The sequence below is a fragment of the Microbacterium testaceum genome, assembly GCF_006539145.1.
Taxonomy (GTDB): domain Bacteria; phylum Actinomycetota; class Actinomycetes; order Actinomycetales; family Microbacteriaceae; genus Microbacterium; species Microbacterium testaceum.
Genome location: NZ_BJML01000002.1, coordinates 1 through 56,924, shown reverse-complemented (window position 1 = coordinate 56,924; position 56,924 = coordinate 1). Strand labels below are relative to the sequence as shown.

The following is a 56,924-nucleotide window of genomic DNA, read 5'->3' as shown; positions in this document are numbered from 1 at the left end:
ACGCCTGGATGTCGCCGAAGCCGAGCGAGAGCATCTGCAGGATGACGGATGCCAGCGACGTCCGCAGGATCTCGGGTTCGGTGTACTCCGGGCGACGCGTGAAATCGTCCTCAGAGTAGAGCCGGATCGCCACGCCCGGCGAGGTACGGCCGGCGCGGCCCGAGCGCTGCTGCGCCGAGGCCTGCGACACCGCTTCGATCGGCAGGCGCTGGATCTTCGAGCGGTTGCTGTAGCGCGAGATGCGCGCCGTCCCCGTGTCGACGACGTACCGGATGCCGGGGACGGTGAGACTCGTCTCGGCGACGTTCGTGGCGAGGATCACTCGGCGGCGCACGCCCGCGACGCTCGAACGCTCGAACACGCGGTGCTGCTCGGCGGCCGAGAGCCGCCCGTAGAGGGGGAGCACCTCGGTGGGAGAGGTGTCCTTCTGATACGCCCCTCGGATGGCATCCGCCGCGTCGCGGATCTCGGCCTCGCCGGGGAAGAAGACGAGCACGTCGCCCGGGGCCTCGCGGTCGAGCTCGCGGAGAGCGGCGACGACGGCTCCGACCTCATCGGCGTCGTCGTCGGAGCGCCCCGGCTTGGCGGCCGGGCGTGCAGAACTCCTGACTTTCTGCGAGCCGGTTGCCCCTCGCCCACGCGATGACGGGGCGTCGGAGTCGTCGGCATCCGCAATCTCCGGAGTTTCGCCCGCGTCGCCGTCACCGTCGACCGGCCGATACCGGATCTCGACCGGGTACGTCCGTCCCGACACCTCGATCACCGGCGCCGGCACCGGCTCGCCACCGGGCTGAGCCGGGGGAGCGGCGAAGTGGCGCGCGAAACTCTCGGGGTCGATGGTCGCCGAGGTGACGATGACCTTGAGGTCGGGGCGCTTCGGCAGGATGCGGCGGAGGTACCCGAGCAGGAAATCGATGTTGAGCGAGCGCTCGTGCGCCTCGTCGACGATGATCGTGTCGTATCGGCGGAGCTGCCGGTCGCGGTGGATCTCGTTGAGCAGGATGCCGTCGGTCACCAGGGCGACGCGCGTGTCGGCGGACACTTTGTCGGTGAAGCGCACCTTGTAGCCGACGGTCGAGCCGAGCGGCACCTGCATCTCTTCGGCGATGCGCTCCGCGATCGTGCGGGCCGCGATGCGGCGGGGCTGCGTGTGAGCGATCGAGGTGCGGCCCAGCTCGAGGCAGATCTTGGGCAGCTGCGTGGTCTTTCCCGACCCGGTCGCGCCGGCGACGATCACGACCTGGTGGTCGCGGATGGCGCGCGCGATCTCGTCCCGCGCCGCGCTGACGGGCAGCTCGGGCGGGTAGACGATGACGGGTTCGACAGACACAGCCTTCCAGCTTATCGCGGCCCCGCCCCCTCGGTCGCCTCATGCTGCTCGGTCCGCCCGCCCGCGTCGCACGCCGCCTCGCGGGAGACTCCTCGTGCCTGGTTTCGGCTCGGCGCTCGTCGGCGGCGCCGCGAGCGGCGGCGCCGCGCACCGGCCTACGGCATCGCGGCTTTCTGCTCCACGATCCGCCGGGCGGCGGCATCCACCTTCGCGGCGAAGGCGGGGTCGCTCTGCGCGCGCGCCAGCACCGCCTGACGCATCTCGGGGTACACCGAGGGGTCGGCCGATACGAGAAGCAGGTCGACACCGGCGTCCACCGCGAGCGTCGCGCGGTCTGCGGGCGACCACGGCTGCACCTGCCGGGCGGCCGAGAGGTCGTCGACCGTGATCACCCCGTCGAAGCCGACGCGGTCGCGCAGCACGTTCACCACCGCGGGCGAGAACGCGGCGGGTGCGCCCGGGTCGATCTGCGCGTAAATGGCGGTCGACATCATGACGATGGCGTCGCCCTGCGGCAGGACGTTGTCGTAGACGCCCACATCGGCGCCGTCCGCGGTGACCGTGTCGTCTGTCACGCCCGTGCGCGTGTCGGTGTTCTCGTCGACGTGACCGAGACCCGGGAAGTGCTTGAGGGTGGGCATGACGCCGCCGTCGCGCATGCCCGCGGCGAACGCTCCGACCTTCGCGGCGACCGTGGCCCGGTCGTAGCCGTACTCGCGCGCGAGCGCGCCGATCGGAGGATTGGATGCCGCGAACTCCGGGCTCGTGACGATGTCGGCGACGGGCGCGAGGTTCATGTTCACACCGGCCTGCGCGAGCTGCGCGCCCCAGGCCGCGGCCGCCGACCGCAGAGCCGCGTCGGTCTGGGTCGCCTGCTCGACCGCCGAGGGAATGCGGTCGAATCCCGGTCCCTTCAGCACCTGGACGGTCCCGCCCTCTTGGTCGGTGGCCACCCAAAGTTCCGGGGTGCCCGCGGCGACGGTCGAGGTGAACTGCCCGATGAGTCCCGCGGTGGCCTCGGCTCCGGCATCCGATCGGCCGTGCAGGAAGATCCCGCCGACGTGGTCGTCGCGCACCGCCGCGAGGGTCGTGGGGTTGGCACCCTCGACCGAGGTGCCGACCATGAACATCTGCCCCACCCTGTCGGCCAGGCTCATCCCCGCGAGCGGATCGGGAGTGGCCGTCGGCGTGGGGGTGGGCGTCGCGGTGGGCGAAGCGGATGCCGAGGGCGCCGGGGCCGCGGCCGGGGCGCAGGCGGTGAGGGTCAGGGCCGCGAGCAGAAGAACGGTCGTCGAGCGCGTGGCGGTTCTCACTCGTCCATGCTCCCCGACGACGCTGGACGGTTCCCGGGTCTTGACGGAACCCGGGGCGATCAGCCGTTGCCGGCGGAGCAGGTGGCCTGGTTCGCCTTCGTCCCGCTGACGTTGCTGGGCAGTTCCACCACGCCGGGCGCGGCACTGGCGTCCGTGGCATCCGGGGCGGGGGTGCTCGCCTCGGGGGCGGGCTCGCCCGGCGCTGCGGTGGGTGCGGAGGGATCGGCGATGACGCCGCCGTTGGCCCCCTCCTGTCCGGTCAGCTGCAGGGGAGCGTTGGTGTTCAGCGCCTCCCACAGCGTTGCCGCCGACGTCTGGTCGGGGATGACACGGTTGTTGTCGGCGGGGTCGTCGACCACGGGGAACTGCACGAACGTGATGTCGCTGAACGGCACGTCTTTCAGCGTGTACGCGAGCTGGGCGATGCGGATCGGGTCGGCGAGGCTCTCGCTCGGTTCGATGTTGTTCACCGCGGTGTTGGCCAGGCCGATGAGCGTGCCCGGGTTGGAGAGCACCTCGTCGCTGCGGAGCTTGTTGATGAGGCGAGACAGGTATTGCTGCTGGTTGCCGATGCGGGCGAGGTCGCTGCCGTCGCCGATGCCCTTGCGCGTGCGCAGGAACGCCAGGGCATCGTAGCCCTTGACCACGCGGGGGCCGGGCTCCCAGTCGATGCCAGCGTCGGGATCGTCGATGCCGTCGCCACCGATGCAGACCTCCACGCCGCCGATGGCGTCCGTGATGTTGACGACGTTGCCGAAGCTGACCTTCGCGGCGAACGGGATGCTCTGTCCGCTCAGTTCCGAGACGGTGTCGGCCACGCACGTGAGCCCGCCCGCCTCGTACGCGGAGTTGATCGGCGCCTTGTACGAGGCCTCCGAGACCGTCCCGTCGGGGTTCGTGCATTCCGGGATGCCGATCTGCAGGTCGCGCGGGAACGACACGACCGTGACGCGTCGGGGATTGGCAGACACGTGCACGAGCATGTTGACGTCGTTGCGCGTCCCCTCGTTGCCGGGGTCCGAGCAGCGGGCGCCGAATGCGGCCTTGACCTGCTCGTCGCACTCATCGGTGCCGACGACGAGCACCGAGAACGGCTCGTTGTAGGCACTCAGTGCGGGCGGCTCGGCCGGGGCGTCCTTGAGGGGGACGGCGGCCTCCTGAAGCCGCTGCGACAGCGAGAAGGCGTAGAAGCCGCCCACAGCGACCGCCGCGACGAGCACGACGGTGACGGCGATCGCGACGAGCTTCGCTCCGCGGCGCCAGGTCGAGGAGGGATCACGTCGAGCGTGCCGGGTGGGGGGCTGCGGCGTCATCACGGTAGTCAACCACGCCCGGGCGCGAGACCGCGGGGCTGAGTCATCGTGACCCGCGCGTCAACCCCAAGAACGCTTCGAACCTCGGCTCCCTAGGCTCGACACATGACCGTTCCTTCAGTTCAGCTCAACGACGGAAACTCCATCCCCCAGCTCGGCTACGGCGTCTTCCTCGTGCCCGCCGACGACGCCGAGCGTGCCGTGTCCGAGGCCCTCGAGGTCGGCTACCGCCACATCGACACCGCGGCCATCTACAAGAACGAAGAGGGTGTCGGGCGTGCGATCGCCGCCAGCGGCATCCCACGTGACGAGCTCTTCGTCACCACCAAGCTCTGGAACGACCGCCACGAGGGCGACGAACCGCTCGCCGCGATCGATGAGAGTCTTCAGAAGCTCCAGCTCGACGCCGTCGACCTCTACCTGATCCACTGGCCGACGCCGAAGAACGACAACTACGTGCACGCGTGGCAGAAGATGATCGAGATCCGCGAGAGCGGCAAGGCCCGTTCGATCGGCGTCTCGAACTTCCTGGTCCCGCACCTCGACCGCATCGTCGCCGAGACCGGCGTCACCCCCGTGGTGAACCAGATCGAGCTGCACCCCGCCCTCAGCCAGCGCGAGATCGCCGCCTGGGGCCAGGAGCACGACATGCACATCGAGTCGTGGGGTCCGCTCGGCCAGGGCAAGTACGACCTGTTCGAGCTCCCCGCGGTGAAGGATGCCGCCGAGGCCCACGGCAAGTCGCCCGCCCAGGCGGTGCTGCGCTGGCACATCCAGCACGGCTTCATCGTGTTCCCCAAGTCGGTGCGGCGCGAGCGCCTCGAGGAGAACTTCGATCTGTTCGACTTCGAGCTCACCGCCGACGAGATGGCCGCGATCGACGCGGTCGACCCGGGCGACGGGTCGGGCCGCGTCGGCACCCACCCCGACGACCTCAACTGAGTCCCGCGCACCCGCGCGCATGAACCGCCTCGCGAACGCCTCGAGCCCCTACCTGCGGGCCCACGCCGACAACCCCGTCGCGTGGTTCCCCTGGGGGGCCGAGGCGTTCGCGCTCGCGGCCGAGAGAGACGTCCCCGTGATGATCTCGATCGGCTACAGCACCTGCCACTGGTGTCACGTCATGGCGCGCGAGTCGTTCCAGCATGCCGAGACCGCCGGCATCCTGAACGAGGGTTTCGTCTCGATCAAGGTCGACCGCGAAGAGCATCCCGACGTGGATGCCGCCTACCTCGACGCGGCCAGTGCCTTCACCCCTCACCTGGGGTGGCCCCTCACCGTCTTCGCGTCCCCCGAGGGGCGCGTCTTCTACGCCGGCACGTACTTCCCGCCCTCGCCCCGCCCGCCGCAGCCCTCGTTCCGGCAGGTGCTCGCCGCGGTGCGCGAGGCCTGGACCGAGCGCCGGAGCGAAGTGGATGCCACGGGCTCCTCGCTCCGCGACGCCCTGGCCGCCGCGGCCACCGCCCCGGCCGACGCTCCGCCGTCCCTCGACCAGCTCGCCGCCGCTGCGCGCACGGTCGTTGCACGCGAGGACCGCGAGTACTTCGGCTTCGCCGCGGGTCCCGCGTTCGAGACCCCGAAGTTCCCGAACACCCCCGTGCTGCGCTTCCTGCAGCACCCCGCTCTGACCGCGGATGCTCCGGGTGCCGCGGACGTGGCATCCCGAGCACTCTCCGCCATGGCCCGCTCCGACCTGCACGACACGGTCGAGGGCGGCTTCTTCCGCTACGCCACGCGTCGCGACTGGAGCGTGCCGCACTACGAGCGCATGCTCACCGACAACGCCGGTCTCGTCGAGGTGGCGCTCGCCGCGGGTGACGACGCCACGGCGACCGACGCCGCCCGCTTCCTCGTCGACGTGCTGCAACTGCCCACCGGTGGAATTGCGGCCGCCCAGGACTCGGAATCGATCATCGACGGCGTTCGCAACGAGGGCGGGTACTACCGTGTCGCGGACCGTTCGGCACTGCAGCCCCCCGCTCTCGACGCCAAGGTCGTCACCGGCTGGAACGGTCACGCGATCGCCGCCCTCGCTGCCGCCGGAACCCGCACCGACCCGCGCTTCCTCGAAGCGTCGCGCTGGGCCGCCGACGCCGTGCTCGAGAGCAACGTCGCCGACGACGGGACGCTCCGCCGCGCCTCGCTCGACGAGGTCCGCTCCGCAGCCCCCGCGACGCTCGAGGACTACGGGGGACTCGCGCGGGGCCTGCTCGCCCTCGCGCGCGCGACCGGCGAGGTCGCCTACGCCTCCCGCGCACGGGCGCTCGTCGACCTGTGCCTCGGCGACGACGGCATCCATCCGCCCGGGGGAGGCGACCCCGTGCTCGTCAGCCAGGGGATGCACTCGCACGCCGTCCCCACCGACGGCGCCTCGCCCTCGGGCCCGTCCGTCTTCGCCGCCGCCGCCCTCGATCTGTGGCGCCTCGGCGCGGGGGAGCGCTACCGCAGCACGGCGGAGTCCCTCGTGCGGGCCGCGGCCGACGTCGCGCTGTCGTCGCCCCTGGCGCACGGCGCGATCCTCGAGGTCGCGCTCGGTCTGGTCTCCGCTCCGCGCCAGGTGGTCGTGGTGGGCGAGGCGGATGCCGAGATCGCCGACGCGGCGCGTCGGGTCGCCGCCGACGTGGTGGCCGTGGTGTCGCCCGCGCAGGCCGCCGCTTTCGCCGAGGCGGGGTTCGAGCTGTTCGAGGGCAAGGTCGCGATGGACGGCGAGGCGACGGCGTACGACTGTCGGGCGTTCACGTGCGCGTTGCCTACGACGGATGCGGCGCGGCTGGGCTGAGACCGGTCACTCCAACAGATGGCGCAGGTACCTCCCCGGCGACTCCAGGAACCCGCGCTGCAACCGCACCAGCTCCAGGTCTTCCCACGAGCTCTCGCGGATGCCCCAGTCGCCGAGCTCGAGGATCGTCGCCCCCGGCAGCGCCGCGAGCACGGGGGAGTGCGTCGCGCAGATCACCTGCGTGCCGCGGGAGCGCATGCGGTCGAGCGAGGCCAACCAGCGCAGCGTCGATGAGAACGACAGCGCGGCTTCGGGCTCGTCGAGGCAGGCAAGGCCCGAGACGTAGTGCGGGTGGTCGAGTGTCTCGTCGAGCAGGGCGTTGAACGACTCGCCGTGGCTCATGGTGTGCAGGCTCGGGGCAGGGCCGCCGAGGTCCTCCCTCCAGCTGTAGTAGCTGTGCATCGTCTCGGCCCGCAGGAAGAACCCCCATCGCGGGGCGCGCGGGCTCCGCTCGATGCGCAGCCACTCGCCGAGGGGACTCTCGGTTCGTCTCGTTTCACCGCCGCCGTTGGTCGAGCCTCCCTCGGCAGGGAGCCCCGCGGCCTCGGCGATTCCCTCGATGAGGGTGGACTTGCCCGAGCCGTTCTCACCCACCAGAAAAGTGACGCCCGGGCCGAACTCCCAGCCATCGCGCCCGGCCACCTCGAGAAACTGCGCGACGGCGGGGACGTTCGCCGGCCACGCCGACCGATCGACCGGCGCATCGCGGAAGAGCTTCACTCGCTGCACGGGCCGCGGGTCGTGCAGCCACTCGTCTCCGCCGACCATCGTCAATCCCGGTCTTTCGCAGATGCGGATCGGTGGAACAGATTCGGATGCCGACCGGCGCAGGATCCGATTCCCCTGCGCGTATCCGATCCCATGCGCCGTCCCCTCGCGTCTTCGACCTTCCACAGATTCGGATCCGTGCAGTGGATTCGGATGCCGAGCCCCTCACGGGACCGATTCTGTTGCATCCATCCGATTCTGATGCGCGTCCACCCGCACGCCACCCCGCGTCGACCCCTCGCCCCGCTCCGCACGCCCACGGCGCGCGCCCCGATCAGATCCAGGTCGGCAGCCAATTGTGCAGGCGCCAGAACTCGTACGGCACGGGCAGTCCGACCCACACGGGGTACCAGAACGCCGAGATCACGAGGCAGAGCCCGAGGAAGGCCAGCACGACCGCCTGTCCGCTCGCTCTCGACGCGCCCTTCACCCCGCGGGCGACGTCGCGCAGGGCGAAGGTGAGCGCGAGCACCAGGAAGGGCAACATCGCCACCGTGTAGAACTGGAAGATCGTGCGCTCGGGGTAGAGCAGCCACGGCACGTAGGTGGCGGCGAGTCCGGTCAGCACGAGGGCGTGGCGCCGCCAGTCGCGCACCATGACGAAGCGCACGAGCAGATACAGGGATGCCGCGACCCCGGCCCACCAGATGATCGGGTTCGCGATGCTCGAGATCGCCTCGGTGCACCCCGTCGGCAGGGCGCAGCCGTTGACCCCGGCCTGGTCCTGGTGCCAGTACATCGAGGTGGGACGGATGAGCAGCGGCCACTGCCAGGCGGGGCTGGCGTAGCTGTGCGGGGTGACGAGCCCGACGTGGAAGTTGTACATCTCCTGGTGGTACGCCCACAGCTGCCGGAGCGGCTCGGGGACCCACCCCCAGATCCCCGTCGCGGCGACCGGGGTGCCGCGCATCCACCCGCCGTTCGTGAACAGCCAGCCCGACCAGCTCGCCAGGTACACGACGACCGCGACCGGCACGAGCAGCACGAACGACACGAGCCCCTGGCGCGCGGCATCCATCGGCCACTGCTCGATCCCGGCGCGACGACGGGCGACGGCATCGGTGACGACCGCGTACAGGCCGACCGCCGCGAGCACGTACAGTCCCGACCACTTCACGGCGGTGGCCGCGCCCGCGGCCGCTCCTGCGGCGACGAGCCACGGCCGCGCCCACAGCACCGGGCCCCACGTATGTCTTCCCTCCGGGAGGGCCGTGAGGGCGGCGCGCAAGCGATCGGTGCTCCGCCGCGCGTCGAGAGCGACGAACCAGAACGTCAGCACGATGAAGAAGGTCAAGAAGATGTCGAGCAGTGAGATGCGGCTCAGCACGATGCCGAGTCCGTCGATCGCGATGAGACCGGATGCCACCGTCGCGAAGGGGATCGACCGGGTGAGCGTGCGCGCGAGCAGGTAGACGAGCAGCACGGTGGCGGTGCCGAAGACGGCGGCGGAGATGCGCCAGCCGGTGGCGGAGTCGGGTCCGAGCAGGGCCATGCCCGCACCGATCAGGATGCGACCCAGCGGCGGATGCACCACGTAGCTGCCGATGCCGGTGAAGACGTCGGTATCACCCGCCACGAAGCGGGCGTCGGCGCCGTCGGGCCAGGCCGAGGGGTAACCGAGCACCCACTGGCTCCACGAGTCCTTCACGTAGTAGGTCTCGTCGAACACGAGCTGGTGCGGGTTGCCGATGTCGATCAGGCGCAGCACGGCCGCGAGAAGGGTGACGAGGGTGGGCGCGAGCCAGCGCCACAGGCGGAATCCGCGGGGGCTGGCGAGCAGGGCGTCGCGCCACCGATCGATGCGCGTCTGCTCGACGACGGGGAGCAGCGGAGGGACGGCGGTGGTCACGGCCCCCAGCCTAAGGTGGAACGGTGATCATCCTCGCGGCGACCCCCATCGGCAATCTGGGCGACGCCTCGAAGCGTCTGATCGAGGCGCTCGAGAACGCCAGCGTCGTCGCGGCAGAAGACACCCGCACCACGCAGCGTCTGCTCGCGGGCCTCGGGGTCGAGAACCGTCCGCGCCTGATCGCCCTGCACGATCACAACGAGAAGGAGCGGGCCGCCGAACTGGTCGAGCTCGCCCGCGAAGACGATCTGCTGGTTCTGAGCGACGCGGGAATGCCCACCGTCAGCGACCCCGGTTTCGGCCTGGTCGCCGCCGCTGCCGCCGCGGGGGTCACGGTCACCGCGATTCCCGGTCCGAGCGCGGTCGTCACGGCCCTGGCCGTCGCGGGCCTTCCCACCGACCGCTTCGCCTTCGAGGGCTTCCCGCGCCGCAAGCCGGGGGAGCGCCGCAAGGCCTTCGCGCAGCTCGCGTCGGAGGAGCGGACCCTCGTCTTCTTCGAGTCGCCGTCGCGCGTGGCATCCACCCTCGACGATCTCGCGACCGCGTTCGGCGCCGATCGTCCTGCCGCCGTCTGCCGCGAGCTCACCAAGCTCTACGAAGAGGTCACGCGCGGAACCCTCGCCGAGCTCGCCGCGTGGGCGGCCGAGGGCGTCCGCGGCGAGATCGCGATCGTCGTCGGCGGGGCCACCGCCCGGGAGGTGGCGTTCCCGGATGCCGTGACCCAGGTGCTCGAGATCGTCCGGGGCGGCACCCGGCTCAAAGAGGCCGCCGCCGAGGTGGCGTCGCAGACCGGCCACTCCTCGCGCGAGCTGTACCAGGCGGCGTTGGCCGTCAAACGCTGACACCTGTCACACGGTCGGCCGTGTCGGTGCCTCCCCGTAGAATCTCCAGGTGACTTCCGGCCGATCCTTCTACATCACGACGCCGATCTACTACCCCAGCGATCTGCCCCACATCGGGCACGGGTACACGACCGTCGCCGTCGACACGCTCGCCCGCTGGCATCGCCAGGCGGGGGATGACACCTGGATGCTCACGGGTACCGACGAGCACGGCCAGAAGATGCTCCGCGCCGCCGCCGCCAACGGCGTCACCCCGCAGGAGTGGGTCGACAAGCTCGTCACCGAGTCGTGGTTCCCGCTGCTCGAAACGCTCGATGTCGCCAACGACGACTTCATCCGCACGACGCAGGCGCGCCACGAGGAGCGTGTGCAGCAGTTCGTGAAGGCCCTGTTCGACCGCGGGTACATCTACGCGGGCGAGTACGAGGCGCTGTACTGCGTGGGCTGCGAGGAGTTCAAGCCCGAGGCCGAGATCGTCGACGGCACAGGGCCCTTCGAGGGGCTCAAGGTCTGCGCGATCCACTCCAAGCCCCTCGAGCTGCTGCAGGAGAAGAACTACTTCTTCAAGCTCAGCGAGTTTCAGGACCGCCTGCTCGAGCTCTACAAGACCGAGCCCGACTTCGTGCGCCCCGAGTCGGCGCGCAACGAGGTCGTCTCGTTCGTGCGCAGCGGTCTGAAAGACCTCTCGATCTCGCGTTCGGCCTTCGACTGGGGCATCACGGTTCCGTGGGACCCCTCGCACGTCATCTACGTGTGGGTCGACGCGCTGCTCAACTACGCCACCGCCGTGGGCTACGGCACCGACCCCGCCGAGTTCGAGCGTCGCTGGCCGGCATTCCACGTGGTCGGTAAAGACATCCTGCGCTTCCACGCCGTGATCTGGCCGGCCATGCTGATGGCCGCGGGCCTCGACGTGCCGCGCGGCGTCTTCGCGCACGGGTGGCTGCTCGTCGGCGGCGAAAAGATGTCGAAGTCCAAGCTCACCGGCATCGCGCCCACCGAGATCACCGACGTCTTCGGCTCCGACGCGTACCGGTTCTACTTCCTCTCGGCGATCGCGTTCGGCCAGGACGGCTCGTTCTCGTGGGAAGACCTGTCGGCGCGCTACCAGGCCGAACTCGCCAACGGCTTCGGCAACCTGGCGTCGCGCACGGTCGCGATGATCTCGAAGTACTTCGAGGGCGTCGTGCCGGCCCCGGCCGCGTACACCGAGGGCGATCTGACGATTCAGAAGATCGTGGCGGATGCCGCGACCACCGCCGACGCCGCCATCGAGCGCTTCCGCATCGACGAGGCGATCGCTGCGATCTGGACGATCGTCGATGCGCTCAACGGCTACATCACCGAGAACGAGCCGTGGGCACTCGCCAAAGACGAGTCGACGCGCGAACGCCTGGGCACGGTGCTGTACACCGCGGCTGAGGGGTTGCGCGCGCTCGCGGTGCTGCTGTCGCCGGTCATGCCGGAGTCGACGTCGAAGCTGTGGGTCGCGCTCGGCGCGGCCGAGGGCCTCGGCGCTCTCGTCGAGCAGCCGATCCGCGCGGCGGGCACCTGGGGGCAGCTGCCCGCGGGGGCCACGGTCACGCCGCTCACGCCGCTGTTCCCGCGCGTCGAGCAGGCGTGACGCCGGTGCCTTCCGAGTCGGCGGCGGTCCCCGAGCCTGTCGAAGGGTCCGCGGCTCGAGCCTCCGCCCCAGGCTCCACCCCGGTCGAGCGCCCCCGCGACACCATCGGCGACGGCGATCCGAGCCAATACGTCCGCGAGCGCTCGATCGACGGGCGTCGCGACGTCAGCTATCCGCCGGCGCCCGAGCCCCTCGGCATCCCGGTCTACGACAACCACACCCACCTCGAGATCGAAGACGGCGAGACCGGCCTCTCCGTGGACGACCAGCTCGAGCGCGCGCTCGCGGTCGGTGTGCACGGGGTCGTGCAGGCGGGCGGCGACATCGACTCCTCGCGGTGGTCGGCGTGGGCGGCGCGGTCGCACCCGCGCGTCCTCGCGGCGGTGGCGATCCACCCCAACGAGGCGCCCGCGTACGAGCGGGCGGGGGAGTTGGATGCGGCGATCGCCGTCATCGACGAACTCGCCGCCGAACCGCGGGTGCGGGCCATCGGCGAGACGGGGCTCGACTTCTTCCGCACCGAGGCCGACGGCATCCCGGCTCAGATGCGCTCCTTCGAGGCGCACATCGCCCTGGCCAAGAAGCACGATCTCGCGATGCAGATCCACGATCGCGACGCACACGAGGCCGTGCTCGAGACGCTCGAACGTGTCGGCGCCCCCGACAAGACGGTGTTCCACTGCTTCTCGGGCGACGCCGACATGGCACGCCTGGCCGCCGACCGCGGGTATTACCTCTCGTTCGCGGGCAACGTCACGTTCAAGAATGCGCAGAATCTGCGCGACGCCCTGGCGGTGACGCCGCTCGAGCGCATCCTCGTCGAGACCGACGCCCCGTTCCTCACCCCGGTGCCCTACCGCGGTCGCCCGAACGCGCCGTACCTGATCCCGGTGACGCTGCGCTTCCTCGCGGCGGAGAGGGCGATGGATGCCGACGAGCTCGCCGCCCAGGTCGCGGACAACACCCTGCGGGTCTACGGCGCGTTCGAGGACTGAACACGCGCGGATCGTCCGCGATTCGCGCCGTCTGGGAGGGTCTCGCGCGGACTCGGCGGAGCTTGTACGGATCACGGAGACCAGGCGGGCGCAGACGACACCGGAACGACGAAGGCCGGCACCCCGCGGGGCGCCGGCCTTCTGGCATCCGGGATCAGGCCTTGGCCTTCGCCTTCGGCTTGCGGACGAAGAGCGTCTCGGTCTGCTCGAGCTCCATCCCCTTCGTCTCGGGGATTCGCAGGGCGACGTAGACGAACGACAGGGCCGCGAACAGGGCGTACATGCCGTAGGTGAGAGGGAGCGACCATCCCGACATCGCCGGGAACGAGACGGTGATCGCGAAGTTGGCGATCCACTGCGCTCCGGCGGCGACGCCGAGAGCCTTGCCGCGGATGCGGCTCGGGAAGATCTCGCCGAGCAGCACCCAGACCAGCGGGCCCCAGGAGGCGCCGAAGCCCACGACGAAGACGTTTGCGGCGACGAGGGCCACTCCGCCCCACGGGGCGGGGAGCGAGACGTTCTCGCCCGAGCCGGTGGCGAAGGCGAACGAGAGAGCCATCGCGCCGAGCGAGACGGTCATCAGCACAGAGCCGGTCAGGAGGATGGGCTTGCGCCCCACCCTGTCGACCAGGAAGATCGCGACGAACGTGACGACGACGTTGGTGACCGAGGTGATGACAGAGATCAGCAGCGAGTTGCTCTCATCGAAACCGACCGCCTTCCACAGGGTCGTGGAGTAGTAGAAGATCACGTTGATGCCGACGAACTGCTGGAACATCGACAGGAGGATGCCGGTCCAGACGATTCCCTGAAGCCCCAGCACGGGACCGCGCAGAGAGACGTTCTTGTTCTTGCGGTCGGCCTCGATCGCGCTCGACAGCTCGTTCATCGTCTTGTCGAGGTCGGCGGGCGGCACGAGGCGCGAGAAGATCGCCTTTGCTTCGTCGCGCTTGCCCTTCGAGAGCAGATATCGGGGCGATTCGGGGACCGTGAACGACAGGATGCCGTAGACGGCGGCCGGGACCACACCGACGAGGAACATCCAGCGCCAGGCCTCCATGCCCAGCCACAGCTGGTTGGCCGCGCCACCGGCGGTGTTGGCGAGCAGAGCGTCGGACAGCAGGGCGCCGAAGATACCGAGCGTGATCGCGAGCTGCTGCAGCGAGGCGAGCGAACCGCGGATCTGGCGCGGGGCGACCTCTGCGATGTAGGCGGGCGCGACGACCGAGGCGATGCCGATGCCCAGGCCGCTCATCACACGCCACAGGATGAGATCCGGAACGCTGAACGTGAGGGCCGCGCCGATGGACGAGACGAAGAACAGCACGGCGCCGAGCAGCATAACCTTCAGCCGTCCCCAGCGGTCCGACAGGGCGCCGGCGACGACAGCGCCGACGGCGCACCCGAGAAGGGCGACGGCGACGACGAAGCCGGTCAGCACCTGCGAGAGCTCGAAGTTGCCCTGGACGGCGTCGACCGCGCCGTTGATGACCGAGGAGTCGAAACCGAAGAGGAAACCGCCCACCGCGGCCGCGAGCGAGAGACCGATGGCTCGTCGCCCGTACGGGCTTCTGAGGGTGAAGGCGTTCGAGGGGATGGACTGCGTTTGACTCACCTGATCACGCTACTCCTGCCCGTTCGGCGCGTCGGGCACTGGCGGGATCGCTGACTACAGTGGAACAATGCCCGTTTCCCTGCTCGGTGCCGCCGAGATCCGTCGGCTCGCCGCCGACCTCGACGTCACTCCCACCAAGAAGCTCGGGCAGAACTTCGTCGTCGATGCCAACACGGTGCGCAAAATCGTGCAGGCGGCGCGGGTCACGGCATCCGATCGTGTCGTCGAGATCGGCCCCGGTCTGGGATCCCTCACTCTGGCCATCCTCGAGACGGGCGCCTCGGTCGTCGCCGTCGAGATCGACCACCGTCTCGCCGAGCAGCTTCCCGCCACCGCTGCCGCTCACGATGTCCCCGCCGACCGGCTCACGGTGATCGATGCGGACGCGCTTCGCGTCGACGCGCTGCCGGGCGAACCGAGCGTGCTGGTCGCGAACCTGCCCTACAACGTGTCGGTGCCGGTCCTCCTGCACTTCCTCGAGACATTTCCCTACTTGCAGCGCGGCGTCGTCATGGTGCAGGCCGAGGTGGGGGAGCGCCTCGCCGCGCCTCCCGGGTCGAAGGTCTACGGCGCCCCGAGCGTCAAGGCCGCCTGGTACGGGTCGTGGCGATTGGCGGGCACCGTGTCGCGTCAGGTGTTCTGGCCCGTGCCCAATGTCGACAGCGTGCTGGTCGGCTTCGATCGGGATGCCGAACCCCGCGGTACCGAGGAGCACCGCCGCCGTACCTTCCAGATCGTGGATGCCGCGTTCCAGCAGCGCCGCAAGATGCTCCGGCAGGCGCTTTCGGGAGTGCTGGGCGGCACGGCTGCCCAGGCGGCGGAGGCGCTCGAAGCGGCGGGCGTCGACCCCACGCTGCGCGGGGAACAGCTCACGGTCGAGGATTACGCTCGCATCGCCGCGCTCTGACCGGTGCGCCGGGTCGGACCGGCGACCCTGCCCGACCGGGCGTCATCCGTCGGGTGAATTCTCGACGTGTTCATCACGCGTTCCGGAAACATGTCTGTAACATTTCGAGCCAACCGGGAGCATCACGCCGGTGACGAGGTCGTACCCGACGACCCGAGAGGATCGAGATGCGCTACGCCGAGTACCCCCGAGCCGAACATGTGCTGCTCCACCTGAGCGACACCCACCTTCGCGCTGGCGGTGCACCGCTCTATGACGACGTCGACTCCGAGGCGTACCTCGCTCGCGCGGTCGAGGCCATCGACGCCTCGGGTATCCGTCCGAACGCCCTGGTGTTCACGGGCGACCTCGCTGATTTCGGTGAGACCGACGCCTACGATCGCGTCCGCGCATTGGTCGAACCGCTCGCCGAGCGTCTGCAGACGCGCGTGGTCTGGGTCATGGGCAACCACGACGACCGCGCCGCCTTCCGGTCGCGGCTGCTTCCCGGCGACGACGCCGAGGCGACCGCTCCGGTCGATCGCGTCGACGAGTTCGACGGGCTGCGCATCGTGACCCTCGACACCTCGGTCCCCGGCGCGCACCACGGCGAGGTCACCGCCGCCCAGCTGCAGTGGCTCGCCGAGGTCCTAGCGACGCCGGCCCCGCTCGGCACGATCCTCGCGATGCACCACCCGCCCGTGCCCAGCGTGCTCGACCTCGCCGCCTCCGTCGAGCTGCGTGACCAACGGAGCCTGGCCGCGGTGCTGCGCGGCAGCGATGTACGGGCAATCCTCGCCGGACACCTGCACTACTCCACGTTCGCGACCTTCGCCGGCATCCCGGTCTCGGTCGCTTCGGCCACCTGCTACACCCAGGACCTCATGGTCCCGGTGGGCGGGACGCGCCCGCAGGACGCCGCGCAGGGCTTCAACATCGTGCACGTCTACGACGAGACGGTGGTCCACTCGGTCGTACCGCTCGCCACCAGTGCGGCGTTGCAGTACGTCGACGCTGATGAATCCCAGCGGCGCCTCCGCGACGCCGGGATCGTCGTCCCGACGTCGCGGGCGTTCAGCGGACCGGTGTCGCCGCCGACGACGCCGTTGCCGATCCTTCGCTGACCGAGCTCTTCTCCCACGGGGCGGCGACGGGGAAGTAGCGCTCGAGGCACGCCCGGAGCGCGGGGACGCGCACCTCTTCGGGGATCTCGGGCACGCTGCCGTCGTTGAGGCAGAACATGTCGGTATCGCGGCGCGAGACGAGGCGCTCCATGGTGCGCAGCGAGTCGAGCTGCGTGGTCTGCACGTAGCGGGTGCGGGGCTCGGTCGTGATGATCGCGCGCCCGGTCGCCAGTGCGTAGTAGTGGTACAGGCTGTTCGTCACCGAGATGTCGGTGGCCGAACGGAACCGGCTCGCGGCGGTGCGGGCGTAGTCGTCGGCGAACTCCTGCTCGAGCTCGAAGGCCACCGAGCGTCGCAGCGGGGTCGCACAGTGCTCGAGATCGAGTGTGATGATGCGACCGAATCGCTCCTTCAGCAGGGCGCGGTTCACGCGCAGGCCGTTGTCGTGCCCCGAGCGATCGACATGCGCCGGTCCGCTGCCGATGCGCACGCCGCTCTCGACGAAGCGGCTCACCCCGCCGCCGCTGAAGAACAGCTCCGGAGTGACGGGGCGACCGAAGAACATGTCGTCGTTGCTGTAGAGGAAGTGCTCGGCCAGACCCGGGATGCGGTGCAGCTGCGCCTCGACGGCGTGGGAGTTGTGGGTGGGCAGCACCGAGGGATCGGCGAAGAACTCCTCGCTGCGTACGATCGTCACCTTGGGGTGGTCGGCGAGCCACTCGGGGGTGGGGGAGTCGGTCGCGATGAAGATGCGGCGCACCCACGGCGCGTACATGTGCACGCTCCGCAGCGCGTAGCGCAGCTCGTCGACCTGGCGGTATCGGGCGGCGTTGTCGTCGCCGTCACCCACGACATAGCCCTTCATGCGCGCGGCCCGCTGGCGCTGGAACTCACTCGACGACCCGTCGACCCACGAGAAGACCATGTCGACGTCGGCGGTGAACTCGTTCGGGTGGGGGTCGAACATGCCCGAGACCGTCATCCAGCGGCGGCCGTAGCGCTCGACCTCGACCAGATCGAGGTCGGCGGCGGCGAATTTGCGGCGGGTGAGGGCGCTCGGGCGGGGTGCCTCGATGGTCTTGTCGCCGAAGCGCCAGAGCTCCATCCGCGGAGCCAACGCGGAGCCGTACCGGTACGAGCCTTCGGTCGAGGTGCGCGGGCGGAAGACCGCGTAGGCCTGCACCGACCCGGGGGCGGGCTCGACGCTGTGCGCGGGCACGGGGTCTTCACCACGGGCCTTGAGGTACATCGGGCCGAGGTCGGGATCGCGCAGCGCCGCGAGGGCGGTCGCGGCATCGGCGGTGTCGACCACCAGCTTGGGGCGGCGATTCGCATCGCGCACCAGCAGAACCCGCACACCCGCAGCTTCGATCGCGGACGCCGCCGTGAGCAGGTCGTCGCGCTCGGCCATCGCGGGCGTCGAGGAGTCGTCCACGACGTGCAGGATGCCGTCGTGCATGCGGATATCGGACCGGGACAGCAGGGCGCGCCAGGGGTCGGTGTCGATCGACAGGGGGACCATCGGGCGCATGCTGCCTCCTCAGGGGGTCGGGGACGGGTTCCGGACACCGTAAGGTTCCGGGGTTTCGCGGACGTTTCGGCGACGGCGCCGATCGACGGGGAGCGGAGCACTACTGTCGAAGAGTGACTCAGATCGCTCGCTCCGGCCCGGACCTCCCCGTACCGCCTTGCGAGCGACGGCGGGAAGCGGGCCGACGTTCCAGTCTCGCACACGGTGAGCGCGACCGGCGCGCGGGACGACGGGAGACGCGATGAGCATGCACATACCGGCATCCGTCCGCGTTCGTGCCCCCGGCAAGATCAACGTCTTCCTCGAGGTCGGCGATGTGCAGGACGACGGCTATCACGAGCTCGCGACCGCGTTCCAGGCGGTCTCGCTGTACGAGGAGATGGTCGCAACCCCCGCTGACGACATCACGATCGAGGTCGCCGCACGCGGCCCGGTCGACGTCGAGGGCGTGCCCACCGACGACCGCAATCTCGCCGTCCGTGCCGCTCGTCTGCTCGCGCAGACCGCCGGTGTCGACCGCGGCGCTCACCTCGCTGTACGCAAGGCCGTCCCCGTCGCCGGTGGCATGGGCGGCGGATCCGCCGATGCGGCTGCGGCGCTCGTGGCATGCGATGCCCTCTGGGGCCTCGGCACGCCGACGAGCGAGCTCGTGCGTCTCGCGGCTCGGCTCGGTGCCGATGTGCCTTTCGCGCTGCTCGGGGGGACCGCCGTCGGTACCGGTCGCGGCGACCAGCTGAGCCCGGCGCTCGCGCGCGGACGATTCGACTGGGTGCTCGTCCCCAACGACATCGGCATGTCGACCCCCGTCGTGTACGGCGAGCTCGACGCGCATCGCCGGCGCCATGCGATCGACATCGGCCCGGCGCCTCGCGTTCCCGCGGTCGATCGCGACGTGCTGCACGCTCTCCGCCAGGGCGACGCGGAAATGCTGGCGGCCACTCTTCGCAACGATCTCCAGGCTCCGGCCCTGCACCTGCGCCCCGACCTCGCGCGCGTTCTCGAGCGCGGCGAGAGCTCGGGTGCCCTGGCGGGGATCGTCTCGGGATCGGGTCCGACGCTGGCGTTCCTCGCGGCGGACGAAGCCTCGGCGATCGACCTGCAGGTCACCCTCAGCGCCGCCGGTCTCGTCGCTCTGCACGTGCACGGGCCCGTCCCCGGCGCCCGCGTGGTCTGACCGCGCCGCACCATAGCCCAGGTCGACACACGGGGCAATCTGCGCTTTCGGTGCCGACGGCCTCGTTAGCCTCGGGGAAAGTGATCCGTCACCGCTCGGCGCCGTGCCCGCGGGACGCCACGAAGGGGGTTCCCATGAAGGCAGTGCTCGACGGCGTCGTGATCGCCGAAGCCGACCGCGACGACCTTGCCTCGATCGAGGGGAACTGGTACTTCCCGCCGCAGTCCGTTCGCGAGGGTGCCCTGCACAAGAGCCCCACCCCGTACACCTGCCCCTGGAAGGGCACGGCTCAGTACTGGAACGTCGCCCTGGACGGCGCCGAACTGACCGACGGCGCGTGGTCGTACCCCGACCTGTACCCCGGAGCCGTCGAGCGCGTGGGCAAGGATTTCGCGGGCTACGTCGCCTTCGACCGGAAGGTCGTGGTCTCCGACTGAGGTCGGGTGAGCGCATGATCGAGTTCTCGGCCGTCTCCAAGGTCTTCCCCGACGGCACACGTGCCGTCGACGACTTACATCTCGTCATCCCCTCGCGCAAGACGACCGTCTTCGTGGGCTCGTCCGGCTGCGGCAAGACGACGCTGCTGCGCATGATCAACCGCATGGTCGAGCCGTCGTCCGGCACCATCAGCATCGACGGTGCCGACATCGGCGGCAAGCCCGCGGTGCAGCTTCGCCGGAGCATCGGCTACGTGATGCAGAATTCGGGGCTGCTGCCGCATTTCACGGTGGCCGACAACATCGCCACCGTGCCGGTGCTGCAGGGGCAGAACCGCAAGACGGCCCGCGCCCGGGCGCTCGAGCTGATGAAGACGGTGGGTCTCGACGCGGCGATGGCCGACCGATACCCCAGCCAGCTCTCCGGCGGGCAGCAGCAGCGCGTGGGCGTCGCGCGCGGTCTCGCCGCCGACCCCAACATCCTTCTCATGGACGAGCCCTTCGGTGCCGTCGACCCGATCGTCCGCGACGAACTGCAGCAGGAGCTCCTCCGTCTGCAGAGCGAGATCGGCAAGACCATCGTCTTCGTCACGCACGACATCGACGAGGCGTTCCTGCTCGGAGACCAGGTCGTCATCCTCGAGAAGGGCGCGAAGATCGCGCAGGTCGGAACCCCCAGCGAGATCGTCGAGAACCCCGCGAGCGACTTCGTCGCGAGCTTCATCGGCGCGGTCAAGGGCAAGCGTGCCCTGCACCTGAAGCAGACGGCGACCGGAACGGTCGTCGTGGATGCCGAGGGCCGCACACAGGGTGCGCTCGTAGAGGATTCCCACCCGTGAACTGGGTCGGCAACAACCTCGACCTGATCGGGGAACTCACCCTGGTGCACCTGCGCCAGAGCATCATCGCGCTGATCGCGGGCTTCGTCTTGAGCGTCCCGCTGGGCTGGGTCGCGTGGCGATACCGACTCGTGCGCAGCGGTGTCATCACCATCACCGGGCTGCTCTACACGATCCCCTCCCTCGCCCTGCTGATCCTCGTGCCCGTCGTCACCGGCTGGTACAGCATCGTCAGCGAGACGAATCTGATCGTCGCCCTCGCGATCTACGCGGTCGCAATCCTCGTGCGCGCGGTGGCCGACGGTCTCGATTCGGTGGATGCCGGCGTGCGCCAGGCCTCCACGGCCATCGGCTACGGCTCCTTCCGTCGCTTCTGGGCGGTGGAGTTCCCGCTGGCCGGCCCCGTCGTGCTCGCGGGCCTGCGCGTCGCCTCGGCCAGCACGATCGCGCTGGCCACGGTCGGCATCCTCGTCGGCATCCAGAACATCGGCTACCTGTTCACCAACGGGCTCCAGCGGCGCATCATCCCCGAGGTCTTCGCGGGCGTGGTCGCCGTCGTGGTGCTCGCGCTGGTCATCGACCTGCTGCTCGTGATCGCGGGCCGTCTGCTCATGCCCTGGACGCGCGGCACGAAGACCGTCTCGCGTCAGGCCAACCGAACGCTGGTGAAGGCATGAACCTCGTGGGCGACGCGATCGCCTGGATCTTCTCGGGCGACCCGGGCCAGTTCGATTCCATCCCCGTGGCCATCGGCGTGCAGATGCTGTACACGCTGATCGCCGTGGTCATCGCGGGGGCGATCGCCATCCCGCTGGGCTGGTACATCGGCCACACCGGCAAGGGGCGCGAGACCGCTGTCGCGATCTCGGGCGCCGCTCGCGCGATCCCGTCCTTCGGCCTCTTGATCCTTCTGACGCTGCTTCTCGGTGTCCTGCACAAGCCCGAGGCCGCGATCATCTCGTTCGTGGTCCTGGCGATTCCCTCCCTGCTCGCCGGTGCGTACACCGGCTTCGAGGCCATCGACCGCCGCGTGATCGACGCGGGCCGGTCGATGGGCATGACCGAGTCGCAGATCCTGTGGCGCATCGAAGTGCCGCTCGGCCTGCCGCTGCTGGTCGGCGGCATCCGCGCCGCCACCCTGCAGGTGCTCGCCACCGTCACGATCGCCGCGTACATCGGCCTCGGCGGGCTCGGACAGTACATCATCGCCGCGATCCCGCTCCGCCGGTTCGACATCCTCATCGGCGGGGCGATCCTCGTCGCCGTCCTCGCGCTCGTCATCGATGGGCTCTTCGCCCTGCTCCAGCATCTCGTCGTGCCCCGTGGCATCCGTGCCGCCGGCTCCGCGCAGCCGCAGCGGCGCTCCTCCCGTCAGCGTCGCGCCGAAGCCCTCGCCGTGGGAGCACCGACCGCGCCTCCGGCGACCCCCTGACCCACACTCGATTCCCGAATCACCAGAAAAGAGAGCACCCATGTTCACAGCACGAACCAAGAAGGGCCTCGGCCTGTTCGCCGGCCTCGCGGTCGCCTCGCTCGCCCTCGCCGGTTGCGGCGGCGGTTCCAGCGATCCCCTCAGCAACGGCGGTGGCGACGCCAGCGCCTCGAGCGACACCATCGTGGTCGGCTCGCAGGCCTACTACTCGAACGAGATCATCGCCGAGATCTACGCGCAGGCGCTCGAGGGTGCCGGCAAGAACGTCAAGCGCCAGTTCCAGATCGGTCAGCGCGACGCGTACATCCCGCTGCTCGAGGACGGCACCGTCTCGGTCTTCCCCGAGTACACCGGCAATCTGCTGCAGTTCTTCGAGAAGGACACCACCGCGCGCACCTCCGACGACGTGTACGCGGCTCTGCCGGCCGCCCTCCCCGAGGGCCTCGAGGTCCTCGACCAGTCGCAGGCCACCGACCAGGACTCGTACACCGTGACGAAGGCCTTCGCCGACGCGAACGGCCTCACCTCGATCGCCGACCTCGCGAAGGTGACGTCGGGTGTGACCCTCGGCGGCAACGCCGAACTCGCCGAGCGTCCCTACGGACCCACCGGTCTGCAGTCGACCTACGGCGTCACCGTCCAGTTCTCGCCCACCGGTGAGACCACGGTCGACGACCTCGTCGCCGGCACCGTCCAGGTCGCCAACGTCTACACGGCCGACCCCCGCATCAAGACCGACAACCTGGTCACGCTGACCGATCCCAAGGGCCTGTTCCTGGCGTCGAACGTCGTGCCGGTGGTCAACTCGAAGGTCGCTTCCGAGGTCTCGGACGTGCTGAACAAGGTCAGCGCCGCCCTCACGGAGGACGCTCTCGTCGCGATGAACGTCGAGTCGACCGTCGACCAGAAGTCGTCCGCCGACATCGCCAAGGAGTGGCTCTCGGCCAACGGCTTCTGAGCCGTCACGTCACGCGGGGTCGTCCGGTTCGCCGGGCGGCCCCGTCGTCGTTCCGACCGCGGCCCCGGGTGCCGGCATCCGGGGTGCGTCTGCGATCGTCTCGTCCGTAGCGCGCCAGATGGGCGACGGGAAGCAGGAGATCCCGGATGCCGGCACCCCGGCGCGCGGGCACACCCCGGGCAGCGCGTAGCCTGGGACGGATATGGCACACCTGCTCGGGGGCGAAGCCCTGCACCTGGAATACCCGACCAAGGTCGTCTTCGACTCCGTCTCTCTCGGGGTGAACGAAGGCGACCGGATCGGCATCGTCGGCCGCAACGGCGACGGCAAATCGAGTCTGCTCGGCATGCTCGCCGGCATCCGAGAGCCCGACGGGGGGCGCGTGACGGTCCGCGGCGGTGTCACCGTGGGAGTGCTCGACCAGCAGGACACCCTCGACGATGACGACACGATCGGCCACGCGGTCGTCGGCGACCGCCCCGAGCACGAGTGGGCCGGTGACGCACGTACGCGCGATGTGATCGCGGGGCTCCTGGGCGACCTGTCGTGGGACGCGCGTCTCGGCGACCTGTCGGGCGGTCAGCGCCGTCGTGTGGCGCTGGCGAAGCTGCTCTCGGGCGATTGGGACGTGCTGTTCCTCGACGAGCCCACCAACCACCTCGACGTCGAGGCCATCACCTGGCTCGCGGGGCACCTCAAGAAGCGGTGGGCGCCTTCCGCGGGCGGCCTTCTCGTCGTCACGCACGACCGGTGGTTCCTCGACGAGATCTGCACCGCCACGTGGGAGGTGCACGACCGTCTCGTCGAGCCCTTCGAGGGCGGCTATGCGGCGTACATCCTGCAGCGCGTGGAGCGTGACCGTCAGGCGGCATCCATCGAACAACGTCGTCAGAACCTGGCCCGCAAAGAGCTCGCGTGGCTGCGCCGCGGGGCCCCGGCGCGCACGTCGAAGCCGAAGTTCCGCATCGATGCGGCCAACGAACTCATCGCCGACGTTCCCGAGATCCGCGACAAGGTCGCCCTGCAATCCCTGGCAGTGGCACGTCTCGGTAAGGACGTCGTCGATCTGCTCGACGCGGGTGTGGCCTACGGCGACAAGACGGTGCTGAAGGACGTCGAGTGGCGCATCGCGCCGGGGGAGCGCACCGGCATCCTGGGCGTGAACGGCGCGGGCAAGTCGACCCTGCTGAACCTGGTGACCGGCTCGCTCGAGCCCACCAGCGGCCGCGTCAAGCGCGGCAAGACGGTGAAGGTCGCCACCCTCACCCAGCGTCTCGACGAGCTCGAGCAGCATCTGAACGACCCCGTCCGCGTGGTGATCTCGGGACTGCGCACGACGTACTCGTTCGGCACGGGGTCGAAGGCGAAAGAGCTCACCCCCGGCGAGCTCCTCGAGCGCCTCGGGTTCTCGAGCGCGCAGCTCTCGACCCCGGTGAAAGACCTCTCCGGCGGGCAGAAGCGGCGCCTGCAGCTGCTGCTGGTGCTGCTGGACCAGCCCAACGTGCTGATCCTCGACGAGCCCACCAACGATCTCGACACCGACATGCTCGCGGCCATGGAAGACCTGCTCGACTCGTGGTCGGGCACCCTCATCGTCGTCTCGCACGACCGGTACTTCCTCGAGCGCGTCACCGACCAGCAGTACGCGATCCTCGACGCGAAGCTCCGGCACCTCCCCGGGGGCGTCGACGAGTACCTGCGTCTACGGGCGATCCAGGATGCCGAGCCCTCGCGGCCTGCGGCGACGAGCGGCGCCGTTGCGACGCCGGGCCTGCAGGGGGCCGAGCTGCGCGCCGCGCAGAAGGAGGCCTCGGCCACCGAGCGGCGCATCGAGAAGCTGCAGCAGCAGATCGACAAGGCCAAGGCGGCGCTCGCCGATCACGATCAAGCCGACTACGCGGGGCTCGGAACAGAGATGCAGCGCATCTCCGCGCTCGAGGCCGAGCGCGACGAGCTCGAGATGACCTGGTTCGAGCTCATCGAGAGCATCGGCTGAGCTACCCCCGGGCGAGCGCCGAAGAGCGGAGGAGGATCGCGGAGCGGAGGACGTTTCGCACCTCGAGCGTCCTCCGCTGCCCGGATCTCCTCCTCTCACGCCGAACGGCCCGCCCCCGGCTGGGGACGGGCCGTTCGACGTGAGATCAGCGCACTGCCACGAAGATCGGGTTCGTGTAGAGCCACGTGTCGAGCCAGGGGTTCCCCTGCCCGGCCGCGTGGGGCTGAGGTGCCCGCGGGTCGACCTCGGCGCCACGGGGGCCGGTGCCGTGCACCTTGCCGTCGGAGCCGCGCACGCGCACGTAGCCGTCGACGTCGGCCGTTCCCACCGGGATCACGATCTGGAAGGGCGAGCCACTGCGATCGCTCACGTCACGCAACTCGATGACGCGGGTGCGCGGGGCGACCATTGCGTCGCGGTCGCTCACCGCGCCGGTGATCTCGCCGCGGATCACATCGAGGTGGGCCAGACGGGGCAGGATGCCGGCGGAGTTGCGCTGCGCGGTCGGTTCGACCTCGATGACGATCTCGATCTTCGTCCCCGTCGGAACGCGCAGTGTCCCTCCGAGGGTGGCGGCGTTCGCGGGGTCGTCGACCGCCCGCAGGGTGACCGCGAGCCCGGCGACGAGGTGGCCGTGGTCGACCCACATGCGCCCCGCGCGAACGGCGTCGAGGACCGCCATGTGCGTCTTGTCCACGGCACCGACGTGCGTGCGGCTGAACTCGCCCGGCCAGAGGTCGCTGCCGCCCTGCGGCGCCGCGGTCGACACGGGGTCGGGGCGGCGGCCCGCGCGATTGAAGTTCGCGAGGGTCGCTCCGTTGTCCCAGCCGGAGCCGGTGGGGAAGTCGCCCACGCGGGTGGTGTCGAAGTTCTTCAGGTGCAGGTCGCTGTTCGTGGTGATCCACCAGCGCCGGCCCTCGCTGAGCAGGGCGTCCCACATGCCGCCGACGACGGCCGTCATCCAGTCGAACCCGCCGTGCGCCCGGTAGGCCTCGCTGGGGAACCCGGGGTAGGAGTAATCGCTGCGCGCGTTCTCGTACTCGCCGCGCTGAGAGCGGTCGGTGGTGTTCGCGGCGAGACCCGAGGCCTGCGCGCCCGGTGCGCCCTCGAAGCCGACGAACACGTCGGGGTCGGCGTCCTGCCACGCGCGGAGTTCGCCGGGGGAGTCGATGCCGAGGCGGCTGGGGTGATTGGCCAGGACGAGCACGTCGTCGATGACGCCCGCGGCGCGCTGCTGTCCGAGCCAGCCGATCCCCTCGACCGCGTGCTGCAGCCAGTCGGCGGCGTCGCTCGTGTTCGGCCGCGGCTTCTCCCACTGATTGAGCTTGCCGTCGTAGGTCAACTCGAAGTGACGCAGCACCTCGGTGACCCGGGGGCCGGGTGCGACGAGGACCGTCCCGTGCTCGGCGGCGGGGATGTACCACTCCAGTCCCTGGAACACGAGCAGGTCGGGGCGCGCCGTCCGCGCCGCCTCGATCTCTCGGGCCGCGTTGAAGACACCGCCGACGTTCGCGTGACCGACGTTGCTGTGTTCCGTGAAAGCGATGGCATCCACTCCGAAACGCTGGGCCTGGTCGAGGATCGTCGTCATCGCATACTTCGCGTCGTGCGAGTAGACCGAGTGCACGTGGTGGTCGAAGACCAGCCAGCGCAGGGCCTTCGGGTCAGTGACGGCGGCGGGGGTCGCGGCGGTCGCGATCGAAGAGGCGGCGGGGCCGAACGACGACGCCGCGGATGCCGTGGTGACGGCGGCGGCCGCCGCGGCGAGGAAGGTACGGCGGGAGAAGCCGGAAGGGGTGTGAGTGGGCATCGGACACTTTCGTGAGAGGGGTCGCCGGGAACGTAGGGTCCGCGGGTGAATGGCGGGTGGCCGCCGGGTGATGTTCACGTCGTCACCCGTTCACCCGGTAGACCGAACCGTGGGGCACAGTCCGTTCGTCCTCACCACCCGATCGAGAGCAGCCATGTCGTCCACGCCCGTGCCCACCCGTCTCCTTCCCGTCGCCGCCGCGGTGCTCGTCGCGGGTCTCGTTCCGCTCGGTACCCTGGCCGCCTCCGCGGCGAGCCCCCTCGTGCTGCGGGATGCCGGCGGCGCGGCCGTCTTTTCGGGTGACGCCGCCGCCTACCCGTCGTTCGCCACCGCGGACTTCGCCGACGGCTGCCCCGCCGGCACGCGCGACGGCGCGCGCCTGACGGTGGCGGCCGGGGGCAGCACCGTCGTGGTGTCGGCGACCGTGCCCGTGAACGGGGGAGCGGCCGTCAGCGTCCCCATGGGGTCGTCGTTCAGCGCCGCGGTCCCCTCGGGAACGACCGCGGCGACCCTCAGCCTCGAGTGCCTTGTGCTCTCGTCCGGGATCCCCTCGTCGGTCGTCTCGGTGGTCAGTGTTCCCGTGACCCTCACCGCAGCGGGCTGGTCTGTTCCGGGTCAGCCCCGTCCGACTCCGACGACGGCCCCGACCACCGCCGCGCCGTCGCCGAGCGCCTCGGCGTCGGTCGGCCCCGACCCGGCGGCCACCGTCACGGCCACTCCGCGCGCCTCGGCCTCGACGACCCCGGTCCCCGTCGCCGCGGGCGGGTCGGACCTCGCCGTCACGGGGGCGCAGGTCGCGGGCGTTGCGGGACTCGGGGCCCTCCTGGCTGTCGTCGCCGGCTTCGTCCTGCGCAGCCGCGCCCGTCGCCGGGCGGTCGCTCGGGACTGATCGCCGTTCCTGCCGCGTCGTGCCGAGGGTGCCGGGGCGCTCGCGCCCGGTCATGGGACGTCGTCGAGGGATGCCGTCAGTGGATGCCGTATTCGAGCGCGACGATGAAGATGCCGAGGCAGGCGGTGGCGAACGCGCCGAGCAGGCGAACGGCGATCGCCGCCTTCCGCCGGGCGTACGCGCCGTAGCCCAGCAGCGCGAGCACCGCGAAGGTCGCCCACATGCAGGCCTCGAAAGCATCGTCCACCGACACGCCGGTGAGGCCGGCCCACACGAGGACCAGGATCGACGGCACCGAGGCGTAGAGCATGCCGGCGCCATGGCGCATTCCCTCGCGGGTCGCGCGACGCAGGCCGTGGTCGGCGTGCTCGGTGAGGGTGTGGGCGAACACGTGCGCGATGAAGAACACCACGAGAGACACCGAGGCGCTCCAGAGCACCTCCCACACATCCTCGGCGTGATCGTCGGCGATCGAGACGAAGGCCGCGAAGACGATCAGGCCGTAGATCGCCGCGGGGGAGCGGAAGCGCACGCCGAACCACGCCCGCACGCGGGCCCAGCGAGAGCGAGATTCCACCGGCGCGCTCACGCGTCGAATCCCAGACTCAACTTGCGCAGCAACGTCGCGAGGCGGTCGCGGTCGCCGCGCGAGAGGCCCTCGAGCAGGAGGGCCTCAGCGTCGACGAGACGGGTGATCGCGGCATCCACCCGTACTCGTCCGTCGTCGGTCAGGGTCACCAGGATGCTCCGTCCGTCGCCGGGGTCGGCCTCACGGCGCACGAAACGGCGCGCGACCAGCCGGTCGATGCGGTTCGTCATGGTGCCGCTGGACACCAGCGTCTGCTGCAGAAGCTGCTTCGGGCTCAGCTGGTAGGGCTCGCCCGCGCGCCGAAGGGCCGAGAGCACGTCCCACTCCCACGACTCGATGTCGCTGCGGCGGAACGCCTCTTTGCGGGCGATGTCGAGGTGTCGCGAGAGGCGAGCGACACGCGAGAGCACCTCGAGGGGCGAGAAGTCCAGATCGGGGCGCTGTCGCATCCACGCATCGACGATGCGGTCGACTTCGTCGCTGTCCCGGGCCACGAACTCATTATGTCGAGTACCCGGCCCACCGTCGGCGCGCGCCGCGGGCGGAACGCGCGGCGCTCGGGTCTGGCAGACTTGACCGGTGCCCGCGGGCACGGTCCGCCGTGGTGTAACGGCAGCACGACAGCCTTTGGAGCTGTTAGGTCTAGGTTCGAATCCTGGCGGCGGAGCATGACATCACCGACCGAGTTGGCCGTCGTCGTCCTCGCTGCGGGTCAGGGAACGCGCATGCGCTCCCGCACCCCCAAGGTGCTGCACCCTGTCGGCGGTCGTCCGCTGGTCGGTCATGTGCTCGACACCGCGGCATCCCTCGACCCGGCTCGCATCGTCGTCGTCGTGCGCCACGAGCGCGAGCTCGTCGCCGAGACCGTGTCGGAACTCGCGCCCGGCGTCGTGATCGTCGATCAGGACGAGGTGCCGGGCACCGGCCGCGCGGTCGAGGTCGCCCTCGACGCCCTCGACGGCTTCGAGGGCGATGTGCTCGTGCTCAGTGCCGACGTGCCGCTCCTCGAGACCGGCACGCTCACCGAGCTCCTCGCGACGCACCGCACGGGCGGTACCGCGGTCACCCTGCTGAGCGCCCGCGTCGATCAACCTTTCGGGTACGGCCGCATCCTCCGCGACGAGACCGACGGCGTGCGCCGCATCGTCGAACAGAAAGACGCCACGGCCGACGAGGCCGCGGTGACCGAGATCAACGTCGGGGTCTACGTGTTCCAGGCGGCGCCCCTGCGCGCCCAGCTCGCACAGGTGGGCACCTCGAACGCCCAGGGCGAGAAGTACCTCACCGACGTGGTCGGTCTGCTCCGTGACGCGCGGCTGGGGGTTGCGGCATCCGTCACGTCCGACGCCTCGGCCGCTCTCGGCGTCAACGATCGCGTCCAGCTGTCCGAGGCTGGGCGCACGCTCAACGCCCGCACGGTGCGTCGCTGGCAGCTCGAGGGCGTCACCGTCGTCGATCCCGCCACGACCTGGATCGACGTCACCGCGACCCTCGCCCCCGATGTCACGATCCTCCCCAACACGCACGTGCGCGGAGCGACCGTCATCGCCTCGGGTGCCACGATCGGCCCCGACACGAGCCTCGTCGACTGCGAGGTGGGCGAGAACGCCACGGTCACCCGCACCGACGGCACCCTGGCCGTCGTCGAGGCGGGCGCCACGGTCGGTCCGTTCGCCTACCTCCGCGCCAATGCGCGGGTGGGCGTGAACGGCAAGGTCGGCACCTTCGTCGAGGTGAAGAACTCCTCGATCGGAGAGGGCAGCAAGGTGCCGCATCTCTCCTACATCGGCGACACCGAGATCGGCCGCGGCGTCAACCTCGGCGCCGGCGCGATCACCGCCAACTACGACGACATCGCCAAGCACCGCACGGTGATCGGCGACGAGGTGCACAGCGGATCGCACAACGTCTTCGTCGCGCCGGTTACGATTGGAGCGGGCGCCAAGACGGGCGCCGGAGCGGTGATCCGTAAGGACGTCCCGGCCGGTGCACTGGCGCTCAGCGTGGCACCCCAGCGCAACGTCGAGGGGTGGGTCGAGAAGAACCGACCGGGCACCAGGGCGGCCGACGTGGCCGCGCGGGCTCGGGCTGAACAGGAAGCGGCCGATGGCTCGTAAGAAGAATCGTGTAGACCTCGACCGCGACAACGGCATCGCCCCCGGGCTCGTCGCCAAGACCAAGAAGCGGCTCGTCGTCGCCTCCGGTCGCTCGCACCCCGAACTCGCGAAGCAGGTCGCCGAGCACCTCGGCACCGAGCTCGCCCCCACCGAGCACCGCACCTTCGCCTCGGGCGAGATCTACACCCGCTTCGAGGTCTCGATCCGCGGCTGCGACGTGTTCGTGGTGCAGTCGTTCGGCCCCCCGGTCAACGAGTGGCTGATGGAGCTGCTCATCATGCTCGACGCCCTCAAGAGGGCCTCGGCCAAGCGCATCACGGTCGTCGCGCCGTATTTCCCGTACTCGCGTCAAGACAAGAAGGGCCGCGGGCGCGAGCCCATCAGCGCCCGCCTCGTCGCCGATCTGCTCAAGACCGCCGGCGCCGACCGGATCATGAGCGTCGACCTCCACGCCGCGCAGATCCAGGGCTTCTTCGACGGCCCCGTCGACCACCTCTTCGCCAAGCCCGTCCTTCTCGAGCACTTCGAGCAGGGGCTGACCGGCGAAGACCGCGAGACTCTCACCGTGGTCTCTCCCGACATGGGGCGCGTGCGCGTCGCCGACACCTGGTCCGACAGCCTCGGTGCCCCGCTGGCGATCATCCACAAGCGTCGTGACCCCAAGGTCGCCAACCAGGTCTCGGTGCACGAGATCGTCGGTGACGTGCAGGGGCGCACCTGCCTGCTCGTCGACGACATGATCGACACGGGCGGCACGATTCAGAAGGCCGCGCAGGCCCTCAAGGCCAGCGGTGCCCGCAAGGTCATCGTCGCCGCGACGCACGCGATCTTCAGCGACCCCGCGACCGAGCGCCTGCAGGACCCCGCGATCGACGAGGTCGTGGTCACCGACACCATCCCGATCGGGGCCGACCGCCGGTTTGAGCGTCTCACCGTGCTGCCGATCGCGCCGCTCCTGGCCCGCGCGATCCGTGAGGTCTTCGAGGACGGCTCGGTCACGAGCATGTTCGGCGGCGACGCGTAACCGGTCCCTTCCTCGACACTCAGCCATCTCCTCTCGGGAGGTGGCTGAGTCGTTCTCGGTCCGCACCGTCGTGCAGCGGGGGTGGACACGCCGGTTGCGGATGCCGCGGGCAGGGCGCATCGTCCGCGAAGGCCGCCTGGCGGTCCGGGGCGATGCCGACCGTCGTCCCCCTCGGATCGCCGGCCGCACATAGCCGGCACAAAAGAATGAACCGGGGGACGGCCAAGGTCGTGTCCCTACCGTGAGCACGTACGCGCCGCGAGGCACGACCGAAGGAGGACCCTCATGATCCGCACCACAGCCGTACCCCGTCCCGTCCGCATCGGCACCGCCCTGCTGGGCGTTGCCGGCATCGCCACCCTCGCCGGGTGCGCGGGCGGCGCGACGAGCAGCGACGCCGCCCCCGCCGACACCGCCGCCCCGGCCGCGAGCTCGGCGCCCACCAGTACCTCGGGTGCCGCCGCCGGCTCGGGTTCCTACAAGGACGGCGAGTACGAGGCCACGGGCCAGTACGCCACCCCCGAGAGCGTCGAGACCATCGACGTCACCCTCACGATCGCCGGCGACACCGTCACCGCGGTCCAGGTGACCGGCGATCCGCAGGCCGCGGAGTCCAAGCGCTATCAGGGCGAGTTCATCGGCGGCATCCAGAGCGAGGTCGTGGGCAAGAAGCTCGACGAGATCTCGGTCAGCAAGGTCGCAGGCTCCTCGCTCACGAGCGGCGGCTTCAACAAGGCCGTCGACACCATCAAGTCCGAGGCCAAGGCCTGACGGCCATGAGCACTCCGATCGCGACGGGCTCGACCTGGGCCTTCGATGCGATCGGCACGTCGTGGGCGATCGAGACGGCGCACCCGCTGTCCTCGGTCGCCCGCGACGCGGTCTCGTCCGTCGTCGAACGCTTCGACCGGGAGTGGTCGCGATTTCGCGACGATTCGCTCGTGTCGGCGCTCTCCGAGGGGCGCGCGGCATCCGTCCCGGTCCCGGACGACGCGGATGCCATGTTCTCGCTGTATCGCGAACTCGACGCGGCGACCTCCGGCGCGGTGAACCCGCTGGTCGGTGACGCGCTCGCGCGTCTCGGCTACGACGCGCGGCTGACCCTCGCGCCCGGGGGAGACCCGCAACCGGCCCCGTCGTGGCACGACGTCCTCACCTGGGACGCCGAACGCGTGAGCGTCGCGACGCGCGCGACCATCGACGTCGGGGCCCTCGGCAAGGGGCGACTGGTCGACCTCGTGCTCGACGTCGTGCGCCGGTTCGTCGACGGCGACGTGGTCGTCGACGCGTCGGGCGATCTCGCCGCGCGCGGAACCCCGGTTCGCGTCGGCCTCGAGCACCCCTTCGATCCGACGCTCGCCATCGGCGTCGTCACCGTGACCGACGGAGCGCTCTGCGCCTCGGCGATCAACCGCCGCGCGTGGGGAGACGGCCTCCACCACGTGCTCGATGCGCGCACGGGCGCCCCCGTGCGGGCCTACGCGGCGACCTGGGCTCTCGCCGAGACCGCGATGCGCGCCGACGCTCTCGCTACGGCGCTGTTCTTCGACGGCGGCCCGGAGCTTGCGGCATCCTGGAACGCTCACTGGGTGCGCATGCGCACCGACGGCCGCGTCGAGTGGTCGCCCGGCTTCTCGGGCGAGATCTTCTCTTCACCCTGATTCATCCCCCCGCCTCGACTCCTCTGAAGGGTTCCCCTCATGAGCACCACGCTCACCGCCGGTTCGACCCGGGTCCTCGGCCTCATCGGACGCGTCTCGATGTACCGGCTCGTCATGGCGTCGCTCGGTCTCCTCGCCGTCATCTCGCTCGTCCTGTCGTTCGCGGGACTGGTGGTGCCGCAGCCCCTCGCGATCGTCTCGAGCGCGGTGGTGCTCGCCGCCGCGTGCGCGCTCACCGATCTGGTGGCGCAGAGCCTGCTCCGGATGCCGCGCCGCCTGGAGTCCTCGCTGATCACCGCCGGCATCCTGCTGTTCGTCCTGCGTCCCACGGTGGAACCGGTGGGCCTGGCCGGTCTCGCTCTGGCCGGGGTCGTGGCATCCGCGTCGAAGTACCTGCTCGTGTGGCGCGGTCGGCACATCTTCAATCCCGCGGCCACCGGCGCGACGGTGCTGACGATCGTGAGCATCTGGGCGCCCGACCTGGGGTCGTCGGCGTGGTGGGTCGGCTCGCCGTGGCTCGCGGCCCCGGTCCTGGTGCTCGGCGTCCTGCTGCTGCTGCGCACCGACAAGCTGCCGATCGTGGTGGTCTTCTGGGTCGTCGCGATGGCCGTGGCCTTCCTCCGCACGAGCGTGCAGTTCCAGGCCGCGGGCTTCCCGGTCGACGTGCCGAGCGTGCTGCTGCAGGTGGCGTTCTCGTCGCCCTTCCTCTTCCTCGGCGCCTTCATGCTGTCGGAGCCGCTGACCCTGCCTCCGCGCCGTGTGCAGCAGTACGTCGTCGCGATCCTCGTCGGCGTCCTCGCGGGATGGCCGCTGCCGCTGGGCGAGATCACCCTCGGCCAGGAGCGGGCCCTGCTCGTGGGCAACCTGCTCGCGTTCCTGTTCTGCCTGCGCGCGGCCGTCCGTCTGCGGGTCGCGCGACGCCGCGACGTGACGCCCACGGTGCGCGAGCTCTCGTTCCACGCCGTCCGCCCTTTCTCGTTCCATCCCGGGCAGTACCTCGAGCTCGACGTGCCGCACCGCCGCCCCGATGCTCGCGGCACGCGCCGCGAGTTCTCGATCGTCTCGGCTCCTGAGGACCTGCCCGAGGTGCGTATCGCCTTCAAGGACGGCTCTCAGTCCTCCTATAAGCGGGCGCTGGCCGCGGTCGAGCCCGGCTCGACGCTTGCGGTCACGGGCGTCTGGGGCGACTTCGTCCTGCCGTCGCGGCCGACCTCGCCCGTGCTCCTGGTCGCGGCCGGCATCGGGGTGACGCCCTTCGTGTCGCAGCTGCGCCACCTGGTCGCGACAGGCCAGGACCGCGACGTGGTTCTCGTCTATGTGGTGTCAGAGGCCGCGGAGCTGGCCTTCCGTGACGAGATCGCCGCCAGCGGTATCCCCGTCGTGGTCTTCTCGCGCGATGAGCCGCTCGATCTCCCGACGGGCTGGGTATGGGCCGGACCCGATCGCGTGGATGCCGAGGGCCTCTTCCGCACGGTCCCCGACATCGCCCAGCGCTCCGCGTACGTCTCCGGTCCGCCGCGGCTCATCTCGGCGCTCGCTCCCGCGCTCGCGAAGGCGAAGTCACTGACCACGGACGCATTCGCCGGGTACTGAATCAAGGGTGGCGGGACGGAGTTCGACCCGGAAGGGTGGGGGAATGTCGTTCTCCTTCTTTCCCGTCGAGCCGTCCGGCGATCACGAGAACCCGTTCGATGAGCGTCATGAGCGGCAGCCCTCGTTCGAGCCTCCTCGCGACGAGGTGCCGGTACTCTTTCCTGCCTCCGAGGTCGTCGGGCGAGGAGACGACGTGGTGATCGCCCTCATGGGCGCCCGGGTGTACTCCGACGGGATCGAGATCCTCCTCGACCGGCATCTGCGCCGGGGCGGGCGGGATGCTCGAGAGTGGCAGCTCGCCCAGATGGACTTCAACGGGCATTTCCACATGGGGGAGCGGTCACCCGATCGATTGCGGTGGGGACTCGCTCTCGGCGATGGTCAGCATCTGCTTGTCGACGAGGCCTTCGGAATGCGGATGGATCAGGACTCGTCAGACGAAGGACCGGCGCCCCATACCGTCCGTCCGACCGGTGGCGGAGGCAACGGCGGCGGTGACGAGTACGTGATGCACGACGGGCTCTGGCTTCATCCCCTGCCGCCCGAGGGACCGCTCGAGATCGTGGTGAAGTGGCCGGCGTTCGGGGTCGCCGAATCCCGGGTCGTTCTCGACGCGGGGCGGATTCGCGCCCTCGCGGCATCCGTCCGTCCCCTGTGGCCGTGAACCGGGGGCGGGCCGCTCGCGTCCTCCTCCTCGCCGCGACGCTCGCCCTCAGCGGATGCTCCGCCGACGGCGGCGGAGACGGGGTCGCGACCTATGTCGATGCGGCCATCGCCGAGATGAGAGATGGGATCCACGCCGACACGGACGAATTCCGGGATGCCGTGGCTCGGGCCGAGCCCGAGCTGAAGGCGAAGGCGACGATCGCAGCGACTTACCACGGGCTGAGTGAACTGGCCGCGGTGGCGGGCGGGGTGCACTCGCGGCTGATGACGCCCGCGGACGTCTCCTCCATCGCCGAACAGAACGCGCCGGGAGCATCCTTCCCCGTGCCGACCGTGTCGACGCGCGACGGAATCAGCGTCCTCACGCTGCCCGGGTTCCAGGGTGAGGAGCCCGAGGCGGTGGAACGGTACGCATCCTCGGGTCGTGAGGCAATGCGCGCTGCCGCGGCTTCGACGGACTGCGGGTGGATCGTCGACCTTCGCGCGAACGGCGGAGGAAACGCCTGGCCCATGCTCGCCGTGGCGGCGCCGCTGCTCGATGACGGAGATGTCGTCGGGCTGAAGCGCGGCGAGGTCGTGCAGTGGGCGCACGTCGACGACGGTGGCGTCGTCTCGACGCCCGGGGGAGACGACACTGCTTCTGCCGGAGGGTTCGCCATCGACGCTCCGGTGGCGCTGCTGACGTCGGGGGTGACCGCGAGCGCCGCCGAGATCGTGGCGATCGCGTTCGCCGGACAGGCCGACGCCGTCCGAGTCGGAAAACCGACGGCGGGGTTGACGACCGGCAACGAGGCGAGGGAACTCCGTGACGGCGCGCGCCTCATCCTCACCACGACCTACGACGTCGACCGCACCGGCCGGGTCTACGACGGCCCCCTCGTCCCCGACGTCGAGGTCGCCCCCGGCCCCGACACCGAGGCTGCGCGCGCGGCGGTCAGGGAACGCTGCTCCTGACCGCCGGCATCCGGGACGTCACACCGGATCGGCGGGCTTCGCGGGGAGCCGCACCTCGAACGTCGTATCGCCGGGGGTGCTCTTCACGGTGATCGTGCCGCGGTGGGCGTCGACGATGGCGCGCGCGATCGAGAGGCCGAGGCCCGTGCCGCCGGTCTTGCGGTCGCGGGAACGGTCGGCGCGGGCGAATCGCTCGAACAGCTGGGAGGCGACCGACGGGTCGATGCCGGGGCCGTTGTCGTGCACGCGCAACACGGCCTCGGCGCCCTCGTGCGCCACCGACACGTTCACTTCGCTGCCCGCTGGCGTGTGCGTGCGGGCGTTGGCGAGCAGGTTCGCCACCACTTGGTGCAGGCGCGAGGCGTCTCCGGCGAGTTCGACGGGGGTGTCGGGGACGTCGATCGTCCACGAATGGTCGGGGCCGGCGGGGCGTGCATCGCCCACCGCTTCGACGGCGAGGCGCGTGAGGTCGACCGAGCCGTAGACGAGCTCCTGTCCCTCGTCGAGGCGAGCGAGGAGCAGCAGGTCCTCGACGAGCGTGGTCATGCGCAGCGACTGCGCCTGAATGCGTTCAAGCGACTGTTCGGTGGTCTCGACGGCCAAGGCGATGCGCTGACGGCTCTCGTCGTCCTGTGCCTGGCGCATGGCGCGCAGCGACAGTTCCGAGAACCCGCGAATGGATGCCAAGGGGGTTCGCAGTTCATGGCTGGCGTCGGCCACGAACCGGCGCATGAGCTCTTCGTTGCGCTGGCGCGCGCTGAGCGAGGCGTCGACGCGGTCGAGCAGGGTGTTGAGCGCGGTGCCCACCTGTCCGATCTCGGTGTGATCGTCGACCTGGTCGGAGGGGACGCGCTCGGTGATCGAGACGTCACCCTGCTCCATGCGCAGGGAGGCCACGCGGGTCGCGGTCTCGGCGACGGCTCGCAGGGGACGGAGCCCGAGACGGATGACGATCGCGATGATGACGGCGAGGAGCAGCAGGCCGCCCGTGGTCACCAGCGCAACGGTGGTGAGGATGGCACCGATCGTGCTGGTGACGCTCGAGAGGGGGAGCCCGACCAGGAAGATGCTGTCGCTCCCGGGCGTCTGGAACGTCCGGACGAGGTACTCGCCGAGGTTCGGCAGGTCGACCGTCTGAGCGTTCGAGTCGGCTGCGGCCTGCAGGCTGTCGGCGATCCGGCCGAGGTCGTCGGTGGTGAGAGCGCGCGCCCCGTTGTCGCCGACGACGGCCCCGGTGATCCCGGTACCCCGCGAGTTCATGACGAGGAGCGTGCCGGAATCGAAGAACCCCGACTCCAAGACTTGCTCCGCCGAATTCTGGAACGCCGCCCGCGGCTGGATCGAGGCGGCCGCTTCGTCGACCTGAGCGCCGAGGTTCACGTAGAGCACCTGGCTGAGGATCGCGCTGGTCGAGATGCCGATCATCACCAGGATGAACGCCACCATGCCGATGACGGCCGTCATCAGGCGTGCTTGCAGTGTCCAAGGTCGACGGAGCCTCTTCGACAGGGGCTCCCGCTTCGGTTTCGGCTCCGGTGTGCCGGGGTCGTCGTCGGCGGAGGCGTCGGTCTGCCCTACCTCGGATGGGGGAGGAACGGGGGGTGCAGGTCTCGGCGGGATACTCACTGAGGGGCTTTGATCATGTATCCCACACCGCGCACGGTGTGGATGAGCGGGTCGTTTCCAGCGTCGATCTTCTTGCGCAGGTACGAGATGTACAGCTCGACGACGCTCGAGCGGCCCCCGAAGTCGTAGTTCCAGACGCGGTCGAGGATCTGCGCCTTCGACACCACACGACGCTGGTTGCGCATGAGGAAACGCAGCAGCTCGAACTCGGTCGCGGTCAGCTCGATCTCCTTGCCGCCGCGGATGACCTCGTGGCTGTCCTCGTTCAGCGAGAGGTCGCCGACGCGCAGGATGGGTTCTGAGTCGCGCGTCAGGGCGGTGCCGGCGCGACGCATCAGCCCGCGCAGGCGCGCCACGACCTCCTCGAGGCTGAAGGGCTTCGTGACGTAGTCGTCGCCGCCCGCGGTGAGGCCTGCGACGCGATCGGCCACGGCGTCCTTCGCCGTGAGGAAGAGCACCGGCACCTCGTTGCCCGAGTGGCGCAGGCGCTGCAGCACCGCCATGCCGTCGAGGTCGGGCATCATGATGTCGAGCACCATGGCATCCGGCTCGAAGTCGCGCGCGGACTGCAGGGCGTCGAAGCCCGATCCGGCGGTCTTGACGTCCCAGCCCTCCATGCGCAGGGCCATGGACAGCAGATCGGTGAGCATCTGCTCGTCGTCGACGACGAGGACGCGGAGGGCGCTCCCGTCGGGGCGGGTGAAGGTGGGGGCGGCGGCGGTCGCGGTCATGGAACTCATTGTGCTCTCGTATCTATGAGCTTTCTATGGCGAGCCTTATGGGAATCCTGGGAACCGGAGATCCGACGGCTGAGAACGAGCCCTATACCGACTCCGATCGCGGCTCCCACGGTGTTCGCGACGACGTCGCGGACGTCCGCGACGCGCGTGGGCAGGAAGAACAGCTGGGTCAGCTCGATCGCCGAGCTCGCGACGATCCCGAGCAGGATGCCGTGCCACCACCGCCCGCGCCAGAGGATCACGAGCAGGCCGAGCGGCACGAACATCGCGACATTGGAGACCGATTCGATCACGTCGAAGGTGATCCACGCCGTCGCGGGCGAGGAATGCACGACGTCGAGTAGGCGGCTCAGGATGCCGCCGACCTCGGCGTCGTAGATCGAGGGGCGCAGCGTCATCCACCACACCCCGAATGCGTAGACGCACGAAGCGGCGACGAGCCAGGCCCGTCGCCGCTTCGCCACGATGACTCTCAGTGGGTGTCTTCTGCTTCGATCTCGGTGCGGTCGCCCGACCAGAGGGTGTGGAACGTGCCCTCCTTGTCGATGCGACGGTAGGTGTGCGCACCGAAGAAGTCGCGCTGGCCCTGGATGAGGGCCGCGGGCAGACGCTCGGCACGAAGGCCGTCGTAGTAGGCCAGCGACGAGCTGAACGCGGGAGCGGGGATGCCGCTCGCCGCCGACAGCGAGACGATGTGGCGCCATGCGTCCTGCGCCCGGCCGAGCGCCTCGACGAAGTACGGGGCGCTCAGCAGCACGGGGAGGGTGGCTTCGGCGTCGTAGGCCTCGGCGATGCGGTTGAGGAACTGCGCGCGGATGATGCACCCGCCGCGCCAGATCTTCGACACCGCGCCCAGGTCGATGCTCCAGTCGTACTGGGCGGCGCCGGCGCGGATCTCGTCGAAGCCCTGCGAGTACGCGACGATCTTCGAGGCGTAGAGGGCCAGGCGCACCTGCTCGATGAACGCGTCGGCGTCCTCGCCCGACAGCACGTCGGTGCCGGAGGGGCCGGGGAGCCCGCGCGAGACCTCGCGCTGCTCGGGGTGGCTGGACAGCGACCGCGCGAAGGTGGCCTCGGCGATGCCCGAGACGGGGACGCCCAGGTCGAGGGCCGTCTGCACGGTCCACGCGCCGGTACCCTTGGCGCCGGCCTGGTCGAGAATGACGTCGACGAGGGGCTTGCCCGTGTCGGCGTCGGTCTGGCGCAGTACTTCGGCGGTGATCTCGATGAGGTACGACTCGAGTTCGCCGCGGTTCCACTCGGCGAACACGTCGGCGATCTCGGCCGGGCTCTTGCCCGTGGCGCGGCGGATAAGGTCGTAGGCCTCGGCGATCAGCTGCATGTCGGCGTACTCGATGCCGTTGTGCACCATCTTCACGAAGTGACCGGCACCGTCGTGCCCGACGTGCGTCACGCAGGGCTCGCCCTCGGCGACCGCGGCGATGGACTTCAGGATCGGGCCGAGCGTGGCCCAGGCCTCGTCGGAGCCGCCGGGCATGATCGAGGGCCCGCGCAGGGCGCCCTCCTCCCCTCCCGAGACGCCCATGCCGACGAAGTTGATACCCGTGTCGCGCACGGCCTTCTCGCGGCGGATGGTGTCGGTGAACAGCGCGTTGCCGCCGTCGACGATGATGTCGCCCGGTTCGAAGACCTTCACGAGCTCGTCGATGACGAAGTCGGTGGGGCGGCCGGCCTTGACCATGATGATCGCGGTGCGCGGCTTCGACAGCGACGCGGCGAAGTCCTCGTACGAGAACGAGGCGACGAAGTTCGCCTCGGGGTGCTGCTCGAGAACGTGCTCTGTCTTGTCCTTGCTGCGGTTGAAGATCGCGACCGTGTTGCCCTCGCGGCTGGCGAGGTTGCGGGCGAGGTTCGAGCCCATCACGGCCAGGCCCACGACGCCGATGTTCGCTCGGCCGTCGCCGTCGCCCTCGGGGCGTGAGTCGGCGTCGGCGGTGGGGCGGTCCACCTCTTCGATGCCGGGCGCACCCTCGTGCACCTGTGCAGCCCGATGCGGGGCCTGATCCTGGTCGCTCGAGGGTCCGGTCGGGGAGGGGGTCGACGTCATTCGTTGCTCCGTGTTCAGGTGCGAGGAAGGGGTGGGCGGACTCGCGCGGGCCGCCGTTGCCACTGTATCGGCTCGGCCCGGACGTGTTTCAGGACGAGATCTGCGTGAGCTGGAGGCGGTCGATGACCTCGCGCACCTGCTCTTGAGGCGTGAGGTCGAGGTCGACGCGGATCGCGCGCTCGTCGGCATCCGGGATCTCCAGGGTCTCGAACTGCGAGGTCAGCAGCGACGGCGGCATGTAGTGGCCCTGTCGACGCAGCAGGCGTTCGAGCACGAGCTTCGGGTCGCCCATGAGCAGCACGAAGGTCACGTCGTCGCGACGCAGCACGTCGCGGTAGCTGCGTTTCAGTGCCGAGCACGTGATGACGCCGGGGCGACCGGCGGCGATCCGCCCGTCGATCCAGCCGGCGACCCGATCGAGCCAGGGCCACCGGTCGTCGTCGTTCAGGGCATGTCCGGATGCCATCTTGGCGACGTTCTCAGCGGGGTGCAGGTCGTCGCCCTCTTGGAAGTCCCATCCCAGGCGACCGGCGAGCATGCCGGCGACGGTGGACTTGCCGGTGCCCGCGGGGCCCATGAAGACGAGAACGGGAACGGGAGCGGTCATGGATTCTCTCTTCGTCGAAAGCGGTCGGTTCGGTGTCAGATGGTGCGGCGGACTTCGGTGAGCACCGCGGCGACATAGAGGCGCGTGTGCTCCTCGGCCGCGTCGGCGTCGGCGCGCGAGATCGCCTGGGCGGTCGCGACGTGGTTGTCGAGGGCGTCGGGGTTCGGTACCCCGGGAGTCAGTCCGTGCAGCGCGCGTCCCTCGATCGCGGCGGCGATCGGTGCGCGGGCGGCGGCGAGCATGAGGTTGCCGCTCGAAACCAGGATCAGGTCGTGGAAGGCGATGTCGGCGGCCAGGTACTCGGGGGAGTTTCCCCGCCCGGCGGCTCCGAGACGATTGAGCTCTTCCGCCAGGCGCAGGATCTCGTCGCGCTGCAGATCGGTGGCCCGGCGCGCGCTGAGGCGAGCCGCGACGGGCTCCACGGCCGCACGCAGTTCGGTCGTGTTGACGATCAGCTGGTCGCGGCGCCGGCCGGCGAGCTGCCATCCGATCAGCCGCGTGTCCAGGGCGCTCCAGTCGATGGCGGGCCGCACCGTGATCCCCACGCGACGGCGTTGCGCGAGCATTCCCATCGCTTCGAGCACGCGCACGGCTTCGCGGACGACCGTTCGCGAGACCTCGTATTGGGCCTCGAGAGCGGCGAGGGTCAGCACGCGTCCGGCGGGTAGCTCGCCATCGACGATACGGATGCCGATGGCATCCAGCACAGAGTCGTGCGAGGCGCGGGCCATGACCCCTCCTTAGGTCGTTTGGTACGACCATATCTTGTCAAAAATATGATCATTGTGTGAGGATGCCATGACTGCACTCGCGGGCGCGGCGCGACACAGCATGCCCGACGCCGCGCACCCCTGAATCAACGGAGATCTCTTGGACGACTGGACCCAGACACTCGGCACGGCGCCGCTGCTCGCCATCGCGGCGGGCGCGATCGCGCTCATCCTGGTGCTCATCATCTGGCTGAAGGTGCACGCCTTCCTCGCGCTCATCATCGTCTCTCTCGTGACGGCATTCGTCGCCGGCATCCCCGTGTCCGCCATCGTGTCGACGCTCACCGGAGGATTCGGAGGGACCCTCGGCACGGTCGCCCTGCTCGTCGCCCTCGGCGCGATGCTCGGCCGATTGATCGAGCACTCCGGCGGCGCGCAATCGCTCGCCGAGACCTTCGTGCGGGTGTTCGGTGAGAAGCGCGCTCCCTTTGCTCTCGGCATCGTCTCGCTGATCCTCGGATTCCCGATGTTCTTCGACGCCGGCCTCGTCATGATGCTGCCGATCATCTTCGCGATCGCGCGCCGGGTGTCCGGTAACAACGTCCTGCTCTTCGGTCTGCCGGCCGCCGCCGCGTTCTCGGTGATGCACGTCTTCCTGCCGCCGCACCCCGGACCCGTGACCGCGAGCGAACTGTACGGCGCCAACCTCGGCCTGCTCCTGATCGTCGGTCTCGTCATCGCCTTCCCCATCTGGTACCTGTCGGGCTACCTCTGGGGCAAGTTCGTCGCGCGCCGCATCGTCCTGCCCGTCCCGCTGCTCTTCGGCGACGTCGACGCCGACCAGCCGAGCAACCCGCCCAAGCCCCTGACCGTCATCGCGGTGCTGCTGCTGCCGATGCTGCTGATCTTCCTGAACACCGGCCTCACCACCCTCGGCTCGGCCGGTGCCGTCGACACCGACAACACCGTCGTCCAGGTGCTCATCCTGCTCGGCAACTCGCCCGTCGCCCTGCTCATCACCGTGCTCGTCGCCACCGTCGTCTTCGGCTTCCGCCGCGGTGAGAACGGGACGGCCCTCGAGAAGGTCGTCGACTCCGCCCTCGGACCGGTGTGCTCGGTCATCCTGATCACCGGCGCCGGCGGCATGTTCGGCGCGGTCCTGCGCGCCTCGGGCATCGGCGACGCGCTCGCGGACAGCCTGGGTGATCTGGGTCTTCCCGTCATCGTCGCGGCGTACATCATCGCGGTCATCCTGCGTCTCGCGCAGGGCTCGGCCACGGTCGCCCTCGTCACCGCCGCGGGTCTCGCCGCCCCGGCTGTCATGGCGGGCGACTTCTCGCCGCTGCAGGTCGTCGCCATCACCGTCGCCACGGCCGCGGGTTCCGTCTTCGCCGGTCACGTCAACGACTCCGGCTTCTGGCTCGTCGGCCGCCTCATGGGCATGGACGTCAAGACCACACTCAAGACCTGGACGGTCCAGCAGGCCATCGAGTCGGTGCTCGGCTTCGCCGCGGCCCTGCTCGTCTTCGGGATCGGGGCCCTCCTGTGACCGGCTCGAACGCCGACCTGTTCGACGTCTCCGACCGCCTCGCGCTCGTCACGGGGTCTTCACGCGGTCTGGGACGCGCCCTTGCGCTGACCCTCGCCCGCGGGGGAGCGCGGCTCATCGTGCACGGTCGTGACGCGGCTGCTGTCGAGCGGACCCGTGCCGAGGCCGAGGATCTCTCGGGTCGTCCGGCGCACGCGGTGACCTTCGACGTGACCGACGCAGCAGCCGTCGAGACGGCGATCGGCGAGGTGCTCGCCGGGGTGGGCGCGCCCGACATCCTCGTCAACAACGCCGGCGTCCAGCGCCGCGCACCGATCCACGAGTTCGCCGTGTCCGACTGGGATGACATCGTCGCGGCCAACCTGTCGGGGGTCTTCTACGTCTCACGGTTCGTCACCCCCGCGATGGTGGAGCGCGGGTCCGGCAAGGTCGTCAACGTCGCCTCGGTGCAGTCACGCCTCGCGCGTCAGACGATCGCGCCCTACTCGGCCACGAAGGGCGGCGTCGCCCAGCTGACCGCCGGGATGGCCGCGGACCTCGCGCGCCACGGCATCCAGGTCAACGCCCTCAGCCCGGGGTACTTCGCGACCGAGATGAATCGCGACCTGGTGGACGACCCCGAGTTCACCCGATGGCTCACGCAGCGTACGCCCGCCGCGCGCTGGGGTGACTTCGACGAATTGCGCGGGGCGCTGCTGTTCCTCGCCTCGGACGCGTCGAGCTTCGTCTCGGGACAGAACATTTTCGTCGACGGCGGGATGACCGCGGTCGTCTGACCGCGGAGAGGAACGATGATGCAGTCGCTGCTGATCGAGAAGGCTCTGACCGCCGTCGTCCGAGAGGTCGCCGTCCCCGAACCGGGGGAGGGACAGGTCCGCTTGCGCGTGGAGTACGTCGGGATCTGCGGATCCGACCTGCACTACTACTTCGAGGGGGCGAACGGCGCGTTCGTCGTGCGCGAGCCCCTCGTGCCCGGGCACGAGATGTCGGGACGGGTCGACCACGACCCCTCCGGTGTCCTCGCCGAGGGGACCCCGGTGACCGTGCACCCCGCGCGTTTCGGCACCCGGCGCGAGGGGGTCGAGAACGCGCCGCATCTCTGGCCCGGAGGCTCGTACCTCGGGAGCGCCTCGACCTGGCCGCACACCCAGGGGGCGGCATCCGAGTACCTGATCGTCGAGGCCGACATGGTGCGTGTGCTCCCCGAGAACCTCCCGGTGCGTCGCGCCGTGCTCGCCGAGCCCCTTGCCGTCGCGCTGCACGCTCTCGGCAAGGCCGGCGACGTGGCTGGCTTCGAGGTGCTCGTGACCGGGGCCGGGCCGATCGGACTCATGGCGGTGGCCGCCGCCGTCGCCGCGGGCGCACGCGTCACGGCGACCGACGTGCTCACGGGACCGCTCGACCGCGCCCGTGACCTCGGGGCCGAGGCGACCGTCGACGTCTCCGTCGACGCGGTGGAGCCGAACCGGTACGCAGTGGTGCTCGAGTGCTCGGGTGTGCCCGTGTCGATCTCCACGGCGCTGAAGGCGGTGCGGCTCGGCGGCACGGTCGTGCAGGTGGGCATGCTTCCCGACGATCCGCGACCGGTGAACCTCGCACCGTTCATCTCGAAAGAGGTCCGCTACCTCGGCGCCTTCCGCTTCCATCGGGAGATCGATCAGGCCGTGGAACTGCTCGCGGCGAACCCCGGTATCGAGGGTGCCCTGACGCACGAGTTCGCGCTGACGGATGCCGAGGAGGCTTTCGCCACCGCGCGCGATTCGCATCGCTCCGGCAAGGTCGTCTTCGCGCTCTGACTCGGCGAACGCCCCGGTCCTCCTCTTCCGAGGCGAGGTCCGGGGCGTTCTTCACCTTCCGTTCGCGCTGCGCTCGGCCGTGAAGCGGCGGGTCACCGCGATGTCACGCTCGCCGAGACCGCGGTCGACGATCTCGTCGAAGGCCGAGCGCAGCGCCGGCAGGAGCGCCGGGCGGGTCTGCGTCGCCTGGGCGATGTCCGCGGCGAAACGCAGATCTTTGACCATGTATCCCGCGATGCCGCTGGGGGAGTCGTCTCCCTCGACGAGCTTCTGGTGGCGGCTCTGCAGCAGGTTCGAACCGGCGTAGCCCCCGCCCAGCAGCTCCCAGAGCGCGGCCGGATCGACGCCTGAGCGCGCGGCCAGCTCGGTTGCTTCCCCGAGCGCGAGGATGGTCGCTGCGACCACCATCTGATTGCACGCCTTCGCGACCTCGCCCGCTCCGAGCGGCCCCAGCCTCACCGGCCGTCCGCACGGAGCGAGAAGTGCCGCCGCTTGCTCGGCATCGGCGGGTTCGCCTCCGAGCATGATCGACAAGGTCCCGGCTTTCGCGCCGTCCTCCCCGCCTGAAACGGGGCAGTCGACGACCCGGATGCCGTCGGGCAGGCGTTCCGCGAGCTCGCGTACCCCGACGGGCGACGACGTCGAGCCGATCATGACGAGGTAGTCGCGGCCCTCGACCCCGGCGAGCAGGCCGTCGGGGCCGTCGAGGTGCTCCTCGAGTTGGGGAAGGTCGGGCAGCATCACCAGCACGGCATCGGTGGCGGCGGCGAGCTCGCGCGCGGTCGGTGCCCAGCGCGCGCCCGCCGCGGTGAGGCCGTGGCGCTCGCGACGCGCGTGGACCGTCAACGAGTCGCGGGCGGCGAGCAGATGTCGCGCCATCGGTTCACCCATCGCGCCCAGCCCCCAGACACCGAGGCGCGTGTCCTCGGACGGTGGGAAGGAACCGGTCTCTTCGTCGAGCGGAGTCATGGGTGAGATCCTATCCGCTAGACAACGGGTTGGACAGGGTTCACTATGATGTACGGACTGTCATGCAACCCGTGAGCGCTCGATGCGTCTCGCTGCGGAGGGAAAGAGACGACGATGTCGACGGCGAAGAGCTTACGCGCGGTGGTCGCGGTTCCCCTGAGCGAGGAGCACTGCCGCCTCATCGAACGCCTCGAGCCCCGTGTCGAGATGGTGCGCGACGTGTCCCTCACTCGCCCGATGCGCGGGCCCGCCGACTGGGCGGGTAATCCCGCGCACGAACGCACACCCGATGAGCAACGCGCCTTCGACGCCATGGTGGACTCCGCCGAGGCCCTCTTCGGCATTCCCGACGTCGACCCCGCCTCCCTCGCGCGCACGGTCGCCGCCAATCCCGGCTTGCGCTGGGTCATGACCACGGCCGCCGGCGGTGGCGGCCAGATCAAGGCCGCGGACCTCGATCGCGCCGCGCTCGACCGTATCGTCTTCACCACCAGCGCAGGAGTGCATGGGGGGCCGCTCGCCGAGTTCGCCGTATTCGGCGTCCTCGCCGGGGCGAAAGACCTCCCGCGACTGGCGCGCCAGCAGGCCGCGACGACCTGGACCGACCGGTGGGAGATGCGCCAGGTCGACGAGATGGTCGTGCTCGTTGTGGGTCTCGGGGGAATCGGCGCCGAGTGCGCTCGCCGTTTCCACGCGCTCGGTGCCGAGGTGTGGGGAACCACGCGCTCCGGCGCGCCGGTCGAGGGCGTCGATCGCCTGATTCCTCTCGACGACCTCGTCACGGCGGTGGCAGGGGCGGATGCCATCGTCGTCACCCTGCCCGGCACCGATCAGACGCACCACCTGATCGGCGCCGAGGTGCTCGCGGCGGTCAAGCCGGGCGTGATCCTCGCCAGCGTCGGGCGAGGCACCGTGATCGACGAACAGGCCCTGCTCGTCGCGCTCGACGAGGCGCGGGTGTCGTTCGCGGCCCTCGACGTGTTCGAGGTCGAGCCGCTGCCCGCGGACTCGCCGCTGTGGCGGCATCCGAACGTCCTCGTGAGCCCCCACACCGCCGCGCTCAACGCGAAAGAAGAGGAACGCATCGCGCGCCGCTTCGCCGAGAACGCCACGCGCCTCCTCGACGGCGAGCCCCTGCGGGCGGTTGTCGATACGGTCGAGTTCTACTGACGCGGCCGCTCCGGCGGCGTCGAGGGAAGGGAAGTGCTCGGTGGGCGACGACGAGAGCGCGATCGCGCGTGATCCGGCTCCGGCGGTGGGCCGCGGCATCCGTCTTCTCGGCCTTCTCGCCGAGGCGGGGCGTGCTCTGACGCTGACAGAACTCGCGGCCGGCCTCGGGCTCGCGAAGTCGTCGACGGCGAACCTCTGCCTGTCGCTCGAGGCGGGCCGAATGATCGAGCGCGTGCCGCTCGGCTACCGGCTCGGTATCCGCACCGCGGAGTTGGGCGGCGCCTTCGCTGCGCAGTTCAATCAGGTGCGCGAGTTCTACTCCGTGTGCGAGACGTCGCCCGTGCTCAGTACCGAGCTCGTCCAGGTCGCGATACTCGACGATCTCGACGCCCTCTATCTGGCCCGCTACGAGGGATCGCGATCGGTGCGGCTCGGCACGCCCCTCGGCTCGCGGCTGCCCGCGGCCCTTTCGGCGACCGGTCGGGCGTTGCTCATGACGCGCAGCGATGACGACGTGCGCGCGCTGCTGCACCGCGGCCGCCCCCTGCCGAAGCTCACCGAACACAGCACCATCGAGGTCGAGGCGGTGATCGACAAGCTGCGCGCCGCCCGCGAGCGCGGCTGGTCCGTCGACGAGGAGGAGTCGTTCCGCGGGATCGTCGGTGTCGCCGTTCCTCTCGAGGGGTGGGCGCCGGGCGATCCGCAGCTCGCGCTGGGCGTCGGCATCCCGGTCGCGGATGCCGGCGCCGACCGTGTCGCGCACGTCGGCGCCGCTCTGCGCGAGGCGGCCGTGGCGCTGACGAATCCGTTCAGCGCCTCGCGCGCCCGCTGACCCGCGCGACGCTCCTTTCCTGGTGGGGGTGGACTCCGCCGTTCGGGCGCAGGAAAGTCGCCCCATGCTGCACAGCGTGCCCCAGCGCTCACGCGGGGGAGCCGTTCAACATATTGAACTCTGTCCACTCCGTTGGTACAGTCGGCGTCGTCGCAAGACTTCAGCCGATCGAAGGAGATGGCCGTGACCACTTCATCCACCCCGACGCCGCAGCCGACGGATGATCCCGAATACGCCGCCAATCTTCGGCGGGCGACGCTCGCCTCGAGCATCGGAAGCGCGCTGGAGTACTTCGACTTCGCGCTCTACGGCCTGTCCACGGCCCTGATCTTCAACGTCCTGTTCTTCTCTCAGGACAATCCGGCCCTCGCCACCGTGGCCGCATTCGCGACCTACGGCGTCGGCTTCCTCGCCCGCCCGTTCGGCGGCCTGTTCTTCGGGGTGCTCGGCGACAAGCTGGGTCGCAAGTGGGTGCTCGTGATCACGATCCTTTTGATGGGCGGAGCTTCCACGGCCATCGGGCTCCTCCCGACGTATGAGGCGGTGGGCATCCTCGCGCCGATCCTCCTCGTGATCATGCGCCTGCTGCAGGGGTTCGGTGCCGGCGCCGAGCAGGCCGGGGCCACTGTCCTCATGGCGGAGTACGCGCCGGTCACGCGCCGCGGCTTCTTCTCGGCGCTGCCCTTCATCGGCATCCAAGCGGGAACCCTCCTCGCCGCCGTGGTCTTCAGCCTCATCTCGCTGCTTCCCGAGGACCAGCTGCTCAGCTGGGGCTGGCGCGTGCCGTTCCTCGCCTCGTTCGTGCTGATCATGCTCGCTCTGTTCATCCGCATGCGCCTGCGCGAGACCCCGACGTTCATCGAGCTCGAGAAGAGCGAGCAGATCGCCGAGCGGCCCATCCGCGACATCTTCACCCGCGGCCTCCCGGGCGTCATCGTCGGCATCGGGCTGCGGATGGCCGAGAACGGCGGCTCCTACATGTTCAACACGCTCGCGCTCACGTTCTTCGTCGCCACGGTGGGCGGTCACGCCGACCGCAGTCTGCTCACCTGGGGAGTCACGCTCGGCTCGCTCATCGGCATCTTCTCGGTGCCGCTGACCGGTGCCCTGTCCGACCGGATGGGCCGCCGCACGGTCTATCGCGCCGGGGCGCTGTTCATGCTCGTCTTCACGTTCCCCGCCTGGTGGCTGATGTCGCTCGGGAACTACCCGGTCACGATCGCCGTCATCGCGATCGGCATCGGCGTCGCGGTCAACGCGATGCTCGGACCCCAGTGCGCGATGCTCCCCGAGCTCTTCGGCAACCGCCACCGCTACCTCGGTGTGGCCATGGCGCGCGAGATCTCGGCCGTGCTCGCCGGCGGACTCGCGGGCGTCCTCGGCGCCTACATCATCGCGGTGAGCGGGGCGAACTGGCTGCTGCTCGCGATCTACATGGCGACGCTCGCGCTGATCACGACGGCGTCGACCTTCCTCGTTCCCGAGACGCTCCGCCGCGATCTCACGCGCACCGACGACGCGATCAAGGTCTCGCGCGATGAGGCCGGCGAAGGTGTGGACGCCACCACCGTCACCGTCCGGACCATCCGATGACGCGTCGCGTCCGGAGCGGGGATCGGCGATGCTGATCGCCCGTGTCCGCACCGCCGACGGCCCGCGCACGGTCCGCGTCGACGGCGACCGGTTCATCCCTCTCGGCGATCCCTACGCGGCGTTCGCTTCCGGGGCGACCATCCCGGATGCCGGCGACCCGGTGTCGGGAGATCTGCTCGCGCCCTGCCTGCCCACCGTTGTCGTGGGCATCGCTCAGAACGGGCCGACTCATCACGCGCCCGTTCAGGCGTGGCTGAAGAGCCCCCGCACCGTCGTCGGACCCGATGCGTCGGTGAGGTTGCGTCGCGATGCCGGCGTGACCGTCGCCGAGGCGGAGGTCGCCGTGGTGATCGGGTGCGAGACCACGGGGCTGACGGCCGAGAACGCCCACGACTACGTTCTCGGCATCACCGCCGTCAACGATCTGTCGAGTCCGGACCGCGCGCGCGTCGACCCCCGCAACTTCGAGTCCAAGTCGGGGGAGGGATACACGCCCCTGGGGCCATGGATCGACACCGACCTCTCGATCGACGACGACCTCCCGATGTCGCTTCTCGCCGACGGACGCGTACGGGCGGAGACCTCGTCGGGTCGGCTGCCCGTGTCCGCTCGCGAGTGTCTCGCTTATGTCGCGGGGTGGAGCACCCTGGGACCGGGGGACGTCGTGATGATGGGGGCGCCGTTCTCGCAGGCGTCTGTCGTGGCCGGAGAGAGCCTCGATGTCGTCATCGCGGGCCTGCGTCTGCGCACGGCGACGATCTGAGCGTCAGCCGTTCCGCAGTGGTTCGGCGTCAGTGCTTCTTGTACGACGTCGTCCGACCCAGCGAGAAGAGGGCGCCGACGGTGCCGAGCAGGCCGAACGCGGCGATGCCGCCGATGACCCAGAGCACGACGTGAGAGAAGAAGCCGCTATCCATGAAAATCCTCCGGGTGAGTGTCCAGCCCTTCGATCCTACCGTCGCTGCGCGCGCGGTCCTGCCCACTCCCCACCGCAACGTCGTGCGGCGGCCGTCTGCGCTGGTAGACTTCCGGGGAACTTCGGCGAGGGATGCCGCCTCGTCCGCCGTACGGCGCGCAGGGCATCCGTGATCGACGCAGTGATGCAGGCTCCCGGCTTTCCTCACGCGCTCGCGTTCGAGTCGAATCCAGACCACACAGGTGCGGACCTTGTCCGCTCACAAGCTGCGGGACACGAGCCCGCGAGGAGAACATCATGTCGGAAGACAACAAGGTCGTCGTAGAACTGCGCGAGAACTTCGGCAAGGGCTTCGCCCGTCGCCTCCGCGCCGCGGGCAAGATCCCCGCGGTCATCTACGGTCACGGCACCGAGCCCCAGCACGTCGCACTGCCCGGTCACCAGACCGCGCTGCTGATCCGTCGCGCCAACGCGCTGCTCGACCTCGACATCGCGGGCAAGAGCCAGCTCGTCCTGGTCAAGGACGTCCAGAAGGACCCCGTGCGTCAGATCATCGAGCACATCGACCTCATCGTGGTGAACAAGGGCGAGAAGGTCCAGGTCGACGTTCCCGTCGTCATCACCGGCGAGCCCTTCTCGGGCACCATCGCCATGCTGGACGCCACGTCGGTCTCGCTCGAGGTCGAGGCCACTCACATCCCGCAGAACGTCGAGGTCGATGTCGAGGGCGCCGAGGACGGCACCCAGATCACCGCCGCCGACCTGAAGCTGCCCCAGGGCGCGACCCTCGTCACCGAGCCCGAGACCCTCATCGTGGGCGTCTCCGTCCCGCTCGACACGATCGCCGCCGACGAAGAGATCGCCGAGGCCGACGCCGAGGTCGCCGAAGAGCAGTCCGAAGAGGCCGAGACGGCCGACGCGGGCGACGACAAGTAATTCCCGAGGGCCGTTCACCGGTCCGATGGCAACGAGGGGGCGCGGATTCGCGTCCCCTCGTTCGTTTCCCGGCGCGTCCCACCGCGTCGTCGCGCACGGTCCACACCCGGACCCGGAAGGATGGATGCCATGGCAGACACCTGGCTCATCGTGGGTCTCGGCAACCCCGGCCCGCGCTACGAGGCGACGCGCCACAACATCGGCCAGATGGTCGTCGACGAGCTCGCCTCTCGCCGCCGCGAGCCGTTCCGCGCGCACAAGGCCAACGCGCGAGTGGTCGAGACCTGGCTGCGGCCGGGAGCGGCGAAGCTCGTGCTGGCCAAGCCCAACAGCTTCATGAACGTCTCCGGCGGCCCCGCTGCCGGCCTCGCGAGGTTCTACGGCACCGACCCCGACCGGATCGTCGTGGTGCACGACGAGCTCGACATCCCCTACGACACCATCAAGCTCAAGACCGGCGGCGGCCACGGCGGCCACAACGGTGTCCGCGACATCGCGAAGGCGCTCGGCACGCCCGACTTCCCCCGTGTGCGGGTCGGTATCGGCCGACCGATCGGTCGACAGGACCCCGCGGACTGGGTGCTCGACCCCTTCAGCGCCACGGAGCGGCAGACGCTGCCGATCCTCGTCTCCGACGCCGCGGATGCCGTGGAACTCCTGATCGACGAGGGCCTCGTCGCCGCGCAACAGCGCTTCCACGCCCCACGCGCCTGAGTCGAGAGTCGGAACGCCGATTCGGCGCGGTGTCTCGGAGCAACGAGTGGGAACGCGGTCGAGGGTCAGACCGGTGAACCGCCGGAGGAAACGCCTGCCAGCCCCGCCACGATGGCGACAAGCGTCAGCCCGCCGAAGATGACCGGTCCGAGTACCGCGATCACCAGGCCGGCGATTCCGGCACCCCGCCCCGACCGTCGCACGATAGCGACGAGCCCGAGCACGATCGCCGTGAGACCGATCACCGTTCCCGACCAGAACGCGACCTCGCCCAGCAGCACCAGATCGCGGACGGGCGACAGGACGCGCCAGTCGAAGCCGCTCGACGACATGGTGGCCAGACCGGGGGCGGCTCCGCGTGCTGAGCGGAACGCCGCGAATCCTCCGACAGCGGATGCCAGCACTGTCGCGATCACCGAGAGCGCGAGCGCCCACGTTCCCAGAGGCCGGCCGCGCCGTGTCGGCTCCGGGGGAGTGAGCAGCGTCCCGACCGGCGGAGCCGCGTGGGGGGCGGCGAAGACCGGACCGTTCGGAGCGCTCGGCGACGTCATGCGGTCAGCCTACGAGACACGGTGCGTCGCCGCGTCGTCCACCCCGGCCCGATGTCGGTACCCCCGCGTAGACTCGTCAGAGTGACAGTTCCCGGGATCGTTCGCGCCCTCGAGCAGGCTGAGTCGTACCGTGAAGCCGCTTCGGCGGTTTCCTCAGACCTGTCTCTCTCCCTCGTCGATGGTCTCGACGCCCCCGTCATCGCCGGCCTTATCGAGCGGCGCCGCTCGGCGGGGGATCCCGGTGCCGTGCTGGTCATCGCCCCGACCGGTCGACGAGCCGAGTCTCTCGGCCCGGCGCTGGACGCGGTCCTCCCCGGAGCGCAGGTCCTGCATTTCCCCGCGTGGGAGACGTTGCCGCACGAGCGACTCAGTCCGAGTCCCGAGACGGTGGGCCGGCGCCTCGATGTCCTCCGCCGAATCGCGGCGTGGGATGGCACCACCCCCCTCGTCGTGACCGCATCGGTGCGCAGCGCTCTGCAGCCGCTCGCCCCCGGCCTCGGCGATGTCGCGCCGATCGAGCTCGCCGTCGGTCGGCGCGGACTCGAGCTCGAGGCCGTCATCTCGCGGCTCGTCGAACTCGCCTATCACCGCGTCGACATGGTGTCGCGCCGTGGCGAGTTCGCGGTGCGCGGCGGCATCCTCGATGTGTTCCCTCCCGTGGCAGACCACCCATACCGCGTCGAGTTCTTCGGCGACGAGGTCGATCAGATCAGAGCCTTCTCGGTCGCCGACCAGCGTTCCCTTCCCGGCGAGGTCTCCGCCGTCACACTCGTACCCAGCCGCGAGTTGCTCCTCACGACCGAGGTGCGCGCCCGGGCCGCGGCGCTCCGCGACGGCTATCCAGGACTCCGCCAGTTGCTCGAGAAGATGGCGGAGGGCATTCCCGCAGAGGGCATGGAGTCGCTCATCCCCGTGCTCGTCGACGACTTGATCACCCTCGTGGACTACCTCCCCGGCGGAAGCGCCGTCGCCCTCGTCGATCCGGAGCGCTCGCTCGCGCGCGCCACGACGCTCGGCGATACCAACCGCGAGTTCCTCGAGGCTGCGTGGTCTGCGGCCACGGCGGGGGCGGACACTCCGGTCGATCTCGGCTCCGGCGATTTCGTCACCCTCGGCGACCTGCACGAGAAGGCCAGCGGTCGCGGCGGGGTGTGGTGGCAGCTGAGCGCCTTCGACTCCGGAGCGGCGGATGCCGAAGACGAGGGGCTCGTCGTCGGCGATGACTCCGCTCATCGCATCAAGGCCGATCCGGTGCCGTCGTTCCAGGGGAACGTCGAGGGTGCGACTGCTCACGTCGGCGAGCTTCTGCGCGACGGGTGGTCGGTCGTGGTCACGGCATCCGGCCCCGGCATGGTGGACCGTGCCCGAGACGTCCTCTCCGAGCGCGGGATCGCCGCCCGCCGCGTCGACGATGTGAGGGCGGCCCCCGAGGCCGGAGTCGCCCATGTCGTCTGCGCGCCCCTCGAGCGGGGCTTCCAGCTGACCCAGGCGAAGTTCGCCGTCATCACCGAGACCGAGTTCTACGGTCGGTCGGTCAGTGGCGACAACCGCGGGGTGAAGAAGCTCGCTTCGCGTCGCCGCAACGTCGTCGATCCGCTGCAGCTCAAGCCCGGCGACGTCGTCGTGCACGCGACCCACGGCATCGGCAAATTTCTCGAGCTCACCCAGCGTGAGGTGTCGAGCGGTGGCCGCAATGCGGTGAAGACGACCAAGGAGTACCTCGTTCTCGAGTACGCGCCGGCCAAGCGCGGCTATCCGGGTGACAAGCTCTTCGTGCCGACCGATCAGCTCGACCTGCTGTCGAAGTACGTCGGCGGCGAGGCGCCCACGCTGTCGAAGATGGGCGGGAGCGACTGGGCCGCGGCCAAGGGCCGCGCCCGCAAGGCCGTTCGCGACATCGCTGTCGAACTGGTCAAGCTGTACTCGGCACGCATGGCGTCGAAGGGCCACGCCTTCGGCCCCGACACCCCGTGGCAGCGCGAACTCGAGGAAGCCTTCCCCTTCGCCGAGACCCTCGATCAGCTCCAGACGATTGATGAGATCAAGGCCGACATGGAGAAGCCGATCCCGATGGACCGACTGCTCTCGGGCGACGTCGGGTTCGGCAAGACCGAGGTCGCGGTGCGGGCGGCGTTCAAGGCCATCCAGGACGGCAAGCAGGTCGCGATGCTCGTTCCCACCACGCTGCTGGTCAAGCAACACCTCGAGACCTTCGCCGAACGTTTCGCGGGCTTCCCCGTCACGGTCCGGCCGCTGTCGCGCTTCCAGACCGACAAAGAGGCGAAGGCCACCCTGGCCGGCCTCACCGACGGCACGGTCGACATGGTCATCGGAACCCATCGCATCCTGACCGAGAAGGTCCTTTTCAAGGACCTCGGGCTGATGATCATCGATGAGGAGCAGCGGTTCGGCGTCGAGCACAAAGACCAGTTGAAGAAGCTCAAAACCAACGTCGACATCCTGGCGATGAGCGCCACGCCCATTCCGCGCACGCTCGAGATGGCGGTCACCGGGATCCGCGAGATGTCGACTCTCGCGACCCCGCCGGAGGACCGGCATCCGATCCTGTCGTATGTCGGGCCCCGCAACGACAAGCAGATCGCGGCGGCGATTCGACGCGAACTGCTGCGAGAGGGCCAGATCTTCTACGTGCACAACCGCGTGTCCTCGATCCAGCGAGTCGCGGCGCACCTCGCCGAACTGGTGCCCGAGGCGCGCATCGTCGTCGCTCACGGACAGATGGGGGAGCACGCGCTCGAGCAGGTCGTCGACGACTTCTGGGAACGTCGTGCCGACGTGCTGGTGTCGACCACGATCATCGAGACGGGCCTCGACATCTCGAACGCCAACACGATCATCATCGACCGTGCCGACAAGTACGGTCTGTCGCAGCTGCATCAGCTCCGCGGACGGGTGGGTCGTGGTCGTGACCGTGCGTACGCGTACTTCCTCTACGACGAGATGAAGCCGCTGTCCGAGACCGCGGCCGACCGGCTCGAGACGATCGCCGTGAACAACGACCTCGGCTCGGGCATGCAGGTGGCGCTGAAAGACCTCGAACTCCGCGGCGCCGGAAACCTCCTCGGCGCCGAGCAGGCCGGACACATCGCGGGTGTCGGGTTCGACCTGTATCTGCGCATGATCGGCGAAGCGGTTTCCACCTTCCGAGGCGAAGACGTCGACGGTCCCACCGAACTCCGCCTCGAACTGCCCGTCGATGCCCGTTTGCCGGAGTTCTACATCGACAGCGAGCGTCTGCGTCTCGAGGCGTACCAGAAGCTGTCGGCCGCGGCATCCGCGACAGCGAAGAGCGATGCGATCGACCTCGTGGTCGAGGAGCTTCGTGATCGATACGGGGAGCCACCTGCCGAGGTCGAGGGACTCATCGCCGTGGCGCGCCTGCGCCGCCGGGCCGCTCAGGCCGGTCTGGCCGATGTCGTCGCGATGGGTTCCAACCTGCGCGTCGCCCCGGCGAACCTCCCGGACTCTATGCGGGTGCGCCTGCAGCGGCTGTACCCGAAGGCGAAGCTCGTCGCCAACGGGGATGCCATGGTTGTCCCGCTCCCTCACGATGCGGACGATGCGAATCTCATCGCGTGGGTTCGCCAGCTCCTCGACGCGCTGTGGCCGTTGCCCGTCTCAGAGAACACCGAGACCGCGAACGCGTGACGACCGCTCCCTCCCGGAGCGCGGACGATCAGGCCCGACCGACCACTCATCGGTCGGGCCTTCGTGGTAGATCCGCGTGATTCCGGGCTTCACGGCGTAGCGACACGCCCGGGGTGAAGCGACGATTCGACCGATCCGGTGTCGAGTCGTAGTGTTTTACCTGTTCGCCCCACAGGGGAGAGCGGAGAGGCCGGAAGGCCCCGCATCGTCTCAAGTGGCGAACCACCCAAAACCTCCTCCGAATGGTGTAAGGTTTTGGTTCGGTCGTTCGGCCGGTTCCCGAGGTTGATCTCTCTGAGATCCCAATGAGGTTCCGATTGCTGGCGGCTGTCAATTGAAGTGAACTGCCTCACGGGTAGGTCGAGAGATC

At 69.8% G+C, this 56,924-nt stretch carries 51 protein-coding genes and 1 tRNA gene (1 of these 52 running past the window's edge); 33 read left to right on the top strand and 19 right to left on the bottom strand.

The window, feature by feature from the left end; translation table 11 throughout:
• From MTE01_RS04415 to MTE01_RS04405, 3 genes are all read right to left on the bottom strand, one after another.
• On the bottom strand, positions 1–1,330 hold the 5' end (the start) of the coding sequence (locus MTE01_RS04415; protein ID WP_141375925.1) for a DUF3418 domain-containing protein. Its footprint begins 2,915 nt before the window's first position; 1,330 of the gene's 4,245 nt are visible here — the first part of the coding sequence; its start codon is at positions 1,328–1,330; the stop codon falls past the left edge of the window.
• A 155-nt stretch (positions 1,331–1,485) separates the two neighbouring features.
• Positions 1,486–2,643, bottom strand: a complete 1,158-nt coding sequence (locus MTE01_RS04410; RefSeq protein ID WP_174799639.1) for a glycoside hydrolase family 3 N-terminal domain-containing protein — start codon at positions 2,641–2,643, stop codon at positions 1,486–1,488.
• A 59-nt stretch (positions 2,644–2,702) separates the two neighbouring features.
• Complete coding sequence (locus MTE01_RS04405) at positions 2,703–3,956, bottom strand: LCP family protein (RefSeq protein ID WP_103206356.1); 1,254 nt, start codon at positions 3,954–3,956, stop codon at positions 2,703–2,705.
• Positions 3,957–4,061: 105 nt separating this feature from the next.
• Here MTE01_RS04405 and MTE01_RS04400 point away from each other — a divergent pair, with 105 nt between their 5' ends.
• The gene (locus tag MTE01_RS04400; RefSeq protein WP_103206357.1) at positions 4,062–4,898 is read left to right on the top strand and encodes an aldo/keto reductase; all 837 of its coding nucleotides are present in this window, start codon (positions 4,062–4,064) and stop codon (positions 4,896–4,898) included.
• A gap of 19 nt (positions 4,899–4,917) precedes the next feature.
• On the top strand, positions 4,918–6,735 hold the full coding sequence (locus MTE01_RS04395) for a thioredoxin domain-containing protein (RefSeq protein WP_141375923.1): 1,818 nt from the start codon (positions 4,918–4,920) through the stop codon (positions 6,733–6,735).
• Between the two features lie 6 nt (positions 6,736–6,741).
• On the opposite strand, the gene MTE01_RS04390 is transcribed toward MTE01_RS04395, so the two are convergent.
• Positions 6,742–7,503 carry an AAA family ATPase gene (locus tag MTE01_RS04390; protein ID WP_141376332.1) on the bottom strand — a complete coding sequence of 254 codons (762 nt, stop codon included), beginning with the start codon at positions 7,501–7,503 and terminating at the stop codon, positions 6,742–6,744.
• Positions 7,504–7,777: 274 nt separating this feature from the next.
• Positions 7,778–9,352 carry a dolichyl-phosphate-mannose--protein mannosyltransferase gene (locus MTE01_RS04385; RefSeq protein ID WP_141375921.1) on the bottom strand — a complete coding sequence of 525 codons (1,575 nt, stop codon included), beginning with the start codon at positions 9,350–9,352 and terminating at the stop codon, positions 7,778–7,780.
• A gap of 23 nt (positions 9,353–9,375) precedes the next feature.
• On the opposite strand from MTE01_RS04385, the gene rsmI reads away from it, so the two are divergent.
• The 3 genes from rsmI (at position 9,376) to MTE01_RS04370 (ending at position 12,813) form a co-directional block, all read left to right on the top strand.
• Complete coding sequence (rsmI, locus tag MTE01_RS04380) at positions 9,376–10,194, top strand: 16S rRNA (cytidine(1402)-2'-O)-methyltransferase (RefSeq protein WP_116238948.1); 819 nt, start codon at positions 9,376–9,378, stop codon at positions 10,192–10,194.
• Positions 10,195–10,243: 49 nt separating this feature from the next.
• Positions 10,244–11,818, top strand: a complete 1,575-nt coding sequence (gene metG, locus MTE01_RS04375; RefSeq protein WP_103206362.1) for a methionine--tRNA ligase — start codon at positions 10,244–10,246, stop codon at positions 11,816–11,818.
• A gap of 104 nt (positions 11,819–11,922) precedes the next feature.
• The gene (locus tag MTE01_RS04370; protein ID WP_141376330.1) at positions 11,923–12,813 is read left to right on the top strand and encodes a TatD family hydrolase; all 891 of its coding nucleotides are present in this window, start codon (positions 11,923–11,925) and stop codon (positions 12,811–12,813) included.
• A gap of 154 nt (positions 12,814–12,967) precedes the next feature.
• Here MTE01_RS04370 and MTE01_RS04365 read toward each other — a convergent pair whose 3' ends face one another.
• On the bottom strand, positions 12,968–14,428 hold the full coding sequence (locus MTE01_RS04365) for a sugar porter family MFS transporter (protein WP_103206363.1): 1,461 nt from the start codon (positions 14,426–14,428) through the stop codon (positions 12,968–12,970).
• Positions 14,429–14,495: 67 nt separating this feature from the next.
• On the opposite strand from MTE01_RS04365, the gene rsmA reads away from it, so the two are divergent.
• Together rsmA and MTE01_RS04355 are read left to right on the top strand one after the other, a co-directional pair.
• A complete protein-coding gene (gene rsmA / locus MTE01_RS04360) occupies positions 14,496–15,335 on the top strand; it encodes a 16S rRNA (adenine(1518)-N(6)/adenine(1519)-N(6))-dimethyltransferase RsmA (RefSeq protein ID WP_103206364.1) in 840 nt (279 codons plus the stop codon).
• 167 nt (positions 15,336–15,502) lie between these two features.
• On the top strand, positions 15,503–16,438 hold the full coding sequence (locus MTE01_RS04355; protein ID WP_141375919.1) for a phosphodiesterase: 936 nt from the start codon (positions 15,503–15,505) through the stop codon (positions 16,436–16,438).
• On the opposite strand, the gene MTE01_RS04350 is transcribed toward MTE01_RS04355, so the two are convergent.
• Positions 16,389–17,969 carry a stealth family protein gene (locus MTE01_RS04350; RefSeq protein WP_141375917.1) on the bottom strand — a complete coding sequence of 527 codons (1,581 nt, stop codon included), beginning with the start codon at positions 17,967–17,969 and terminating at the stop codon, positions 16,389–16,391. The two genes, MTE01_RS04355 and MTE01_RS04350, sit on opposite strands and share 50 nt — an antisense overlap.
• Before the next feature lie 247 nt (positions 17,970–18,216).
• On the opposite strand from MTE01_RS04350, the gene MTE01_RS04345 reads away from it, so the two are divergent.
• The 7 genes from MTE01_RS04345 to MTE01_RS04315 all read left to right on the top strand — a co-directional run bounded on the left by MTE01_RS04345 (position 18,217) and on the right by MTE01_RS04315 (position 24,805).
• A complete protein-coding gene (locus tag MTE01_RS04345) occupies positions 18,217–19,143 on the top strand; it encodes a 4-(cytidine 5'-diphospho)-2-C-methyl-D-erythritol kinase (protein WP_141376327.1) in 927 nt (308 codons plus the stop codon).
• Between the two features lie 134 nt (positions 19,144–19,277).
• On the top strand, positions 19,278–19,580 hold the full coding sequence (locus MTE01_RS04340; RefSeq protein WP_141375915.1) for a DUF427 domain-containing protein: 303 nt from the start codon (positions 19,278–19,280) through the stop codon (positions 19,578–19,580).
• A 14-nt stretch (positions 19,581–19,594) separates the two neighbouring features.
• The gene (locus MTE01_RS04335) at positions 19,595–20,419 is read left to right on the top strand and encodes an ABC transporter ATP-binding protein (protein ID WP_141375913.1); all 825 of its coding nucleotides are present in this window, start codon (positions 19,595–19,597) and stop codon (positions 20,417–20,419) included.
• Complete coding sequence (locus tag MTE01_RS04330) at positions 20,416–21,096, top strand: ABC transporter permease (protein ID WP_103206369.1); 681 nt, start codon at positions 20,416–20,418, stop codon at positions 21,094–21,096. Before MTE01_RS04335 ends, MTE01_RS04330 begins: the two co-directional genes overlap by 4 nt.
• On the top strand, positions 21,093–21,851 hold the full coding sequence (locus tag MTE01_RS04325; RefSeq protein ID WP_103206370.1) for an ABC transporter permease: 759 nt from the start codon (positions 21,093–21,095) through the stop codon (positions 21,849–21,851). Before MTE01_RS04330 ends, MTE01_RS04325 begins: the two co-directional genes overlap by 4 nt.
• Before the next feature lie 40 nt (positions 21,852–21,891).
• Positions 21,892–22,809 carry an ABC transporter substrate-binding protein gene (locus MTE01_RS04320; protein ID WP_103206371.1) on the top strand — a complete coding sequence of 306 codons (918 nt, stop codon included), beginning with the start codon at positions 21,892–21,894 and terminating at the stop codon, positions 22,807–22,809.
• Between the two features lie 202 nt (positions 22,810–23,011).
• On the top strand, positions 23,012–24,805 hold the full coding sequence (locus MTE01_RS04315; RefSeq protein ID WP_141375911.1) for an ABC-F family ATP-binding cassette domain-containing protein: 1,794 nt from the start codon (positions 23,012–23,014) through the stop codon (positions 24,803–24,805).
• A gap of 145 nt (positions 24,806–24,950) precedes the next feature.
• Here the strand turns inward: MTE01_RS04315 and MTE01_RS04310 are convergent, their stop codons facing one another.
• Entirely contained in the window at positions 24,951–26,615 is a 1,665-nt protein-coding gene (locus MTE01_RS04310) for a PHP domain-containing protein (RefSeq protein ID WP_141375909.1), read from the bottom strand.
• A gap of 154 nt (positions 26,616–26,769) precedes the next feature.
• Here MTE01_RS04310 and MTE01_RS04305 point away from each other — a divergent pair, with 154 nt between their 5' ends.
• Positions 26,770–27,504 (top strand): hypothetical protein, encoded by a 735-nt coding sequence (locus tag MTE01_RS04305; RefSeq protein WP_141375907.1) that lies wholly within the window; start codon positions 26,770–26,772, stop codon positions 27,502–27,504.
• Positions 27,505–27,580: 76 nt separating this feature from the next.
• On the opposite strand, the gene MTE01_RS04300 is transcribed toward MTE01_RS04305, so the two are convergent.
• Positions 27,581–28,093 carry a hypothetical protein gene (locus tag MTE01_RS04300; protein WP_141375905.1) on the bottom strand — a complete coding sequence of 171 codons (513 nt, stop codon included), beginning with the start codon at positions 28,091–28,093 and terminating at the stop codon, positions 27,581–27,583.
• On the bottom strand, positions 28,090–28,542 hold the full coding sequence (locus tag MTE01_RS04295) for a MarR family winged helix-turn-helix transcriptional regulator (RefSeq protein ID WP_174799651.1): 453 nt from the start codon (positions 28,540–28,542) through the stop codon (positions 28,090–28,092). The genes MTE01_RS04300 and MTE01_RS04295 overlap by 4 nt, the downstream gene beginning before the upstream one ends.
• Positions 28,543–28,688: 146 nt before the next feature.
• Between MTE01_RS04295 and MTE01_RS04290 the strand changes: the two genes are divergently transcribed.
• From MTE01_RS04290 to MTE01_RS04255, 8 genes are all read left to right on the top strand, one after another.
• Positions 28,689–28,760, top strand: a tRNA-Gln gene (locus MTE01_RS04290).
• Between the two features lies 1 nt (position 28,761).
• Positions 28,762–30,210, top strand: a complete 1,449-nt coding sequence (gene glmU, locus MTE01_RS04285) for a bifunctional UDP-N-acetylglucosamine diphosphorylase/glucosamine-1-phosphate N-acetyltransferase GlmU (protein WP_116238939.1) — start codon at positions 28,762–28,764, stop codon at positions 30,208–30,210.
• A complete protein-coding gene (locus MTE01_RS04280) occupies positions 30,200–31,234 on the top strand; it encodes a ribose-phosphate diphosphokinase (RefSeq protein ID WP_141375902.1) in 1,035 nt (344 codons plus the stop codon). The genes glmU and MTE01_RS04280 overlap by 11 nt, the downstream gene beginning before the upstream one ends.
• A 285-nt stretch (positions 31,235–31,519) precedes the next feature.
• A complete protein-coding gene (locus MTE01_RS04275) occupies positions 31,520–32,005 on the top strand; it encodes an FMN-binding protein (protein ID WP_103206380.1) in 486 nt (161 codons plus the stop codon).
• Between the two features lie 5 nt (positions 32,006–32,010).
• The gene (locus MTE01_RS04270) at positions 32,011–32,895 is read left to right on the top strand and encodes an FAD:protein FMN transferase (RefSeq protein WP_141375900.1); all 885 of its coding nucleotides are present in this window, start codon (positions 32,011–32,013) and stop codon (positions 32,893–32,895) included.
• Positions 32,896–32,934: 39 nt separating this feature from the next.
• A complete protein-coding gene (locus MTE01_RS04265) occupies positions 32,935–34,488 on the top strand; it encodes an FAD-dependent oxidoreductase (protein WP_141375898.1) in 1,554 nt (517 codons plus the stop codon).
• 43 nt (positions 34,489–34,531) lie between these two features.
• Positions 34,532–35,152: a hypothetical protein gene (locus MTE01_RS04260; RefSeq protein WP_141375897.1), complete on the top strand. Its 621-nt coding sequence runs from the start codon at positions 34,532–34,534 to the stop codon at positions 35,150–35,152.
• Positions 35,149–36,108, top strand: a complete 960-nt coding sequence (locus MTE01_RS04255) for a S41 family peptidase (RefSeq protein ID WP_141375895.1) — start codon at positions 35,149–35,151, stop codon at positions 36,106–36,108. Before MTE01_RS04260 ends, MTE01_RS04255 begins: the two co-directional genes overlap by 4 nt.
• Positions 36,109–36,126: 18 nt before the next feature.
• Here the strand turns inward: MTE01_RS04255 and MTE01_RS04250 are convergent, their stop codons facing one another.
• From MTE01_RS04250 to MTE01_RS04225, 6 genes are all read right to left on the bottom strand, one after another.
• Positions 36,127–37,572, bottom strand: a complete 1,446-nt coding sequence (locus tag MTE01_RS04250) for a sensor histidine kinase (protein WP_141375893.1) — start codon at positions 37,570–37,572, stop codon at positions 36,127–36,129.
• A 158-nt stretch (positions 37,573–37,730) separates the two neighbouring features.
• Entirely contained in the window at positions 37,731–38,465 is a 735-nt protein-coding gene (locus MTE01_RS04245) for a response regulator transcription factor (RefSeq protein WP_103206474.1), read from the bottom strand.
• A gap of 5 nt (positions 38,466–38,470) precedes the next feature.
• On the bottom strand, positions 38,471–38,938 hold the full coding sequence (locus MTE01_RS04240) for a VanZ family protein (RefSeq protein ID WP_141375891.1): 468 nt from the start codon (positions 38,936–38,938) through the stop codon (positions 38,471–38,473).
• Positions 38,939–38,946: 8 nt separating this feature from the next.
• Complete coding sequence (gnd, locus tag MTE01_RS04235) at positions 38,947–40,542, bottom strand: NADP-dependent phosphogluconate dehydrogenase (protein ID WP_141375889.1); 1,596 nt, start codon at positions 40,540–40,542, stop codon at positions 38,947–38,949.
• Between the two features lie 88 nt (positions 40,543–40,630).
• Positions 40,631–41,149, bottom strand: a complete 519-nt coding sequence (locus MTE01_RS04230) for a gluconokinase (protein WP_141375887.1) — start codon at positions 41,147–41,149, stop codon at positions 40,631–40,633.
• A gap of 35 nt (positions 41,150–41,184) precedes the next feature.
• Positions 41,185–41,880 carry a FadR/GntR family transcriptional regulator gene (locus tag MTE01_RS04225; RefSeq protein WP_141375885.1) on the bottom strand — a complete coding sequence of 232 codons (696 nt, stop codon included), beginning with the start codon at positions 41,878–41,880 and terminating at the stop codon, positions 41,185–41,187.
• Positions 41,881–42,019: 139 nt separating this feature from the next.
• On the opposite strand from MTE01_RS04225, the gene MTE01_RS04220 reads away from it, so the two are divergent.
• From MTE01_RS04220 to MTE01_RS04210, 3 genes are read left to right on the top strand one after another with little or no spacing between them, the layout of a single operon-like run.
• Complete coding sequence (locus MTE01_RS04220) at positions 42,020–43,408, top strand: GntP family permease (protein ID WP_103206390.1); 1,389 nt, start codon at positions 42,020–42,022, stop codon at positions 43,406–43,408.
• On the top strand, positions 43,405–44,184 hold the full coding sequence (locus MTE01_RS04215; protein WP_103206391.1) for an SDR family oxidoreductase: 780 nt from the start codon (positions 43,405–43,407) through the stop codon (positions 44,182–44,184). Before MTE01_RS04220 ends, MTE01_RS04215 begins: the two co-directional genes overlap by 4 nt.
• An 18-nt stretch (positions 44,185–44,202) precedes the next feature.
• Entirely contained in the window at positions 44,203–45,204 is a 1,002-nt protein-coding gene (locus tag MTE01_RS04210) for a zinc-binding dehydrogenase (protein ID WP_141375883.1), read from the top strand.
• Positions 45,205–45,255: 51 nt separating this feature from the next.
• Here the strand turns inward: MTE01_RS04210 and MTE01_RS04205 are convergent, their stop codons facing one another.
• Positions 45,256–46,173 (bottom strand): NAD(P)-dependent oxidoreductase, encoded by a 918-nt coding sequence (locus tag MTE01_RS04205; protein WP_141375881.1) that lies wholly within the window; start codon positions 46,171–46,173, stop codon positions 45,256–45,258.
• 114 nt (positions 46,174–46,287) lie between these two features.
• Between MTE01_RS04205 and MTE01_RS04200 the strand changes: the two genes are divergently transcribed.
• The 4 genes from MTE01_RS04200 (at position 46,288) to MTE01_RS04185 (ending at position 50,531) form a co-directional block, all read left to right on the top strand.
• On the top strand, positions 46,288–47,343 hold the full coding sequence (locus MTE01_RS04200; protein ID WP_141375879.1) for a D-2-hydroxyacid dehydrogenase: 1,056 nt from the start codon (positions 46,288–46,290) through the stop codon (positions 47,341–47,343).
• 40 nt (positions 47,344–47,383) lie between these two features.
• Positions 47,384–48,175, top strand: a complete 792-nt coding sequence (locus tag MTE01_RS04195; RefSeq protein ID WP_141375877.1) for an IclR family transcriptional regulator — start codon at positions 47,384–47,386, stop codon at positions 48,173–48,175.
• Between the two features lie 177 nt (positions 48,176–48,352).
• A complete protein-coding gene (locus MTE01_RS04190) occupies positions 48,353–49,768 on the top strand; it encodes an MFS transporter (protein ID WP_103206395.1) in 1,416 nt (471 codons plus the stop codon).
• A gap of 28 nt (positions 49,769–49,796) precedes the next feature.
• Positions 49,797–50,531 carry a fumarylacetoacetate hydrolase family protein gene (locus MTE01_RS04185; protein WP_103206396.1) on the top strand — a complete coding sequence of 245 codons (735 nt, stop codon included), beginning with the start codon at positions 49,797–49,799 and terminating at the stop codon, positions 50,529–50,531.
• Between the two features lie 28 nt (positions 50,532–50,559).
• On the opposite strand, the gene MTE01_RS17425 is transcribed toward MTE01_RS04185, so the two are convergent.
• Positions 50,560–50,685, bottom strand: a complete 126-nt coding sequence (locus MTE01_RS17425) for a hypothetical protein (RefSeq protein ID WP_258027850.1) — start codon at positions 50,683–50,685, stop codon at positions 50,560–50,562.
• A gap of 296 nt (positions 50,686–50,981) precedes the next feature.
• Here MTE01_RS17425 and MTE01_RS04180 point away from each other — a divergent pair, with 296 nt between their 5' ends.
• Positions 50,982–51,620, top strand: a complete 639-nt coding sequence (locus MTE01_RS04180) for a 50S ribosomal protein L25/general stress protein Ctc (protein ID WP_103206397.1) — start codon at positions 50,982–50,984, stop codon at positions 51,618–51,620.
• A gap of 129 nt (positions 51,621–51,749) precedes the next feature.
• Positions 51,750–52,334, top strand: coding sequence for an aminoacyl-tRNA hydrolase (pth, locus tag MTE01_RS04175; RefSeq protein WP_103206398.1), 585 nt, complete (start codon positions 51,750–51,752; stop codon positions 52,332–52,334).
• Between the two features lie 65 nt (positions 52,335–52,399).
• Here the strand turns inward: pth and MTE01_RS04170 are convergent, their stop codons facing one another.
• Positions 52,400–52,885 carry a hypothetical protein gene (locus MTE01_RS04170; RefSeq protein WP_141375874.1) on the bottom strand — a complete coding sequence of 162 codons (486 nt, stop codon included), beginning with the start codon at positions 52,883–52,885 and terminating at the stop codon, positions 52,400–52,402.
• A gap of 81 nt (positions 52,886–52,966) precedes the next feature.
• Here MTE01_RS04170 and mfd point away from each other — a divergent pair, with 81 nt between their 5' ends.
• Positions 52,967–56,554 (top strand): transcription-repair coupling factor, encoded by a 3,588-nt coding sequence (gene mfd, locus MTE01_RS04165; RefSeq protein ID WP_170210607.1) that lies wholly within the window; start codon positions 52,967–52,969, stop codon positions 56,552–56,554.
• Positions 56,555–56,924 lie beyond the last annotated feature (370 nt).

What these genes read in the sequence shown, in the direction of transcription:
- MTE01_RS04405 (WP_103206356.1), bottom strand. Translation starts at nt 3,956, where the DNA reads ATGACGCCGCAGCCCCCCACCCGGCACGCTCGACGTGATCCCTCCTCG.
- MTE01_RS04400 (WP_103206357.1), top strand. Translation starts at nt 4,062, where the DNA reads ATGACCGTTCCTTCAGTTCAGCTCAACGACGGAAACTCCATCCCCCAG.
- MTE01_RS04395 (WP_141375923.1), top strand. Translation starts at nt 4,918, where the DNA reads ATGAACCGCCTCGCGAACGCCTCGAGCCCCTACCTGCGGGCCCACGCC.
- MTE01_RS04390 (WP_141376332.1), bottom strand. Translation starts at nt 7,503, where the DNA reads ATGGTCGGCGGAGACGAGTGGCTGCACGACCCGCGGCCCGTGCAGCGA.
- rsmA (WP_103206364.1), top strand. Translation starts at nt 14,496, where the DNA reads ATGCCCGTTTCCCTGCTCGGTGCCGCCGAGATCCGTCGGCTCGCCGCC.
- MTE01_RS04355 (WP_141375919.1), top strand. Translation starts at nt 15,503, where the DNA reads ATGCGCTACGCCGAGTACCCCCGAGCCGAACATGTGCTGCTCCACCTG.
- MTE01_RS04350 (WP_141375917.1), bottom strand. Translation starts at nt 17,969, where the DNA reads ATGCGCCCGATGGTCCCCCTGTCGATCGACACCGACCCCTGGCGCGCC.
- MTE01_RS04345 (WP_141376327.1), top strand. Translation starts at nt 18,217, where the DNA reads ATGCACATACCGGCATCCGTCCGCGTTCGTGCCCCCGGCAAGATCAAC.
- MTE01_RS04340 (WP_141375915.1), top strand. Translation starts at nt 19,278, where the DNA reads ATGAAGGCAGTGCTCGACGGCGTCGTGATCGCCGAAGCCGACCGCGAC.
- MTE01_RS04335 (WP_141375913.1), top strand. Translation starts at nt 19,595, where the DNA reads ATGATCGAGTTCTCGGCCGTCTCCAAGGTCTTCCCCGACGGCACACGT.
- MTE01_RS04325 (WP_103206370.1), top strand. Translation starts at nt 21,093, where the DNA reads ATGAACCTCGTGGGCGACGCGATCGCCTGGATCTTCTCGGGCGACCCG.
- MTE01_RS04320 (WP_103206371.1), top strand. Translation starts at nt 21,892, where the DNA reads ATGTTCACAGCACGAACCAAGAAGGGCCTCGGCCTGTTCGCCGGCCTC.
- MTE01_RS04315 (WP_141375911.1), top strand. Translation starts at nt 23,012, where the DNA reads ATGGCACACCTGCTCGGGGGCGAAGCCCTGCACCTGGAATACCCGACC.
- MTE01_RS04310 (WP_141375909.1), bottom strand. Translation starts at nt 26,615, where the DNA reads ATGCCCACTCACACCCCTTCCGGCTTCTCCCGCCGTACCTTCCTCGCC.
- MTE01_RS04305 (WP_141375907.1), top strand. Translation starts at nt 26,770, where the DNA reads ATGTCGTCCACGCCCGTGCCCACCCGTCTCCTTCCCGTCGCCGCCGCG.
- MTE01_RS04295 (WP_174799651.1), bottom strand. Translation starts at nt 28,542, where the DNA reads ATGCGACAGCGCCCCGATCTGGACTTCTCGCCCCTCGAGGTGCTCTCG.
- glmU (WP_116238939.1), top strand. Translation starts at nt 28,762, where the DNA reads ATGACATCACCGACCGAGTTGGCCGTCGTCGTCCTCGCTGCGGGTCAG.
- MTE01_RS04280 (WP_141375902.1), top strand. Translation starts at nt 30,200, where the DNA reads ATGGCTCGTAAGAAGAATCGTGTAGACCTCGACCGCGACAACGGCATC.
- MTE01_RS04275 (WP_103206380.1), top strand. Translation starts at nt 31,520, where the DNA reads ATGATCCGCACCACAGCCGTACCCCGTCCCGTCCGCATCGGCACCGCC.
- MTE01_RS04270 (WP_141375900.1), top strand. Translation starts at nt 32,011, where the DNA reads ATGAGCACTCCGATCGCGACGGGCTCGACCTGGGCCTTCGATGCGATC.
- MTE01_RS04265 (WP_141375898.1), top strand. Translation starts at nt 32,935, where the DNA reads ATGAGCACCACGCTCACCGCCGGTTCGACCCGGGTCCTCGGCCTCATC.
- MTE01_RS04260 (WP_141375897.1), top strand. Translation starts at nt 34,532, where the DNA reads ATGTCGTTCTCCTTCTTTCCCGTCGAGCCGTCCGGCGATCACGAGAAC.
- MTE01_RS04250 (WP_141375893.1), bottom strand. Translation starts at nt 37,572, where the DNA reads ATGACGGCCGTCATCGGCATGGTGGCGTTCATCCTGGTGATGATCGGC.
- MTE01_RS04245 (WP_103206474.1), bottom strand. Translation starts at nt 38,465, where the DNA reads ATGACCGCGACCGCCGCCGCCCCCACCTTCACCCGCCCCGACGGGAGC.
- gnd (WP_141375889.1), bottom strand. Translation starts at nt 40,542, where the DNA reads ATGACGTCGACCCCCTCCCCGACCGGACCCTCGAGCGACCAGGATCAG.
- MTE01_RS04230 (WP_141375887.1), bottom strand. Translation starts at nt 41,149, where the DNA reads ATGACCGCTCCCGTTCCCGTTCTCGTCTTCATGGGCCCCGCGGGCACC.
- MTE01_RS04225 (WP_141375885.1), bottom strand. Translation starts at nt 41,880, where the DNA reads ATGGCCCGCGCCTCGCACGACTCTGTGCTGGATGCCATCGGCATCCGT.
- MTE01_RS04210 (WP_141375883.1), top strand. Translation starts at nt 44,203, where the DNA reads ATGCAGTCGCTGCTGATCGAGAAGGCTCTGACCGCCGTCGTCCGAGAG.
- MTE01_RS04205 (WP_141375881.1), bottom strand. Translation starts at nt 46,173, where the DNA reads ATGACTCCGCTCGACGAAGAGACCGGTTCCTTCCCACCGTCCGAGGAC.
- MTE01_RS04200 (WP_141375879.1), top strand. Translation starts at nt 46,288, where the DNA reads ATGTCGACGGCGAAGAGCTTACGCGCGGTGGTCGCGGTTCCCCTGAGC.
- MTE01_RS04190 (WP_103206395.1), top strand. Translation starts at nt 48,353, where the DNA reads ATGGCCGTGACCACTTCATCCACCCCGACGCCGCAGCCGACGGATGAT.
- MTE01_RS04185 (WP_103206396.1), top strand. Translation starts at nt 49,797, where the DNA reads ATGCTGATCGCCCGTGTCCGCACCGCCGACGGCCCGCGCACGGTCCGC.
- MTE01_RS17425 (WP_258027850.1), bottom strand. Translation starts at nt 50,685, where the DNA reads ATGGATAGCGGCTTCTTCTCTCACGTCGTGCTCTGGGTCATCGGCGGC.
- MTE01_RS04180 (WP_103206397.1), top strand. Translation starts at nt 50,982, where the DNA reads ATGTCGGAAGACAACAAGGTCGTCGTAGAACTGCGCGAGAACTTCGGC.
- pth (WP_103206398.1), top strand. Translation starts at nt 51,750, where the DNA reads ATGGCAGACACCTGGCTCATCGTGGGTCTCGGCAACCCCGGCCCGCGC.
- MTE01_RS04170 (WP_141375874.1), bottom strand. Translation starts at nt 52,885, where the DNA reads ATGACGTCGCCGAGCGCTCCGAACGGTCCGGTCTTCGCCGCCCCCCAC.